This window comes from Streptomyces sp. NPDC058335, assembly GCF_042723915.1.
GTDB lineage: Bacteria > Actinomycetota > Actinomycetes > Streptomycetales > Streptomycetaceae > Streptomyces.
Genome location: NZ_JBHXHX010000035.1, coordinates 1 through 42761 on the forward strand (window position 1 = coordinate 1; position 42761 = coordinate 42761).

The window sequence follows — 42761 nt, forward strand, 5'->3', positions numbered from 1 at the left end:
TCCGCCGCAGAGCGGTACCGATGTGCTGCCAGCCCGGCAGGTCACGCGCATACGTCGGGGGCGGCAAGGGCGGTGTGGTTGCCTGGCGTGTCTGCAACTGGTCCGCAGGGGTCTCTGTCTTGGAGCGGGACAGCGGCGCGCGGTCGGCACCACCCGGCTCAGGCGCAGGCGTTGGCGAGCTGCTCATCAAACGGGCGCCTTCCCCTCCTGCAATGTGCCGTCGTCCGGCTCCTGTTGGCAAGGTTCCCCGACGAGCCGTTCGTACGTCACCCCAGGCTGCACGCCCCTCTCACTCCGACGGCATCGACCTGGACCAGATCCTGGGGACCCGCCCGTTAGCGACCAGCCGCCCTGGCAGGCACGCCTGTCCACCCAGGCCGCCGCCACTGCAGGCGAGAGCTGCCCTGGGCACGCCCGCGAGATGCTCCGCGAGGGTACATCGCCGGACGCGATCCGTGGTCCTTCCCCCCTTCGACGCCCGCGACCCCGAAGGTGAAGACGTCCGCTCCGCCGCGGTCGGACAACTCACCGCCATCTACTGGATCAACCGGACAGCGGGACGCTTGTACGTCGTCTGGCTTGGTAGAGCCCATGACCGCCCAGTGGCCCGAGGATGAAGGCGACGTCGTGGGCGGGCCATTTCCGTGGCGACCGCACCGCGGCGGTGCCCGCCGGGGGAGCGCGCTGGAGCGGCTCGAAGGCGATTCCGGTCAATCCTTCAGGTTGCGTCAGCTCCACGTTGCCAGGTCTCGGCAACACGCATGTCTCCCTCGGAGCCCAGGCGGTTCGCAGCCGACCAGGCTCATTCACCGTATCTGTATGGGCGTCGCCGGAGATCTCGCTTCTGCCTTTGCCTCGACGGACGCCGTCGGCTCGGGCTGCGAGGCGCTGTTTCGCCATGTGATGCCCGTGAGTTGAACGGGGTTGTGGACACGGCCGTGAACTCGCTCGGCCGGTGTAACCGGCCGCTGGGCGCCAGCGGCCGGCTAGTCGGCCGACGGGCGCGGCCTGTTGGGAGAACCGCTCGCCGAGCTGTGCGCCACATGAGTCCCGCGGCGAACATCGTCAGCCCGAGCTGGGCGGGGAACGTGAGGAACGTGCCGTCCTCTGAGTCCGCTCCCAGCTGTTGGGGCCAGGGGTACTACCACCGTTGCGCTTGCCCAGAGCACCAACAGTGCCACTCCCCAGATTTGTATCACCCACGGGGTCGTGCGCCGGCGCATTCGACGGAGAGCCCAGCCCGCAGCGCGGCGATGGCGAGCGGCAGGGCGAAGGCGGAATATCCGCTGGCGAACTGTTGGCCCGTCAGCGTCGGCGAATAGCGTCAGGCAGCGCGCGGTACCTGACGGCACGGCAGAACCTTCGGCCGCCGGTATCCATGCAACGGTGCCTGCCACGACGGGGGATGCGCGGCAGGCGCCGGAGTCAGTGTGGCACGGTACCGTCATGCGCGTTGCCCCGCATTGCTGTCTGTTGCCTTCCTCTAGCTGGAGCTGGCTGGCCCGCTCGTAACTACGGGCAGAATGCGCGGCGTGGGAGACCTGTCACCTGCCGCTGCTGTTGTGGTGCGGTTTCAGAGGTGGTGGATTCTCCGTGTGGTGCGGTAGTGGTGCCAGCGTCGGCGTAGCCAGTCGCCTGCTTCGCCTATGGCGAGCAGGAATGCGGCAGAGGCGGCGCATGCCGTGGGCGAGGCACTCCGGTTGGTGGCCTGACCAAGGAGCCACAGGCCCGTGGCCAGGAGGAGCCACCATGCGGTGAGCGACCAGATCAGGCGCTTCAGGCGGGTGGGGTCCGTCATCGGGTGGTGGCCTGGGGGTGGTTGCCCGCCACGATGAGCAGGATGCAGCCGGCACATGTGAGCAGTCCTGCGAATGCGGTGGCGGCCAGGGTGACGGTGGTCGAGGCGTCGGCCAGGCGGGGGAGGGCGTTGAGGGGAGCGGCGGCGTAGAAAGCGAGGATGGCGATACCTCGGGGACGCATCGGTGCCAGGCGGGAATGCAGGCGCTGCCGTACATGACCGGTGAGCAGGGCGATGCCGGCGGGCAGCAGGGTGAGGGAGAAGACGGAGAGGCCGGTCCACTGCCAGATCATGTGAGTTCGCGGTTCCTGTCGGAGTGAGGGCTGGACGTCCTGTCGCGGCGGGTCGCCGTCAGCGTGGCGAGGCCCGCCGTGAGCGTGGTCAGACCCAGGACGAGCAAGGGAAGGCCAGGGCCGGGCAGCACGTAGAACGCTGCTCCGGCCGGCGTGAGAAGCGCGCCGGTGATCGTCAGGATGGTGCCGATTCGGTGTGCAGGCATGGTGCTCCTTGCTGCTGGGGCGGGATCGGCAGGTCATGGGCGATTTGTGCGGGGCGTCAGCGGCCTTCAGTCCGAGCCTGATTCGGCCAGTCCGCTCCGGTGGGGGAGAAGGCCTGGGTGCTGCGGTGGTGGAGGTCATTCACTGTCCCTGCCGATCAGATATGCGGTCACGGTCCCGGCGAGCAGGGCCCAGGCGACGGCGGCCCAGCCGGCCTGGCTCCAGCCGATGGCCGTCACTGTCACCGCGACCACATCTGCGGCCGCCATCGCCCGCCGACTGGTGGTGAAGGCCCATGCGCGGCGGGCGCTGCCCGGATGCCTGATCTCGGTGAACGCGGTGCGGACGACGAGAGCCGCGACGATGATCACGGGCGTCAGCACTGATGCCTCATCGTCCATCAGGTGGCCTGGCCGTCCCGTCCGGCTACGGCCGGGCCTTGAGTGTGCTGGTAGATGTCGGGAATGCCGTCCGCGTCGGCGTCGAGGGTTTCGGCCTCGTACAGGCGACGGTAGATCGTGTTGCGGCGGCGCAGCAGTCCGGCGGCGAGCAGAGCGGCGAGCACTGAGGCGATCAGGACCGCGGCCTTGACGTGCTCTGCCGTCTGGCCGCCGGGAAAGGCCAGTTCGCCGATCAGCAGGGCCACGGTGAACCCGATCCCGGCCAGCACCGACAGGCCCAGCACGTCGGCCCAGGCCAGGTCGGGGTTGAGGCGAGCACGGGTGAAGCGTGCGGCCAGATACGTTCCGGCGAAGATACCCAGGATCTTGCCGGCGACGAGACCGATGACGACGCCGAGGGGCTCGGGACTGGTGAACACCTCACCCAGGGCGGCTGCGGTGATGCTCACGCCGGCGGCGAACAGCGCGAACAGCGGCACCACGACCCCGGCCGACACCGGGTGCATCAGATGCGCCACCCGGGCGGCCGGGGAGTCCTTCTCACCCGGGTCATGGGTGGTGCGCAGGATCAGCCCCATCGCGACCCCTGCGACCGTGGCGTGGACGCCGCCGTTGTACATGAGCGCCCAGACGGTCAGGCCGAGGGGCACGTACCACCACCAGCCGCGTACCCGCGCCCGCTGGAGGAGGTAGAAGACGACCAGTCCGGCGCACGCCCCGGCCAGAGCCCACAGGTTCAGGTCTGAGGTGAAGAACACCGCGATGATCAAGATGGCGCCGAGGTCGTCCACGACCGCCAGGGTGAGCAGGAACGCGCGCAGCGCGGCTGGCAGGTGGGTGGACAGAACCGCGAGCACGGCGAGGGCGAACGCGATGTCGGTGGCCATCGGCACCGCCCACCCCTGCAGACTTCCCCCGCCCGCCGAGGCGGTCGCGACATACAGGGCTGCCGGCACGGCCATCCCGCACACCGCGGCGATCACCGGCAGCGCCGCGGTCGCGGGAGTGCGCAGCTCGCCGACGACCAGTTCCCGCTTCAGCTCGATCCCGGCGACCAGGAAGAACACCGCGAGCAGCCCGTCCGCCGTCCAGTGCCCCACCGACAGGTCCAAACCCAGGGCCGGAATCCCGAAATGGAAATCCCGTATCTCCTCGTACGTCCCGCTCCACGGGCTGTTCGCCCACACCAGGGCTGCCACCGCGGCCACAAGCAGGACCAGGCCACCGACGGTCTCGGTGCGCAGGGCACGGGCGACGGCCTGGCGCTCGGGAAGCGGCAGCAGGCCCAGGAAATAGGAACGCGAGCGAACATCGGACACGGCGAGGAATCCTCCGGGGCGTCGGCGGAAAAGGGCACACGGCCCCACGGACGCCGACCAGACTTCCCGGCACACCCCGCGCCAGCTCTTGACGCGTTCTTTACACCGTATCGAGCAAGAACCTCGCTGTCTCCCCCTGTAGACGGTCAAGATCAGCATGATGCGGTGCTGTAACCAACCATCCGGGCCGACTCGACCCCGACGGCCCGCGGCTGCTGATTCTTGACGGCCTGGTTCGCCGATCACCAGCTCTGGCGTCGTGATGCGGTGATGCCCATGTGCCAAGCGGCCGTTACGGCAGGTCGGTGCGGCCCAGCCAGCTCGGCCGCACCGGCACCCCCTCCTTACCGCTCTCCGGGCGGTAAGGAGGGGGGGAGACAGCACAGCAGCCGTCTGATCCAGTTCGCTCTTGGGGGGCCGCGCGGGCTTAAAGAAGGAACGCGCGTCCGATACTCCAGGGAACGTGACGGGAACTTCACCGACACCATCACCACCGAACTGCCGTCCGGCGGTTCGGTCCGCGCATCCTCCGGGACAAACGTCTGACCAGCACCGTGGTGGCGTGCTCACCTTGCATGAAGGCAGCTGGCCAGCCCTTTCAGAGCTCCGACGCCATCCGTCGCCAACGGGAAAACCTGATTCGCGGGATGAGCGAGTCACAGGCCCTGCGATCCGAATCCGCTCTGGCCGTGACGGAGGCCGAGTGCGTCCAGCAGACATCCCTCGGGAAAACCGCGCGTGCCCTGGAGATGGAATACCGAGACAAATTGCACGCGACACAGCCCGGCCCTGGCCAAGGCCTCCAGTCGCGACGAGCGACGGACCGTCCGGCGGGACAGAGGAGGAAGTCACCGCGCCAGGAGTCGGGACGTGTCCGGCCGTCCGGCCTCGGGGTGCGGGGGGGGGCGAGTGTACGGGGGATCCGCCCCTGAACATGGAGGCCCGATGGTTGCCCCGATCCTGCCGTACCTCTCACCGGAGCGTCTGGAGCGTCTGGAGCATCTCCAGCAGCTCGCTGACGCGTCCCGGCTGCGCGCAGCGCTGTTCCCGTCACCGAAGCCGCCGCCGGTCCGGCGTCGCCACGGGAGTACGCCGGTGGCCGGCCGAACCCATGGGCGTACCACGCGCCTGCGCCGCCGCCGGGGTTGAGCGGGCACGCTGGACTCCACCGAGCATCCGGTGTCCGGAGCGGCCGATGCACCGAGTGGAGAGTGGCGCCCACCGTGGCGAACAACCGGGTGGGTGTTGCCCCGGAGCGAGCAGGCCGGCGGCCACCGCACCTGCTACTTGGGCCGTTTCGAACGCGCCATCCAGGGCCGGTGGGCCGGTGGGCGGCCGCCCGACCCGCTACGCCGGTTGTTCGCCGCACGAGAGCACTTCAGCACTGCCCTGGGCGCGCTTCTGGGAAAAGCGGTCTACAAGCCATGGCATCCCGCCGACCAGCTCGCCTTCGAGGGCCTGCACCTGCCCACCAGCAGTGAGCAACACGAAGCCGACACCCTCATACTGCTGCTCGCCGAGGGAGTCATCGACTACCTGGCAGTCAAGGCCTTCCGGCGCCTTCCCGGGGTGACCGACTCCAAGGCGCAGAGCATCAACTGCCTCGAAGCGTGGGTCGCCGCGAGCGGAGGTGACAGCGACACGCTGATCCGTCCGTTGCGCATCCTGCAGGGCCTCCGTTCCACGGGCCCTGCTCATCTGCGCGGCAGGGACCGGCACGCCACCCTGACACACGCTGGCCTGGAGGTACTGAGACCGGATGAGCAGTTCGTGCAGGTGCTTACTCTGACCGGTGATGCCCTCAACGCGCTCGCCCGGCACGCCCAACCCCAGCATCGGACGACGAGACACTCCCCCGGCTCGTCACTACGCTCGTAAGGAGGCGGCGGAGCTCGCTCGAGACTGTCGGCGCGAAACCGCCGTCCGACCGGTGAGGAGCGCAGCCATGACGACGCAGAACAGCACGGCCGACGCCGACCGTGCGCTGAAGGCCAAGCACCGCGCGATGTGGGCCCAGGGGGACTACCCGTCCGTGGCCTCCGAGGTCATCTCCGAACTGGGGGCGGTCCTGGTCGAGGCGTGCGACGTGCGCCCCGGCCAGCGGGTCCTGGACGTCGGGGCCGGCTCCGGCAACGCCGCGATCCCGGCGGCCCTCGCCGGCGCGGACGTCGTCGCCTCCGACCTGACCCCCGAACTGTTCGAGGCCGGCCGTCTCGTGGCCGCCGAGCAGGGCGCGCAGCTCACCTGGCAGGAGGCCGACGCCGAGGCCCTGCCGTTCGGCGACGCGGAGTTCGACACCGTGATGTCCTGCGTCGGCGTGATGTTCGCCCCCCACCACCGGCAGGCCGCCGGCGAAATGGTCCGGGTCTGCCGCCCCGGCGGCACCATCGGCCTGCTGAGCTGGACGCCCCAGGGATTCATCGGCCGGATGTTCGCCGCGATGAAGCCCTACGCGCCGCCGCCCCCGCCGGGTGCGCAGCCGCCCCCGCTGTGGGGGGACGAGGATCATGTGCGCGGCCTCCTCGGCGACCGGGTCACGGACGTGCGCGCCGAGCGCCGGACGGTCCGGATCGACCTCTTCCCCACGCCCGAGGCGTTCCGCGACTATTTCAAGGAGCGCTACGGCCCGACCATCTCCGTCTACAAGAACATCGCGGGCGAGCCCGACCGGGCCGCCGCCCTGGACCGGGACCTGGCGGCTCTGGCCCGCGACGGGAACCTGGCGGCGGGGCAGGACGGGACGGTCATGGAGTGGGAGTACCTGCTGCTCACCGCCCGCCGGGCCGGCTGACGCCCGGCCGCGGTACCAGGGCCGGACGGCGCACAACTGCCGTACGACCACGGCACGAGCCCGTCCTTCCCTGGTTCGGATCTTCGCCGCCTCGGCGGCCGGGCGGCCCGCCGAATGATCGACAGATCCCCCCATACCACGCCACGCCAACTACGCCCACTCCATGCCCAGCCCCCGCAGTGCGTCCAGCTGCTCCTAGGCAGCCTGGCCCGCCTCGCGCGAGTGTTCGATAGCCATGCGCCGAGCTTGTGCTGGTGTTCCTGGCCGTCGACGACGACGGTTTCGAGGTGCCCTCTCGGCACCGCCTTCAGGGCACCCTCGCGCTCGCCCACTGGGTGAGGGTGGTGAGTCCGCGTTGGAATGCAAGGACGGGCGGCCCTGCGCCTCACCCCGGGTGACGTCATGGACCTGGTCGTGCATGACGGCCGACCGGCACCAGGAACCGGTCGACGGTCAGCTGGAGGCGTCGGCCATCTGCTCTTGGTGGTGCTTGAGCGCGTCAGGGGCCGCGAGTACGTCGACCGGGGCGAGGCTGCTCCAGTACGTGTGCGTGACGATCACCCCGGCGAGTTCGACTTCCCGCGCCCGCAGCCGGCGATCTCCGCCGCGTCCGGGGGTCCCAGCCGGGGGAGGCGGGGCGCGACGAGGGCCGCCAGGCGTTCTCGTGCGTCTCCCACGCGTCCAGCGGTTCGGCTGACCACGGCACCCGACGGTCAGGTCGGCCGGGGTTTCCGGTTGCGGCGCGGGCGCCGCGGTCAGGAGCCCGGCCGTGTGCCGGCGGCACAGCACAGCCTGCTCGGCGGCCGGCCACGACGACGGTGTCCGACCGCCGTCGCAGCCATACCAGAGCGGCAGCAGCGCGACCGGGAACAACTGCGGGGTCAGTGGCCCGCCGAGAACGAGGTGTGGGCCGCCGGTCCGTCGGCCCGGTGCGGCAGGTGGATCGGTCGATCGACGCCGGCGAGCCTGCCCGCCGACCGCCGCCTCCACGCGAGCCCCGACGCCATGGCCACTAACTGCGGTCGATGACCGCGCAGATGCCGGCCACGCTGAGATTCGTCGTCAGGTCCGAGGGTGCGAACTCCACCGCGAACAGTGTCTCGGCCTCATCCAGGATGTGCAGGATCTTGAGGCTGTCCACGCCGAGCTCCGTCAGGTCGCGGTCCAGCTCGGTCGGTGCGAAGCCGAGCAGCGGCACGATCACCTCGTCGATCAGCCGCCGCTCGGTGAGGCTCGGTTCCACGTTCATCCTGACCAACTCTCCGTCTCTTGCAGCCAAGCATGATGGAGTCGCGCGTGCACCAAGTCGTGCTCGCCGACGAGTTGTTGGTGCGTCCCCCGTTGGACGACGCGTCCGGCGTCGAACACTACAACCTCGTCCGCGGCCTGGTCGGTGGAGAGCCGACGCGCGATTGCGACCGTCGTGCGTCCTGTGGAGACCCTGTCGAGGGCTCGCTGGAGTCGCACCTCGGTGGCCGGGTCCACGGCGCTCCTCGCCTCGTCCAGGAGGAGCAGATCCGGATCCGCGACGTACGTCAGGGCCAGTGCGACGGTCGTCGACTTGCCCGATCCTGTGGGTCCGACGAGCGCGACCGTACGACCGGCGGACACCTCGAAGCTGACGTCCCGCAGGACCGGCGGGACGTCGCCGTACGAGAAGCCGACGCCGTCCAGGCGCAGCGCCAGCGGTCCCGCGGAACAGTCGGGCGCGGCCGTGCCGTACCCGCACCGCGCCGCCCGCCCGCAGCACCGTGCCGACCCGCTGCCCACCCCACGACGCTGCGCGGCAGGGCCGCGAAGACCTGGCTGATCGGCACCATCGGGAACGCCGGCACGGTGAACAGGAACGCCATGCTGAGCACCTCGGTGACGGTAACCGCGCCGCGCTCCAGGCGCCAGGCGCCCACCGCGAGGATGCCGAGCGTCGCCAGGCCCGGCAGGCCCCGCCGAGCACCGCCTCGAAGGGAACCCTGCACCCGGCCCACCCGGGTCATCGCCGTACGGAGGGCGACGGACGACGCCCGGACACGTTCGGTCTCCTCCGCCTCCCGGCACAGACTCTTCACCACCAGCGCGCCGTCGATGCTCTCGTACGCGATAGCGCTCAGCTTCGCCCGCAGTTGCTGGACATCGGCCGCGCGCGGCGCGATCCGGCGGGAGAACGTCACGTTGAGCGCGAGCATCGCCGCCATGAAAAGGACGCCGAGCAGTGCGAGCGCCAGGTCGGTGAGGAACAGCGCGACGATGGCCGCGAGCAGCAGCACCACCGTGCCCACCGCGTACGGCAGCGGGGGGATAGCCGACCAGGTCGCCCCGACGTCGGTGTTGGTGCTGGCGTTGGCGTTGGCGATCAGCGTCCCGGTCTGGTGCCTGCGGTGCCAGGACAGCGGTAGCCGCAGGTACTGCCGGACGACCTTTCGGCGGGACGTCGCCTGCAGTTGGAACTGCAACGCGTCCGCCTTGAGCCGGCGGGCGTACATGCCGACCGCGTTGCGAGGCCGACCGCGACGATGAGCGCCATCCCGGCCGCCACGGCGGCCACGTCGGTCCGCCCTCGGGCCAGACTCGACGCCACGACGTTGGCGACAGCGTCACCCACGACGTACGCCGTGCCGACCGTTGACAGGCCGAACAGGATGCCCGCACCGAGTGCCGTCGCGAACAGCCGCGGCTGGAGGCGGATGGCGTGCCCGAGCACCCGAAGGCCGCGGCCGAGCAGTTGGCCACCGGAAGCGCCGGCTCGGCCGGGGCTGATAAATCCGCGCCCGCGCTAGCCACGGCCACGCGCGAACCGAGTGAACGCGGAATCCACGGGCCAGTCGACATCGCCGTTCGCGGCAGTCAACAGCAGGTCGTTGACCCCGCACAGGACGGCGTGCATCGTCTCGGCGTCGACATAGCGTCGATTGCCGAACATGCGGCCCCGTACAACGTCTCCGTCCGAATCCAGGAACAGACCGAACCGCAGCCTCGTCGACGGCACCGGCGCGACCGTCTCGCAGACCGACTCACCGTCCGCGAGCCGGGCAACCCTGGGGTCGTACGGCAGGGGCTCGTCGTAGCCCATGAAATTGACGAAGTGGTCCACGGAGGTGCCACACTCCTCGGTCACGTCCGGGAACATGGCGTCGAGCGCCGACAGGTCGTAGCGGCTCGTCCGGTACGTCAACAGGAGCGCGGGCCAGATCCGGGTCACCATGTCGTAGAACGACGTGCCCGTTTCCACCGGTACCAGTCCCTGCTGGGCCAGGGGACCGACGTGGTCCTTGGTGCGGGGGTCTCCCCGGTTGGAGCACGTCATGATCATGCCGAACCGGTCGAGACGCTGCACCCAGGCCAGGGCCGCGGCGCCGGCGGCCACGAAGACGGCGGAAGGCCTGACATTCAGCTTGGTCGCGATCGACTGCGCCCGCGTCCCCAATCCCTTGGCATACAGCTCGACGGCCGGGAATCGGGGCTCGGGAGAGTCGTCCACGGTGGCCCGGAACAGCGATCGGGGCGCGGTCCCGAAGCCGGATCGCCATCGGCGCAGCGTCGTCTCCAGGCGCGCCTGTCCCTGTGGCGACTGCTCTTCGGCGGCCTGATCCAGTGGTTGATGGGTGATCGGCGGAAGGCGTCGCGGGTCGGCTCCATCGAGCAGCGCGCGGAAGTCGCGCTCGAGAATGCGCATGGACGTGCGATCGATGACGAGATGCGACAGGGCGCCAGTGAGCCATCTGGGCCGGCCGTGCTGAACGACCAGCGCCAGCCTGGCGTGAAACTCCGGCCCGGCCACGAAGCCGCGTGACGACGCCTCGGACATCAACTCCCGGGCCTCGGCCAGACCCGACCGCGTACCGGCCTTGACCACGGGCACCGGCACAGATCCCTCCCGCACCACCGCTTGGCGCAGCGAGCCGTCGCCGTCGCCGTCGGGGAGAAACGCCGTCCGTAATCCTTCGTGTCGCTCGACGAGCGCACCCAAGGCCGCCAACACCCTGGTGAGAGTCAAGTCGCGCGGCAAGCTGTAGAGGAATGATTCATTGAATCGGTAGTCGTGCGGCCGGTTGGCGCGGACCGTTTCCCACTGCTCTCGCTGACCCCAAGTCGTCGGTCCGGCATCACCACGGTGACTTTGGAAAGTCAACTCGTGCATCTATGGCACCCCGTCTCTCCGAATCCGCCCCGAACCTAGCAACGGCCCGATGTGAAATCAACGGCGATGATCGATGCCTCGAGCCATGCTGGTCGCGTCGAACGCACACCCCACGAGGCGAAGGTGGAGCAAGACGTCCATCCGGTTGAAGCCGGGTGACCCGGCACCCCAGTTCTCGCTGCCCACCGTGGCGGGCACCGCTCTGTCGCTCGCGACGCTGGGCGACAGACCCGTCATTCTCTACGCGTTTCCGACCGCCATGACCCCCGGCTGCACCACCTGGGCGTGTGACTTCCGAGACTCACTGTCCACACTCGACGGCGCCGATTTCGACGTCGTCGGCATCTCCCCGGACACGCCGGAGGCTCTGGCGGAGTTCGCCGAGCTCGACGGCCTCCGGTTCCCGCTCGTCTCCGACGCCTTCGGCGTTGTGCGGACTGGCCGCTCCGCCCCGGCCGCGGCCGGGCGCCCTGGTCGGTGGGCCCTGCTGCGCCCCGTGCCCCGCCGCTGCGCCTGACGGTCGTTTTCGGTCCACCGCGGTCGCCCTTGATCGCGGCCCACCGTGGCCGCCCGGCTCGTCGGGCAACCTGCGGTCGTGCCGCTCACCACCGCCGTGCGCCGTGGCTCGGCTGCACGGCGCCCACTGTCGGTTGGTATCCGGCTCCGTGCCCGGTCGTGTGCCTGCCGCCCCGCGCCTTCCCGCTGCGCCGCCCTCCTGCCCTTGCCTGGGCCCACGGTGGCCGGCCGCCAGGGACTGACCGGCTGCCATGCTGCCCCGTCCCGTCGGGTCCGGCTGCCGTGTCCGTGGTCGGACACCGTCCGCCTGCTTCCCTGTCCGCCTCTGTTCCCTGGCGCCTACTTCGGCGGAAGGCACGGGTGATGGACTGCTTGACGGTGTTGTCCTGGGTGTCGGCGGCGCTCGTGCGTAGTGTCAGGAACCGTGCGTCGACGGGAACGTTCAGCGGAGTCGTCCGGCGCCGGCCGGTGTGCCGAACAGGCCCGCCAGGCCGACCAGGCCGTGCGCGAGCACGGCCGCCTGGGCTACGTCACCGGCCAGCTCGTGCGCATCAGCTGATCGACGGCAGGACCGAGTTCGTCGCGCTGCACCCTCGCGAGACCGCGCGCACCCTCATCGCGGCGATCGTCGACGCCAGCCAGGGCCACCTGCACGACGAGGCGACCGTCATGTGCCTGGACCGGCAGGGCGTCGGCCACTTCCAGCGTGACGCCGCCACCGGCGCCGACCTCACCGACGCCTCACGGTTGCCAAGGACGGGACGGACCACTCCCGGGCGATGACTCTGGGCGGGGGTTGCGGGCAACCGCAACGACTGCAAGGCAGGGGAGCTGTCCGGCGCGAAAGCCGTCGTCGGCCACGAACCCACGTGCCCTCCTGGAAGAGGTATGAGAAGCACGTCTTGGCGTCAGAACCAGGCGTCCAGCCGGTGCCCGTCACTGGCACGGACTGCTCTGGCATCTCCCGCCTGGGCCTTGCATCCGTTCGGGTCAGTAGTGATGGCGGCGGGGACGGGCTCCGGCGAAGGTGGGACGGTGCTCGACATTTCTGTCGGCACCCGTCCCCTGTTCCAAGGAGCACTGTCATGTCTGATCGCAATACCCTCATCCGCAGCCTGCACGATGTGGGTCTGGCAGCCTGGTTCGGCGGCTCGTTCATGGGAGCGGTCGGTCTCAACGGGGCAGCAAAGGATCAAAGTGAGACGGCCCAGGCCAGGGCACGGATTGCCTCGTCGGGGTGGGCGAAGTGGACGCCGGTCAACGCCGCAGCCATCGGCGCGCACCTGTTCGGCGGCGGCGGACTGCTTGCGGTGAACGCTCACCGGGTTGCCGCCCAGAAGGGCGTGGGGGCCTCCACCACGGCCAAGACCGTCGTCACCGTTGCGGCTCTGGCCGCCACTGCCTATGCCCGTGTCCTGGGCAAGAAAGTCGAGCTGGCTTCCTCCTCCGACCCACAGGACGCCGAAGAGGCTGCCCAGCACCCCATCGACCTCGACAACGCCCAGCGGCAGCTGCTCTGGGCGCAGTGGGCGGTGCCGGCCCTGACCGGATGCCTCGTGGTGCTCAACGCCCTGCACGGTGAGCAGCAGCGCCCTGAGGAGCAGCTGCCCGGCATGTGGGAGCGGGCTCGCTCCGCCGCCACCCCCTTCCTCCCGCAGCACTCTTGAGGGCGGCGGAATCCGTACCTCTTCAGGGCGCTCGCCCCGCTTGGTGGTCAGCGCCCGCGCCCATCGGGGTACCGCATGCCTCCGGTACCAGCCGAGGCGGACGGCGTCACCAGGCCCGACGAAGACCCAGACCCTACGACGCCGAAGTCAGTAATCCAGACTGGTGAAGCGGGCAGTGTCTGAAGGGCCGGGTGACGATGCGGAGCCGGCTCAGGGGGCGTTGACCATACGTCACAGACGTCGCACTGCAGGTCCGGCCACGGTGGGCACAGAGAGGCAATGAACCCTCACGGAGGCGCTCACCACCAGGTCAGTGCTGTCCGCTCAGCGGCCCCCGCTTCGGCTACACCTGCGAGGCGGCGAGCAACTGCAGTGCTTTTTCCTTCAGTTGGGGACTGGCCTCTGCGGCGTTGCCTGAGTCGAAAGGGGGTTGGGGGTCGTACTCGACGGCGAGCTGAATCGCCCTGGCCGTGTCGTTGTCCGCGATGAGAGAGGCGAGATACAGGGCCATGTCCACTCCCGCCGACACCCCCGCCGCAGTGATGATCTTCCCCGAGCGTACGTAGCGCTTCGGCAGGTAGGTCACGTCGAACGTGGACTGAAGGTACTCGGCGGAAGCCCAGTAGGTCGTCGCCCGCTTTCCGTCCAGCAGCCCGGCCGCGGCGAGGATGATGCTGCCCGTGCACACGGAGGTCGTCCATCGGCTGTGCTGGTGGATCTGGCGGATCCAGCGCAGGAGCGCCTCGTTGTTCATCGCCGCGACGGTGCCGCGGTTGCCCCCACCCGGCACGACCAGGACGTCTAGACGGTCCACCTCGTCGATGGACTGCTCAGCGACCACGGCCACGTCTGCTGTGTCCGTGCGGATGGCGCCGCGCCGCTCGGCGATCATCGTCACCGTCGCGTCCGGCAGCCGGGACAGCACCTCGGCCGGACCGGTCGGGTCCAGCAGGCTGTAGCCGTCGTACAACAGGATTCCGATGTTCGGCCCCGCGCCGCCCCACGGAACAGCGTGAGCCCCGGTCGGGGCCTCGGCCACGGCGGCGAGGGCGGCCGTGGCCACGGTCCCCCGAAGTACGTTTCTGCGTGTCGTCGAATACCTCATGACCCGCGAGTCTTCTGCCTCGGCGCGACGCGCGCAGCAGGCATGTCCGGCATCCTGCGAATCCTGTCACCCGTGTCCCCGTAATGGTCCAGGAACGCCTGCCGCAGCGTCTCCGCCGACCCGAAACCGCAGCGACGAGCGATCGCCGCCATGGACAGTCCGCTGGACCGCACCAGATGCGCCGCCGCCTCGGTACGCGCCACGCGCACCGCCCGTGCCGGAGTCGTACCGAGGTGCGCGGTGAACAGGCGTGTCAGGTGTCGAGGGCTGACTCCCGCCCGCGCTGCCAGTGCGGCGGGCGTGAGGTCCTCGGCCAGATGACCGGCGATATGACCCACCAGGTCCCGCACCAGCCGGTCCTCCGGCGGCGGAGCGGCCAGGAACACGGAGATCTGCGCCTGATCGGCAGACCGGTGCAGGTGCGTGACGAGTTCCCGGGCGACGGCACGAGCCAGCGTCGGCCCGTGGTCGTTCTCGATCAGCGCCAGCGTCAGGTCGAGTGCGCTGGTGACCCCAGCCGAGGTGTACACGTTGCCGTCGCGTATGTAGAGAGGAGCGACGTCCACGGCCACGGCGGGGTGACGCTCGGCAAGCCGTTTCCCCCACCCCCAGTGGGTCGTCACCCGCCGGTGGTCCAGCAGCCCTGCGGCGGCGAGCACATAGGCACCGGTACAGACAGAGGCCACCCGCCGACTGAGTCCGGCCAACCGGCGCACCTGGCCCAGTAGGCGCTCGTCCGACGCCGCGTCTTCACAGCCGATGCCGCCCACCACGAACAGGGTGTCCAGATGCCCCGCGACCGTCTCCAGCCCTTGTCCCGCTCCCATCAGAATTCCCGCCGAGCTACGGGCCGCCCGACGGCCCAGGGTCCCCAGCTCGATGGAGTACGGCGGCTCGGCGCCGTACCGGTTGGCGATGTCCAACGCGCCGCTGGGACAGGCGATGTCGAGAATCTGCGCACCGTCGTAGGCGACGATCAGCACGCGCCGCTTGTTGTCCATGCCCTGATACCAGCACAATTGCAATGCCAACTGCCAGCGCGGCAACGACAGTTCAAGACCGTGGACGGCTTCCTGGAAGCGGGTCGGGGTGGCGCGGACGGTCACCGAAGTCCACCTCCGCCTCGTCCTCCGGCCTGTGGGACTGCGGAATGAGCGCACGCACCGAGTGCTCAGGCCCGTCGGCCGGCTGATCGCGTCGGTGGACCAACCCTTCGTGGCCTACACGATCCAGGATTCTCGGGCCGACTACTTTGCGACCACCAGCTACACCTCCGACTGGACGTTCAACGGGCAGTCCGTCGCGATGAAGTCGTGGCGCAAGCCGCTGCACGCGATGACCGATGCCTCCACCACCGCTGGCTTCCGCCTGTCCGTCATCAGCGAACCGCAGCCCGACCCGGCTGCCTGTGAACTGTTCCCTGACGGCTTCCATGACCTTCCGCAGCGCATTCGCGGGTTCGCAGACTCAATATGAGTATCTGTCTCCGGCGAGCTGACCCCGCAGGAGCTGGCCGCTCAGGTGCTGCTTCGGGTCCGAGCCGGTGGGCCCAGCTGACGCCTGATTGGCGTGGTGGCCTGGCCAGACGTCGTTGTGCTGGGAGTTCGGTGTCTCGACGCCTCAAGGAGTGTGGCCTCGTGTCGGTGTACTCGGGAAAATTCGCGAGTACGCCGATATCTGGGTCCGGTTGATCGACGAGCACGGCATCGCCCTCCGCTTCGATCGCATCGTGCACCATGCGAAGGCGTGGCACCTCGCGCGCACCCGCCCGGAGCATCCACCTCTGCTCCAGTCTCCCAGCGCCTAGCAACGCCAAAAAGGTCACCTGAACTTCGATGGCCCTGTTCACCGGGGGACAGCCGTCGTCGCTGTTGCCTGTCGGTGAAACCAACGGCCTGGGGAGCGATTACCCGTGACGGCTGTTGGTCAGGGCTGCGAGACGTTGAGCGGCAGATCTTGATGGAAGACGGCCATGGCCTGGCCGGGGCCGTTGTAGTCATCGACGATCTTCGTGTTGAAGCCGAGGCTGCGGTGGAAGGCGATTGAGCCGGTGTTCTCGATCGACGTGATCGCCTTCAACTGCCGTGCACCGTCACGTTCCGCTGCTTCGGCGAACGCCGTGTACAGACGACGCCCGAGACCGGTGCCACGGGCGTCGTCCCGCGTGGCGATCAGATGTACGTACCCGGTGCCGCCTGGGGTGACGAACCCGAAGATGTACCCACGGATTCCGTCCTCGGCTCGGGCGACCAGGCAGGTGGAACCGAACTCCTGCACCAGTGCGAGAAGGTGTAGCGACCGAAGGTCGCGTTCGCCCCAGTAACGCGGGTGATCAGTCAGGACCTGATGGAAGTCGGCCACCCCGGCCGTTGCGACGTGTATCCCCATGGTGACGATCATCGCAGGCGTCTTGGCCGGTACAGGCGAAGGTCCGCACGGAGACATCGAGTCGTGGCCGTCGGGCACGACAAACCTGGTCGTCCAGCTCGGATTGCTGTTGCGCCGGCGCGGCCAGGCCGCCCGCGGACTCACACTGACCTCGAAGTTCGCCGGCAACAGCGACTGGGAGAAGACCCGCCGTCTGAAGGAGCCGTCCGCACACGACGACGACCTGCGTGTCCTCGCCCATCAGCTGATGGACGCGGCAGGATTCGGCGCGGCCGCCTGACCGCCATCGCCCTCAAGGGCGAGGACCTCGTCGGCGCCTACCAGGGCCGGTACTCCACGGCCGGCACCGACACCCCCGTCGCTCTCGTGCGGGCCGTGACCGAATCCGTGGCCGACCCCTCACCCCTTCCTCGGTGGCGGGACGCTACCTACAGCTACGTCAAGGACTCATCCTCGGTGAGGGTGCGGTAGACGGTGGCGACCGAGGGTCGCTGGCCCTTGCGCACCCCGAAGCGAGCCGAGGCGGCCACCTACCCCCCCCCCCCCCGCGTCCGCGAATACTTGGCTAGCCACGTGATTGTTGCTGCGGTGTCTATGTGGCCAGCCACACTTTCTTTTGAACGTCCCCCACAGAACTGAGGAGACCCCATGGGTGTGCCATCAGAGGGGGCCATGCCTTGGAGGAGCGACCCCATGTCCCACAAGAACTCTCAAGTGAAGCCTCCGATCAATCAACGCGTGCTGACCCTCGGCATCACCGCTGATGCGCTTTCGCCGGACGATTTTCCGCCGGGGGTTGCGACGCTCGAGGAGCTGGTCGCCATGAGGAAGCGCAGCTGGGCTGCGCTCAAGGCCACAGGCGTCGACGGCGAGGAGGGCTATGTCAGCCTGGACCCCGACGAGGCTGAGGCCGAGCTGCGCCGTCTGTTCGACGGGCACTCGTTCGGGGTGGTGCTCATCGGCGGCGGCATCAAGAATGTCCCGGAGTACACCGTCCTGTTCGAACGGATCGTCAATGTGCTCATCGACCTCCAGCCCGACATCCGGTTGAGCTTCAGCTCAAATCCAACGAACGTGCCCGAGGCGCTGCAACGCTGGCTCAAGAGGTCCTGACAAAGACATCTCACGGAGCTAGACGTTGGACGTGGCGGTGGGTGATGCGGCGGGTGGAGAGGCCGAGGAAGGCTTCGTGGATGTCGTCGCGTCGTTCCCGGCGGATCCGCAGCCGGCGGAAGCAGGTGCAGCCAAGGGATCGTCCGCTCGACCACATACCGGAAGACGCCCAGGCCGCTGCCATGTTGCTCGCCTCGTTCGGCAACGACCGGGCGGATACCGCGGGTCCAGAGCAGACGCCTACTTGTCGTGGTCGTAGCCCCGGTCTGCCAGCAGCGCGTCAGGTCGGTGTCTGGGGCGGCCGACGGCGCCGGCCACGGCCGGGACCTTGTCCAACAGCGGCAGCGACTGCGTGACGTCGTTGCGGTTTCCGCCGGTCAGCGACACCGCGAGCGGGTGCTCACCTACTTCCACTGCCCGTCCGACAATGGGCCCCGCAGGTGCACCCCCGCCCCGCCGACGCTGATCCGCCCGTGCGAACGGCTCGAACACATCGCCGCGAAGTCCTCCAGTCCGCACCGGACTTCAGGTGTCACACACCGGTCACTGGCACAGCCCCTCGACCGGACACGCCACCGACAAACGAACCTGGCCAAGTTCTGCCTCCACTGCGCCAAGCCTTGAACAGGCGGGAGGGGTGTTGACGCATCAAACGTTGAATCTCGGTGGCACCCATCCCGCCTGCAACGCCCCGCACAGCGGGAGTACCCACCGCAGAAATGATCAGCCCGAGGAGGAACGATCGTGATCATGGAACGATCGAGTTCCTCAATAGAGATGACCCGAGTAGGAGCCACACATGCTTGAAGGATTCGAAGACCGTTTTGCCGACGTGAACGGCACCCGGCTCCACTACGTCATCGGCGGCGAAGGCGAGCCGCTGGTCCTCATGGACGGGTTTCCGCGCACCTGGCACGGCCTCCACAAGATCATGACTCCATTGGCCAAACACTTCCGCGTCATCGCCGTGGATTACCGCGGTCAGGGAGAGTCGGACAAGCCCGAGGGTGGCTACGACAAGAAGAACATGGCGAAGGACGTCTACGAACTGGTCCGCGGCCTGGGCCACGAGCAGGTGAACATTGCCGGTGGTGACATCGGTGCGATGGTCGCCTACAGCTTCGCCGCCAACTATCCGCAGGCCACCAAGAAGCTCGCCCTGTGGGAAGGCGCACCCTTCTCGCAGGCATTCCAGGACTTCGCCAAGCCGTTCCCCGGGCCCGGTGATCCGAACCTGTGGATATACCCGTTGAGCCAGGTCGAGGGACTGCCCGCCAAGCTTCTCGCGGGGCGGTTTCGGCACGTGATCGACTGGTCGGCCGAACACCTCGCGCTCCACCCGGAGCGGATCAGCGAGGAGAGCCGGGCCATCTACGCCCAGGCCTACGACACACCCGAGGCGCTGACCGCGGGCTTCGGCGTATTCCACACCTTCCACCAGGATGTGGCCGACAACGACTCATATCCCCCGCTGGAGATGCCCGCCTTGGCTATCGCCAATCAGGGCGCCGACTTCATGCGGCCGATGATGGAAGGCAAGGCCAACGACATCCGCTACAGCGGCATCGAGGACAGCGGCCACTTCGTCGCGGAGGAGCAGCCGGAGGCCCTGGTAGCCGAACTGGAAAAGTTCTTCGGCTGACTCCCCGCACAGTGAGCGGCTTGAGTCGCAGGCTCCCGGAGCCGGCAAGCTCGTCACCACCGTCACCACCTACCTCCCTGCATCGACATCGGCTGGGACCGTCCGGTCAGCATGCGAGAGGTGGCCGACGTGATGGGCCGCCGGGCCGGAAAGAAGATCAAGGTGTGGGCCGTCCCGTCCGGCGCCGCCCGCACCGCAGGAGCCGTCGCCGGCCGCTTCATGCCCCTGATCAAGGACCTGGCCGCGATGTTCCGCTGGTTCGAGACCGGCCGCTACGTCGCCGACCCCCACCGCCAGGAGCAGCTGTTCGGCCCCGTCCCCACGGCCGAGGAAACCCTCGCCCGATACACCGAGAAGCTGCGCACCGCACAGCACCGCTGACAGGCCCCACGTCCCCTTCCCACCGCCCGGCGGCCTGACCAGGACGCCACGGGCCCAACCCTCCCGGCCGAACCACTCCACAACGGGCCAGGCCGAACCGAACGGGCGGCGGGGCGGGCGCTCAACGCTTCCCAAGCCGGGATGAGGGCCCGGTGAAGCCTGCGATCGCAGGGCTTCACCTGGTGTCCTCCATTGACGATCAGATGTCCGCAACTGACTGAGCGATTCGCCGGATGTCGACAGAAGATCGAGAGGTGCTGCGGCGACCACCTCGCCGCGGGCCGCAGCGTGGCGACCCTGCGGGTCGTACTCGATTAGTAAGGAACTGGCATGGACAAGCGTGCAGCGTCCGCAGGCGGCGCCTCTGCGTCGATGCGAGCGGTTGTCGTCTCTCAGCCCGGCGGCCTGGATGCCCTTCAGGTCACCACGGTGCCGAGGCCCGAGCCGCAGCCCGGATGGGTGCGCATCAAGGTGAAGGCGTTCGGCGTCAACGAGTCCGAGGTCACCACCCGAAAGGGCGAGTCGGACCCGGAGGTCACCTACCCGCGCATCCCCGGCATCGAGGGCGTCGGTGTGGTCGATCAGGCCGACGAGGACAGCGGGCTGCGCCCGGGGCAGCAGGTGGCGACCATGATGGGCGGCATGGGCCGGTCCTTCGACGGCTCGTACGCGCAGTACGTGACCGTCCCCACGGGACAGGTCATCCCGTTCGAGACCAGCCTGCCGTGGGGCGTGGTCGGCGCACTGCCCGAGATGTTCCAGACCGCCTACGGATCCCTGACCCGCGGCCTGGACCTCAAAGCGGGGCAGACGCTGCTGATCCGCGGCGGCACCTCCACGGTGGGGCTGAGCGCGGCCACGATCGCGAAGGACCTCGGAGCCACCGTACTGTCCACCACGCGCAGCCCGGACCGGGCCGGGGAACTGCGGGCCGTGGGCGTCGACCATCCTCTGGTCGACAACGGCACCATCGCCGACCAGGTGCGCGAGCTGATGCCGGACGGCGTCGACGCCGTACTGGAACTGGTGGGCTGCTCGGTCCTCGCCGACACCTTCCGCACCGTCCGCCGCCACGGCACCGTCTGCTTCACCGGAGCCCTGGCGGGCCAGTGGACGATCCCCGACTTCACCCCGTTCATGATCCCCAACGGGGTGCGGCTGACCAGCTACGCGGGCGGGGCCACAGACCTGCCCGCGCAGGTGTTCCGGCAGCAACTGCAAGCCATCGCCGCCGGGCGGCTCAAGGCCCCGGTCGCGAAGGTCTACCACGGCCTGGAGCAGGTGCGCGATGCCCAGGCCGACGTCGAGGCCGGCACGACGCCGGGCAAGCACGTGGTGCTGCTCGACGACTGAGAAAACACACCCATCCGCTCCGGTCGGAGCCGGCCGGCGGCGGCATGCACGAAAAGGAGACTGTCATGGGCGTCAACAAGGAAGAAATCAGCAAGACCATCCTGGAACTGGAGAAGTCCTTCAACGAGCGGTGGAGCGTCGGCGACAACCGCGGCTACCTCGACAACTACGCCGAGGAGATCAGCTACTTCGACCCGATCGGAAAGGACCTGGTCGTCGGCCGTGACGCGACCGTCGCCCACATCGAGGCGATCTACTCCAACCCGGACATCGTGCGCAACGAGTACCTCAACCCCGTCGTGCACGTCAGCGACGGCGGTGACTTCGCCGTCCTGGCCTACAACCTGAACACCTACGTGCTCGACGACAAGGGCAACGAGCGGCAGCTGCGCGCCTGGAACGCCACCGAGGCATACCGGCTGATCGACGACGAGTGGCGCATCGTGCACTCCAACTGGGCGTTCACCCAGACCGCGACAGGTGCGATCGCGTCCTGACCGGGGATCCAAGGTGACGCACCCCCGGCCAGTGAGCAAGCGATCGAAGGAGGCGGCCCGCCCCGGCCAGGCCCCGGCCCTGCTCCTGCTCCGGGGGCGATCAAAGCCGTGGCGGCCGTGGGGACGCGGGCTGGTGCCGCGCCCGCCTCACGTGCCGGTCCTGGCTTCGCGGGCCGCGAAGGCGGCCGGGGTGAGACCGGTGTGGCCACGGAAGAAGCGGCCGAAGTTCGCGGGATCGGGGAACCCGAGATGGACGGCCACAGCCCGGGTGTCCCAGCCGCCGCCTCCCAGCAGGCGCCGGGCTTCGAGCAGCCGCCGCTCGTCGATGACCTCACGCACCCCCTTGCCGGTGGCGTCCCGGGCCGCGCGGCTGAGGGTACGAACCGAACAGCCGAGCGGCCCGGCGTAGTCCGCAGCCCGGTGCAGTTCCCGGAAGTGCAGCTCCAGGGCGTCCACGAACCGCGCGTACGTGACCCTGCGGCCCGTGCCGCCCGCCGACGCGCCGGGGGAGGTGACATCCGGGGAAGCGGCGAGGCGCAGCAGCAGCGATTCGAGCAGGCTGCGCCGCAGGGCGTGGTGGACATCGAGCCGGCGGCGCCCCAGTGCACGGTGCTCGTCCAGCAGCTGGAGCGCCGTCCGCCTCAGCCAGGCCGCGTCATCGGGGTGCGGGCTGAGAACGGCAGGGGCCTCGTGCGCGGTGAGCGGGGCCGGCAGCCGGGCGGCCTCCGGCGTCGGCACGTCCGGCTCGAACAGGATGAACAAGAACCAACCCCGGGAGTCAGGCGGCGACGAGTTCCTGCTCGCGGTCCGGCGTTTTGACCTTGGGCTTCTTGTTCGGCAGCGAGAGCCGGAAGACCTTGTGCCACGCGGAGAACACCTGCTTGGGCAGCGGGCCGGTGACGTACTCCAGCTCGTACTTCTCGAACAGCGCGCGCACCTTCACCGCGACCTCGGCGTACCGGTTGCTCGGCAGGTCCGGGAACAGGTGGTGCTCGATCTGGTGCGAGAGGTTGCCGGTCATGAAGTGCATGGCCTTGCTTCCGCTGATGTTCGCCGAGCCCATCATCTGGCGCAGGTACCACTGGCCGCGCGTCTCGCCCTTGATCGACCGGCGCTCGAAGACCTGTACGCCCTCGGGGAAGTGCCCGCACATGATCACCGAGTGGGTCCAGAGGTTGCGGACCAGGTTGGCGGTGAACGTGGCGGCGAGCGTGGGCAGGAACGACGGGCCCGACAGCAGCGGGTGGATCACGTAGTCCTTGAGCACCTGCTTGCGGATCTTGCGGCCGACGGCCCTGGCCCGCGCGCGGAACTCCGGGTTCTTGCGGCGGCGCTTGCTCAGGTTCTTGCCGAGCTCCAGGTCGTAGGCGGCGATGCCGTACTCGAAGAAGCAGGCGTTGAGGAAGTTCCACAGCGGCTGGCCGAGGTGGAACGGGTGCCACTTCTGGTCCTCGTCGACGCGCATGATGCCGTAGCCGAGGTCGTTGTCCTTGCCGATCACGTTGGTGTACGTGTGGTGCAGCTCGTTGTGCGAGTGCTTCCACTGCTCGGCCGGCGAGACGTGATCCCAGTCCCAGGTGGTGGAGTGGATCTTCGGGTCCCGCATCCAGTCCCACTGGCCGTGCAGGATGTTGTGGCCGATCTCCATGTTGTCCATGATCTTCGCCACGGACAGCCCGGCGGTGCCGAGCAGCCACGCGGGAGGGAAGATCGAGAACAGCAGCACGCCCCTGCTGACCAGCTCGAGCTTGCGCTGCGCCGAGATGACCTTACGGATGTAGGCGGCGTCTTTCTCGCCGCGGTCGGCGATCACCTCGTCGCGGATCGAGTCCAACTCGCGGCCCAGTTCCTCGATCTGCTCCGCGGTCAGGTGGGCGGTGGGGTCGATGGCGGTCAAGGTGCTCCTACCGTTCGATGTCGCAGGGGCCCGCCGCGGCGGACACGCAGGTCTGGATGAGGACGCCCGGCTCGGCCTCGGTGATCTCGCCGGTGCGCAGGTCGCGGACGGCGCCCGCCTTGAGCGGTGTGACGCAGCCGAAGCAGATGCCCATGCGGCACCCCGAGGGCATGAGCACGCCGGCCTCCTCGCCGATGTCCAGCAATGGCGTGGCGCCGTCCGCGTCGACGGTCTTGCCGGTGGCGCTGAACGTGACCTCGCCGCCGTCGCCGGCGACGACGATGCTGGGGCGGAAGCGTTCGGTGTGCAGGCGCTCTTGGACGCCGTGCTCGGTCCAGTGATCTTCGGCGGCGTCGAGCAGGCCCGCGGGCCCGCAGGCCCAGGTCTCGCGCTCGGCCCAGTCGGGCACGAGTTGGTCGAGACGGGTGATGTCGAGCATGCCTTCCGTGTCGGTGTGCACCTCGGTGAGCCGCAGTTTCTTGTCCGCGACCAGGTCGTGCAGTTCGTTGCGGAAGATCACGTCTTGCGGCTGTGGCGCGCAGTGGACCATGACGACGTCGTCGAACTCGGTGTCGCGCAGCATGCCCATCACGGGCGTGATGCCGCTGCCGGCCGTCAGGTAGAGCACCTTGGCGGGCTTGGCCCGCGGCAGCACGAAGTCACCGGTCGGCTGGTCGAGCTGGATCAGCGTGCCCGGTTTCGCCCTGCGGACCAGGTGGTTGCTGACCTTGCCGTCCGGGATCGCCTTCACGGTGATCGTGACGCGGCCGTCCTGGCGGTTTGTCGGCGAGGTGATGGAGTAGGCGCGCCACAGGCGGACCCCGTCGACGTCGACCCCGATCCGCACGTACTGACCGGCTGTGTGGCCGCGCCAGCCCCGTCCCGGCCTGATCACGATGGTCGCGGCGTCACCCGTCTCGGGGTGCACGGCCTCGATGCGCCCACGCAGGTCAGCGCCCGCACGCAGTGGGCTGACCAGGTCGAGGTAGTCCGACGGCAGCAGCGGCGTCGTGACCATCTCCAGCAGTTTCCACGCCCTGCTGCGGAGGGCTGTACTCGTCATGACTCCAGCTTGCTGTGCCTCAAGGCGTAAAGTCCTGACCGCAGGACGTAAATCTGGCTGGCTGAATTGTTCGCAGGGAATAGAAACGTGAGCCATGCAATCCAGAGGGCCAGCGAACTGGCCCTGGATGAGACGACGGTCACCGCACTTCGGGCCGCGCTGAAGAGCACCGCCGACGAGGTCGTCCAGGCGATCATCGACGAGGTCCCTCCCTACGCCAACGCCCTCTCGGGCCACATGGGCGCCACCATCCGCCGAGCCGTCCGTACCGCCCTGGGGCACTACCTGGACCTCGCGAGCGGGAACGCCACAGGCGGCGACGCCGGTGACGCAGCCTATGAGCTGGGCCGCGGCGAGGTGCGCGACGGCCGTTCGATGGACGCCCTGCTCAGCGCCTACCGCGTCGGCGCCCGCGTGGCCTGGCGGTGCCTGGCAGCGGGTGCCGTGCCCGCGGGTCTGCCCGCCGCCGAGGTCGCCAAGTTCGCCGAGCTGACCTTCGCCTACATCGACGAGCTCTCCGCCGCGAGTGCCGCGGGCCACGCCGACGAACTGGCCGCCCGGGGCAGGGACCACGAGCGCCACCTGGAACACCTGGCCCGCGACCTCCTCGCCGGCGCGAGCACGGACGTGCTGCTGGCCTCTGTTCAACGGGCCGGGTGGCAGGCTCCGGTTTCGCTGACCGCGGTCCTGCTGCCCGCCGTCCAGACCCGGCCGGCCTACCGCGCGCTCGACCCGAGCACCCTCGTCCTGGACGATCTGCCGGACGCCACCGGTGTGCTGCTCGTCCCCGACGCCGACCGATCACATCTCTTGCGGCAGCTGACCGACCGCACCGCCGTGGTCGGCCCGGCCCGGCCTTGGACTCGAGCGTCCGCCTCGTACGCACGAGCCGTACGCGCGCGCTCCCTCTCCTCTGATATTCGCGACACCGAGGACCACCTGCCCGAGCTGGTGCTGAGCGCCGACGTGGACGCGTTCGCAGACCTGCGTGCCCGAGCCCTCGCACCGTTGCGGACCTTGCCTGTGGCGACCGCACGGCGGCTGGAGGAGACGTTGCGGGCGTGGCTGCTGCACCAGGGCAGGCGGGACGAGGTGGCGGCGGCGTTGTTCGTCCATCCCCAGACCGTCCGGTACCGGATGTCGCAGCTGCGGGAGCTGTTTCCGGATCTCGCATCGCCACACCGGGTCCTTGAACTGACGCTGGCGGTCGGTCTTCGGGTCAGCTGACGCGTACGTCGACCGTCCGCGAGCGGTCCAGAAATCGTGCCTCGTTCTCGGTGCCGTCAGCTGGCTCATACGGCCTGGTGAAGCGCGGTATGAGCCAGTGAGACCAGGGGTTGATGTGAAGACCAGACACGGCCTCGGAAAGCCCGCCGGGGGGTGCTGTCTCTGAGAAGCGTGGCCTGAGACACCTTGGGGCTGCGCACCCCACAGGTCACATAACACCGTCCAGGCCGGTATCGCGGGGCAACTGCGCGGCCGTCAGATGGACGACCGCGTGATCATCTCGGAAGGCCATAATCAGCACCGGGAACTCCCGGTTCGGCGACCGAACGCCCATCCAGCCCCTCTTCCTCACACAGGTCATCCCACGATCCACCATGGCGACTGGGGCTGGGACTGGGACTGGGTCGCATGATCGTGTTACGAGCTCTACGCTGACGACGGTATTGGCCGTGGGACGGAAGCAGGAAGGCGCTGCGGCGTGGCGAACACTGTGTGGTGACCTGACCGAAGGACCGTCCCTGAGGCAGCGTTTGAGATCTTGCCAACTGCTCGTGGTGGGCTGCGAGTCAGCAGTCTTCCTCGATGTAGAGGAGGGTCCTGCCTTCAGCGGAGGAGAATTCAAAGGGCCGGTAACTCGGGGTGCGATCCGAGTCGAGTCGGTCCTTGATCGCATGCCAGGTCGTGAGCCGGTCGTCGGATGGCACGTGGCGGAACTGCCCCCCGCCGCCTTCGCCAATGATGAGCTCAGCGTCTTGGGCGAGCAGGCGCTGCGCAAGCCTTGGATGAAGCGGGCCGCGGACCTTCTGCCAGCGTCGACCGGTGTCGTCGACGAATTCCTTGCAGCTGGCGGGAGACAGGACTTCTTGGACTTCTTCGCCCTCAGAACTTCTGACCGGCGGCAGAGAGGCCACCGTCTCGGCCAGCGTCGGGGGGTGCTGCCGCTTTCTGGACATGGCCCCCATCCTTTCAGATCGGGGAGGGTGCACCCACGACGCCAGCGGACTCGTCACGGTCCCGTACGCCGGAGAGGTCGTGCCCTTGGCCGGCTGGCTGGTCCTCGTTGGGGAGGCGGCGGGCCATCAGGGCGTCATGGATACGGGCGACGGTGCCACCGTAGTGCTGGCGCCCGGAGTATCAGTTGACGGTCTGCCCGGGCGGGAAGCCATGCGGCGGCTGCCGTATCCGCGAGCACAGAGGCTTCGCCGTCCCCCTACGACCTGGTCGACGCCCTCGCCGACGGCTGGACCGTCGACGAGGTCCACGCCTTTGATGAAGGCGACTTGCCCCGCCGCCTGTGGCGCGTCACCCAGACCCTGCCCCGGTGACCCCCGAGCTGATACCGGCCGCGGACATTACCGTCAACGGCACCGGCCTGCTCTGCGTGACGCTCCTGCTCCGCCTCCGCCCGCGGCGCCCTTTGATCGGCCCGCTTGGTGCCACGTGACTGGGCACGAATACCTCGGCCGCGTCGCCGGCACCGAGCCGGTGTACGCCCGTTGCGGTTCACCCCTGACGCCATGCCCACCCGGCCTGACGCACCCTGGAATCGGGCTGGCTCCTGACGCCGCACAAGTCACCCGATGTTCATGTGGACCTCCGGCCCTTCGAAGCAGCGCCGCTCCGCCGACCTGATCGGCTGCAGCGTCATGGGTTTTCTCGATGCTCCACAGCGCGGCCGATGAGTTTGTGGCTCCTGGCCGGTCCAAGCTCGTGACACCCCAGGAAAGGACACCGCCATGTCGGAGCTTCTCGTCGACTTCATCACTTCCCTCGACGGTTACGCATCGGGAGAGGGTTGGCCCGGGTTCTGGGGCCTCGAGGGCCCGGAGTACCTGGCATGGCTCGGCGAGCAGCCCGAGGCCACCTACCTGATGGGAGCGAACACCTACCGCCTGATGTCGGGCTTCGCCGCAGGCGAGGTCCCGAAGGGCCAAGACGAGTTCAGGCCGGAAGAAGAGGCGTCCGTCGACGAGCTCACGCAAGCGTCCAAGGTGGTGTTCTCCTCCTCACTCGAGGAGCCACTGACGTGGGCCAATTCCAGGCTCGTCCGCGACGACGCCGTCGAGGCGGTCCGCGCCATGAAGGTGAGTGGCTCGGGGCTCCTCAGCACGATCGGCAGCCTCAGCCTGTGCCGGTCCCTGCTACGAGCCGGACTCGTCGACCGCTTCCGGGTGGTGATGTTCCCGGTGATCACCGGGGCCACGGGCGAGGAACGCATCTATGACGGCTATCCGGACGTTGCGCTCGAGATGATCGAGCACCGCACCTTCGACGGCCGCATCCAGCTGGTCGAGTACAAGCCCCGCGTGCTCGAGCACCCGCCGCTCGGCGTCCCTGCGTGACGTCGCCCCGTCAGCCGGTCTGGACGGCCGCCAGGCCGGCGCCGGCGGGGCGGGAGCCGCCCGGAACTGCCCGCACTGCGATCAGCCCGTCACCATCGTCGCCCTGCTGGCCACCCCAGAAGCGGCCCGTCACACCATCGCCAGCAGAGTTCCCGAGATCACCTGGCCTGCGGCGGACTCCGTGAGCACCGCGGGCAACGACTTCGCCTGACCGTCACCGATCGACGGGGCCCGGCGACGTTCGGTCGCTGGGCCCTCACACGCGCTCTTCACTCCCCACATTCCTCGCAAGGAGGCCAAGCGGCAGTTGAACCAGGGCCTCGTCGACGGGCTCGGCAGTCTGGGGATGCGCCGCCGGCGATCACCGCGTTCCTGACCCAGCTGGAGACGATGCCGGAGTGGATGGACCGCGACCAGCTGGCTGCGGGAGACGTGGGGGACCTGGCGCTTCCTCCGCTGTGGACGTTGCTGACGTCGGCGGGCCTGCTGCTGGCCCACCTATATGCCTCGCCCAGCTGCTCGTCCAGACGGGGTCGCTCTCCACCATGGCGCCGCGCCGGCTGGTCGAGACCGGGATCTGGCACGAGCAGGCCGTGCTGCCCGGCGCGAGTGGAGTCGACGATGTTCAGCATTCAGTGGCGATGCACGACATCGGGTGGAGTCCACTCAGTGGGCCTCCGCCAACTTTAAGTCGCAGGTCAAAGGGCTGGTCTGACCGGTTCTCGGGGTGCTCACGCTGGTCGTCGGCGGCTGTCTGCGGAGTAGATCATTTGGCGGAGTTGTCTCGGTGGTGGATCAAGCGTCAGGACAAGTTGTTGAGCGTTGGAGGTAGTGATCGGGCAGGGTGGACGGATGCCTGAGTCGTTTCTGCCCGGAGGATTTCTCCATGCGGTTGTTCGTGTCGGGGAGACGGTGCGCCGTCCGGCCTCGGTTCGCACGAAGTTCGTGGGTGATCTGCTGAGGTTGCTTGAAGCCAGTGGCTGGAGTGGTGCTCCGCGGTATCTCGGTGTGGACGAGGACGGCCGTGAAGTCCTCAGTTACCTCGATGGCCATGTGGCATGGGAGCCGCAACAATCTGCTGCTGTGTCATCGGACGAGAGTCTGGTGACGGTCGCCCGGCTCGTGCGTGAGTTCCACGACCTTACGGACGGCACCCCGCTGGCCGGAGACCAAGAGGTCGTGTGTCACAACGATCTGTCGCCCAAGAACACCGTCTATCGCCTGTCCAGCGGCGAGCTTCGCCCGGCGGCATTCATCGACTGGGACCTTGCTGCGCCTGGCGCGCGGATCCACGACATCGCACATGTCTGCTGGCAGTACCTCGATCTTGGCCCTTCGGCCACCGACGTCGAGGAGGCAGCCCGGCGCATGAGGCTGATCGTTGACAGCTACGAGTTGTCCGACCGGCAACGTCTCGTGTCCACGATCTTGTGGTGGCAGGACCGGTGCTGGCGGGGCATCAAGACCCAGGCCGATGCGGGTGACGTCGCCATGGCCCGGCTCCGTGACGCAGGGGCCGTGAGCCAAGTTCAGACGGCCTATCAGTGGGTTTCCGATCATCGGGCTGCATTGGAACGCTCAGTGCGGTGAGCGAGTGGGCAACGACCGCAGTCGGTTCGCTGATTCCGTCCCGTGGCAGTCGGACAGCCTTCTACGATCCGACGCATGCTGGATCCCGAACTCCTGGAACGGATCACCGCGCGCCGTGCGGAACTGGACCAACTCGGAGAGCAGCTGGCCAAACAGCTGGCGGAGGTACGGGCCGAGCGCGACGAACTCGCCGTCGCCGAACGTTTCCTTGACCGGGTGAGCGAGCAACTCGCCGAGGAACGCGCCTCGGCCGCCCCAGCACCCGGACAGGTGGGCGGCCGACCGGTGATGCTGATCCCGCACCGCACGCCGGACGTGGAGGAGACCATGCTCCCGCCGGACCACCAGCGCATCCTGGCTGCCGTGCGGCAGGCCGCCGCGGCGTTGCGGGAGGCCTCATCGCGCACATGACCACGGTGGCACTGAGCATGATGTCCAGGTGGGCTGTCAGCGCGGACCACGATGTCCGGAAGCGACCGGCGGCCTCGCCCGCTGTGACCTCGCGATCTTGTCCTTCACCACGGACGGGGATGACCCACAGGAGGTACGGGCCCTGTTCGCCCGCCTACGAGCAGATGTGTCCTGGCCCAGTCGTGATCCGCTGCTGGCGTTAGTCCAACTTCACTGGATGTTGGCGCGTTCATGTGGAGATACAGCGTGGGGGAGTGGTTGATGCGGGAGGCAGAGGCGGGTTTCGCTGCTGTGTAGGGTCGGTGGTCGAGGACTGGGCGCTGGGACCGGTTCCGTCGCGGGAGACAGGAGCTGAGCGATGGCAGGTGCCCCTGAGGCTTCGCCGGGTGAGCTGCGGGTGAGGCGGGTACCGCCGGCCTGGGTGGAGGCGGCGCGGATGGAGGCGGTGCGCCGCTACGACATCCTCGACACCCCGCCCGACGGGGCGTTCGACCGGGTCGCGGCGATGGCCGCCCGCCTGTTCGATGTCCCCGTGGCCAGTGTGACGATCGTCGATGCCGACCGGATCTGGTTCAAGGCCATCCACGGCCTGGAAGGGGTCGCGGAGATTGGCCGGGACCCGGGACTGTGCGGGTCGGCGATCCTACGCGATGACACGCTGGTGATCCCCGACACCCTCACCGATCCGACCGCCTGCACCAATCCGCTGGTTACCGGTCCTCTGGGGGTGCGGTTCTACGCGGCGGCGCCGATCATCACCGCCGACGGCCACCGGCTGGGCACGGTCAACATCCTGGACACCAAACCGCGTCTGATCACCGAGGCCGACACTGCCACACTGGCCGACCTGGCCGCGGTCGTTCTGGACGCCATGGAGCTGCGGCTTTCGGGCCTGCGGCTGCTACGCGAGGAACAGGAACGCCGCAAGGCGGAGGAGGAGGCGCGGGCGCGGGCCGAGCGGGACACCGAGGCGATCACCGCCTTCGCCACCACCCTCCAGCGCACCCTGTTGCCTCCCGCGCTGCCGCCGGTTCCGGGGCTGGAGCTGGCCTGCCACTACCAGACCGACTCCCCCCGGGACGTCGGCGGTGACTTCTACGACGTCTTCTCCCTGGGCGGACAGCGGTGGGCGTTCTTCCTCGGGGACGTGTGCGGCAAGGGCGCCGAAGCCGCCGCCGTCACCTCGCTGACCCGCTACACCCTGCGCGCAGCCGCCCAGCACCACGACGACCCCACCGAAGTCCTCGACGCCCTCAACAGCGCCCTGCTCCTCGATCCCTCGATGGGCAGCCGGTTCTGCACTTGTGTCTTCGGCACCCTGCAGCCCGCCGACGGTGGCGGTTTCACCGTGACCGTGGCCACGGGAGGTCATCCCCCCGCCTTCCACATACAGCACGGGGAAGACGGCGCGATGGTGGTGAACGGGGTACGCCCCGAGGGCGGCATGCTCGTGGGCGCACTGGAAAGCGCCCGGTTCGCCGCCCACACCTTCCACCTCGCCCCGGGCCAGGGCCTGCTGCTCTACACCGACGGGCTCACCGAGGGCCGCCTGCCGGACGGGACCATGCTGGGTGAGGAAGGCGTGGCCGCCTTCCTCACCACCCGCACCACCCCGGACGCCGGCCGCCTGATCGAGGACACCATCGCCCTCATCACCGACCTGCCCACCGGTCCCGGTGACGACGTCGCCCTACTCGCGCTGTCCGTACCCCTGGCACCGGCCACTGAGCAGACGGCCGCCGTATCGACGGCACGCACCCTGGCCACGCCCGTCGCCGGCGCCGCCCGCGCCGACCAGGAGCGCTGACCCGTGACCGACGACCTCACCCTCACCACCACCCACACCGACGGACTCCTGGCGGCCCTCTGCGTCGGCGGAGAGATCGACACAAAGACCGCTCCCGCCTTGCGCAAAGAAGCACTGGACGTCATCGCCCGAGGACATCCGCACCTGATCCTGGACCTGACCGGGATCACCTTCTGCGACTCCTCCGGCTTCAACGCCCTGATCGGCATCATGCGCTGCGCGATGGCCGCAAACGGCTCCCTGACCCTGGCCGCGGTCCCCGACCGCCTGTCCCGAATGCTCGATCTCACCGGCCTGAGCACCCTCATGCCGTCCTACCCCAGCATCGAGGCCGCGATGAACGCCCGCCTCCCTACCACGCCCGAGCCCGCCTGACCCGACCGATCCAGCCGCCCGATCCAACTTCATCGACAAACCGTCCAAGCGGCAGAGGACACTGCCGTCCGTGACGATCACGGCTCGGTATCGGCACCCGGTGGAGTTGGTGGGGAGCGTCATGTGAACCGTTCGTACGCGGCCGGGTCGGCCGGCAGAGCGGATCCCTGGACGCCGAACACCAGCGTCGGCTGGTCCTCCAGCCGTGCTGTGCCGAACTCTCCGGACTTCTCCTGCCCCCGGCACCACGCCTGGGGCAGGTCCTTCGCCACCCGCCGCACCTCGGCGAGGGAAGGGAGCTTGGCGTACACGCAGACCTCGGAGAACTCGGTGCGACCGAACTCCACGAGGCGGCGTGCAGTGCTCAGGGCGAGCGGGGGATCGGGAGTGCAAAAGACGGGATAGGCGATGTCGTTGGACATACGGTGACCGTGCCACGGCCCGTCATCGCCTCTCACCGCAGGTGCGGCACGATGGGAGGGGGCGGACCCTGAGGACGCACAAACGCCGCATCCGTCCGTCACCCGTTGTGGCCGGGCCCCGCCCTCCGCAGGCGAGCTGCCTCTCGTGTTCCGGCCCCTGCGAGTGGTCCCGCGCCGGGTCAGGTGGTGGTCCAGTCGCGCAGTTGCCGGGCGATCCGGGCGACGCCGAGCGTGCCGGTGGCGGTGTCGCGTACCAGGGCGACGGCGGCCTTGGGCGGGTAGTCGAGGGCGCGCTCGTTGAGGAGCAGGTAGGCCTCGGTCGCGTGCCAGGCGAAGGCCTCATTGGAGTGTTCCAGGGACGGCAGCTTCGCCAGGGTCTGCAGCAGGGCGGCGGCCTTCAGATACGGCGAGCCGTAGATGTCGCGCTCCATCGCCCGGGCGTTGACCCGGGCGACCGCCGCATACAGGGGCCCCAAGTCGTCGACCTGGGGATCGCCGTCGAGCAGCTCGGCGGCGTGCAGCAGGAACGTGACGTCGATCGGGTGGGTGGCGTGCTCGCTCACGCGGCGTGGCCCCGCTCCCGCTGCTCCAGCTCCCGCAGCGCCTCCCGCTCGCTCGCCCGCTGCTCCGCGCTCGCGTCGATGCTGCTGGGCTCGGCCGCGAACGCCGCGCCGCTGCGGGCCATGGACGCCTTGAAGCCCTCCAGGAACTGCTGCTCCACCGCGGTCGCCCGCTCGTAGGCGGCCGAGAGGATGTACTCCTGCATGCTCACCCCCGCCTGCTTGGCGGCCGCCGCGATGGCCGCCCGCTGCGCGGGGTCGGGGAAACGCAGATTCATCGCCTTGGGATCCGACATGGCCCCAAGGGTACCAGTGGTACCACCCCTGGTCGATGCGGAACGGCAGCCCTTTCCGCATCGTGCTGACGCGGACGCCGCCCAGGACCATGCCCACCGCGGGCAGAGCGATCCCCGCCGTAATACCGTCGCGGGCAGCCATGGATCTCCCGCCGTATACCGCCGCCCCGTACCACCGGCACGGCCAGGCAGGCCGGACGAACGGCACCGGCCGTCGGGTTCCGGGACCGCTTCGCCCGATGGACCGGCCGCTGCCGAGGCTGCCCCACCTTGTCCTCCGCGTCTTGCGGTTGTTCCTCTTCGCCCACGCCGGAGGGCGAGGCAGGGGAATGCCTGAGCTGGAGCGGCTGCGTCGGCCGCAGACGCGGACGACGGGTGCGGCGTTCACCCGCGCTGGAGCGGGTGAACGAGATCGGCGCGTTCCGGCTCGGCAGGCTCGCCCTGTCGCAGATCTCGCCCAACCGGCTGACGGAGCTGGCCTGGTAGCGCTCGGGTCGAGTACGCCCTGTGGGAGGACGTCTCCGGCTGGCGAAGACGGCGTGCAGCACCGTAACAGCGCCTGCAGCGACCGGAATTGTCCAAGGGGTGACGGCTGAGGCCGTAGCGTGGGCCCATGCCCGAACCCACGCACATCCTCCACCTCACCGAGCACTCCCTGTGGGACGCGGCTCGCGCACACGGCACGTACCGGATGTCGACGTGCGGCCGCACCCGCGGGCTGAGGAGTTCCCGCATGTGTACGGTCCGATTTCGGCGGACGCGGTGACCCGGGTGGAGCCGTGGCGGTGACGGGCCGCCGCAGGTTGTGGTGGTGGGCCGTGGCGGTATGGCTGGTCCTGGTGGCCGCTGCGGGCGGGCTGACCCTGTGGTGGCAGGACTCGTCACAGCCGCAGCAACCCGGCTGGGAGAAGTCCGGTCCGACACGGCCGCTCCCCGAAGGGTGGGAGACGGCGTGCGCGCACGCCACACCCGACGAGGACGGCCGGGCGCTCTGCTTCATCAGGACCCGTCAAGACCCGTCCGGTCGGTCATGAGGCGGCCGCTGGTCCGGGGCGCTGAGGTGGGAGATGGGACGGGGCGATCTGTTGGATGCAGCATCTGGCTCCGGACATGATCGGCTGCACGGTCTTAGCCGCTGACCCTGTGCCAGAGGGCGGTCTCGCCGGTGGCTTCGCCGAGTTGCCGTGCCATCTCCTCGACGATCAGGTCGGCGGTCTCCAGCGAGGCGGCGCCCTCGACGCGTACGGCCCATGTACCCGCCAGCTCCCAGGAGACCGAGATCAGAGCTGTTCCTGTGCCGAAGGAATGATCACCCTCCGCCTCGGTCGGCTCGCACACCAGTGAGCGAGGCTGGAAGAGCGTCGCGTGGTCGGTTCCGGGCAGCGCGGGCCGGTCGTTCCCGCTGGCGGTGCTGATCGTGTACTCCGCCTCGACGGCGCCGTGCGGGCCCGCTTGATGGGAGGGCTCGGAGATGCGTCACAAGTGCGCGTTCTACGCGTTCGGGTCCCAGTCTGCGAGCTGCTCCATCGGCTCGGTGTCGCCGGTGGTCTCCAGGCCGTCGAGCGGGAGGCGCTCGTAGAAGTAGAGGACCAGCTCGCTCGCTGCGCCTCGCATCGCCATATCGCCCGGCTCGGCGTCGGCGGCGAGGTCGTCGCAGCGGACGCCGTCGGCGTTGAGGGTCAGGCGCCAGGAGCGGCCCTCGGTCGTGTGCAGGTCGATGGTCGCCGGCTTGTACGGCCAGGGGACGGTCGTCGCCGAGACGGTCGTCAGGAACTCGTCGACGCCCTCGACCGCGACGTCCGTCGGCAGTGGCTGTGCGGCCCCCTGGGTGAGCTGGGCGTCGTAGGTGTGGACGGCGATCTCCTGGATCTGGTGCCGGGCCACGGCTCCGCTGGTCTCCGGCGCCTGTGAGCGGCCCCACCAGGTCCAGCAGCCGCGGTCCGGGCCGGCCTCGCGCATCGCGTCGAGCATGAGCTCGGTCGACTCGGCGAGCCAGGCGTCCAGGGCTTCGCGGTCGCGGGGCGCGGTCGGGGCACCCTTCGGGTCCGTCCTCGCCGGGGGCTCAGCGCCCGGGCCCGCCGCGACGATGGCGGCCTGGCGGCGGCGGCCGTCGCCGAGGTGCTGCGCCAGTTCGCGCAGCGTCCAGTCCGGGCAGGTCGGGACCTGGACGTCAAGGTCGGGGGCGGACGCGATCGCGGCGCGGAACGCGGCCGAGCGGTCTTCGATCAGCCGCAGGACCTCGGGGAACTCCAGGATGTTCTGCACGTCGGTTGTGTATCACGGCGCTCCGATCGCCGGGTAGCGAATTTGTCGGACGAACGAGTCGACGGCCGGGCGGAGCGCCGGCGGCGAAGCCGTCCTGAAACTCCGCGCACTGCTCGCCAACGGCGACTTCGACCGCTACTGACCTACCATCTGCGCGATGCGGCACGGCACCACGATGGATGTCGAGGCCAACCACACAGACAGCCATGGCCAGTCGGACATCGGGTTCGGCGTCAGGAGGCTGCTGAACTTCGACCTGCTGCCGAGGATCAAGCGGATCAACAAGGTGAAGCCGTACCGGCCGGTGGCCGGCGAACCGGACGCCTACCCGCAGCTGACCCCGGCACTGACCCGACCGATCCGCTGGGAACTCATCACCCCGCAGTACGAACAGATGATCAAGTACGCGACCGCGATCCGGACCCGCACGGCGTCCACCGAGGCGATCCTGCCGCGCTTCACTCGCAACGCCTCCCATCCCACCTACGCGGCGATGCCGGAGGTCGGCCGCGCGCAGAAGACCATCTTCGTGGCCCGCTACCTGCGCTGCGCGACCTCCAGCGGGAGATCGAGGAGGGCCTGAACGTGATGGAGTCCTCCAACGGCGCGAACTCCGTGATCGCCTACGGAAAGGGCGGGGAGATCGCCTCGAACCGGCGCGACGAGCAGGTGATGTTCGTGCTGTCCCTGCGGTTTCTGCAATCAGCCCTGGTCTACGTGAACACCCTGATGCTTGAGGACATCCTCGGCGAACCGGAGTGGGCTGACCCCCTCACGCCCGCCGACCGGCGCGGCCTGACCCCGCTGTTCCGGTCCCACGTACGCCCGTACGGGGAGGTCAACCTCGACATGGACGCCCGCCTCGACCTTGCCGCGGTCAAACTCCCGGGCCCCCGAGTACCGACGGACGCCGCCGACCTGCAGGCATTTGAGCGTGCGTAGGCGTGGTCGGCCAGACCGGTCTCCAGGAAGTATCGCCGGGCTCGTACACCCGTGTGCGAGACGCCGTGGTCGCAGGGCTGACGCCGCGGCAAGGGCTGCGACCGCCCCGGAGGTGGTTCGCTTCTCAGCGCTTCACTTGGATTCGATCCGCCCCATGGGGGCGACGCTCTCCGACAAAGCCTTCTGCGCTGCGGTCCAGCCGGCGTCCTCGATGCCGAGTGCGTGGCGAAGGTAGGTCCAGGTGACCCGTTGGATCAGGGCCACGCGCTCGGGGTTCTCGTCCGTCGTCTCCCGGACTTCGTAGCCGGCGATTCCGCCGAGGGAGTGCTCCGCCCCGAACAGAGTGAGCAGGCTTTTGCGCCCCGGGCTCAGGTGGTACGGGTCGGCGAGCCACTCCGGCCCTCTGACGGACAGCGGTAGCTCGTCCTTGTCCCCCGCGACCACGAGGGTCGGCGTGGTCATGTGCGCGAAGTCCGGTCCCTTCAACCACGGGAGCTTCTCGGCCGCGAAGGGGGTCAGGTCGGCTCCGCCCCTGCCGGCCGTGGCAAGCAGCACGCCCGCCTTGATCCGCGAGTCGGACAGGTCTTCCGCATTCTTGCTCACCGGATCGAGGACGCGCAGGCCCAGCAGATTGCCCGCCGTCTGGCCGCCGAAGGAGTGTCCGGCCGCGGCGATGCGGCTTCGATCCAGGCGCCCGCTGAGACCGGGAACGGCGACCTCCAGCAGATCAAGCTGGTCAAGGATGCGCTTCATGTCCTGGACGCGGAAGCGCCAGAGCCGCGGTGTGCGGGGATCGTCCAGGGGAAGACCCACGGTCCTGGAGTCGAGATGGGTGGGCTGAATCACCACGAAACCGTGAGTGGCCCAGAAGTCGGCCAGAGGACCGTAGCCGTTCAACGACGACCCGAAACCATGCGAGAAGACGATGATCGGCAGTTCGCTCCCGGTTGTCGGCGCGGAAATTCTTACCTGCAGGCCCTCACCGCGGCCCGGTGCTTCCAGCACTACTGGCTTCACCGAGACGATGGGGGCGGCGGCGGTGATGGCGACGTTCGTGGCTGCCGCGTCTGATGCAGTCATGGGTGGATCTTCCTTCGTATTTCCGCTGGGAATGCTGTCGAACAGGGTGGTCACGGTCTCGTCCTTCGCCTTGGCGGAGGGAGTGAGCCGTCGCGAGATACGCTAAAACCTGACGCTGACGTCAGAGGCAAGAAGTGTGGTCCGGCTCACCTCGGAGAGACATGATGCGTATCGGCGAACTCGCCACCAGGACAGGAGTCAGCGTTCGGGCGCTGCGCTACTACGAGGAACAGAACCTGCTCTCCTCACAACGCAGCCCCAGCGGCCAGCGGCAGTACCCGGACAGCGCGGTCGACCGTGTCCAGCTGATCCAGCAGTTGTACGCCGCCGGGCTGCCGAGCAAGTCGATCGCGGATCTGCTGCCGTGTGTCGTGAATGGTGAGGCCACGCCAGAGCTGCTCGACCGGCTTTCGGCGGAACGGGAACGCATCGACAGCCGGATCGGCGATCTGGTGGACGCCCGGGACAGGCTGGGCACCGTCATGGCCGCCGCCACGGCGAACTGGCGAACAGGCCAACGCTGCCGACTCCCGTAATCAGCATGCCGGGCTCTGCGGCTGGGGACGGAGATGCCCAGCAATCGACCGATCGATGAGCAAGATCGGCAAGTGGCGGCGCGCGACCGGATCGACGCCGGATCATGCCCATAAAACGGTGTCAGAAAGCCGATGTGCTCAAGAACTTGAGGAGCACCCTTTACTGTGCGATCTGGTGGGTGCAGCCACCCCAGGACGACGACGCCGCCGATCTCCTCGCCCCCGTTCCGGCCGTACGGACCGGCGGCCTTGTGGGATACGCACGTGCGTCCACCAAGGGGCAGGTGCTCGACCGGCAGATCCACGCACTCACCGAAGCAGGGTGCACCCGGATCTTCGCCGACAAGAATTCCGGCAAGAACGCCGAACGCGAGAAGCTGTGGAAGGCCCTCGGCTTCCTCCGCGAGGGCGACACCCTCGTCGTCCCGTCGCCGGACCGGCTCGGCCGCTCGATCCAGAACCTCATCACCATCGTGTCCGGCCTCCGGAAGCGCGGCGTCGGCTCCACCTCGCTGCACGAGGCGCTCGACGCGACCACGCCCGGCGGACCCCTGGTCTTCCACGTCTTCGCGGCCCTCGCGGAGTTCATCCGCGAACTCATCGTCCAGGGCACCAACGAGGGCCTGGACGCCGCCCGCGCCCGAGGTGCCCGCCTCGGCCGCCCGCCGGCCATGACCGACGAACAGGTACGTCATGCCCGCGACCTGCTCGCCCGCCCGGAGAACACCGTCACCTCGATCGCCAAGCTCCTCGGCGTCTCCCGCAACACCATCTGCAACTACGTGCCCGAACTGAAGGGCGGCCGTCTCGCGCTCGCCGAGGCGACCAACACGGCAGAACTGCGACCCTCCAGGTCAAAGGACTGATCACCGCCGTTTGCGGCTGGTGACACGGTTCTTACCGGCACACCAAGTACAGAGGGCGATCCGGACGACGCGCCCACGCTGGCACTCGCAGAGTTCCTCGGACCGTGCGTCATCGTCACCCAGGACAGCGTCTTCCACCACTTCGGGTTCGCCATCATCGACTGGATCCCGGTCGTCCAGAGCATGATGCGCGTCGCAGGCCTGGAGGCCACCGCCGCAAACGCGCTGACCGTCATCGACTGGGCACTGCGGCTGTCCGGCGCGGGCGCTCACCGCCTGGTCGTCCTCGCCGGACGCAACCCGCTGCTCGCGGCCGCAGCTGGAGGTGCCGTCCATAGGGGTCGTCGCCCCCGTGGTCCGGCGCGGTCTGGACATGACCGTCGTCATGGACCCGCCGCCGTACCAGACGCCGCACGCCATCGGCTGGTTCGGCACCGGCGCCCGGCCCGGCACCGACGGAGCCGCCCTCTTCGGGGGACACGTCGACACCGAGACGAGGCCGGCCGTGCTCTACGGCCTGAGCGCAGCGCAGTACCCCCCGGCGGACGGATCAGGGTGAACGGCGGCGACGGCTCGGCGGTCACCGAGTTCACCATCGACGACGTGCGGGTCCTCGGCCGGCCCGAGTTCGACCCGAAACAGGCGTACGGACAACGGCACCCCGGCCGCCCCCAGCTGTGCCTGATCACCTTTGGCGGCACCTTCGACCGGGCGCTGGGCGCCTACACCGCCAACGTGGTGGTCTCCGCCTACCTGACGGACACCGGCTGACGGCGTACCCCGTCGGCGGGACGTCCCGCCGACGGGATACGCCGGGGTGGCCGGGGCGCGGATCTCAGGCCGCCGCCCCCATCGCCAGCACCGACGTCTGGCTCCCGAAGGCGAACGACATGGACACCGCGAGATCGAACGAGGTGTCGCGGGCGCCCTCCGCCACGTGGTCGTGGTCGCACTCCGGGTCGGGCGTCGTCAGATTGATGGTCGGCGCCAGCCGCTGGTGATGCAGCATCAAAGCGGTGGAGGCCGCGTTGATGATCCCGGCCAGGCCGAAGGTGTGCCCGTAGATCGGCTTGTTGGAGCTGATCGGGGGCAGCGCCCCGAGGCCGCGGCCGGGATACAGCGCGCGCAGGGCCCGGCTCTCGGCCAGGTCGTTGTAGCGGGTCGCGGTCCCATGGGCGCAGAAGTAGCCCACCTCGTCCGGGCGGCGCCCGGCCTCCTCCAGGGCCTCCACCACCAGGCCGGCGGTGACCTTGCCGGTCAGGTCCATGGTGGTGGGGTGGCCCGCCTCGTTCATCGAGGCGTGGGCGAGGACACGGGCGTACACCCGGGCCCCGCGCCGCAGGGCGGCCGACTCCCGCTCCAGGCACAGCACCACGGAGCCCTCGCCGAGGGCGAACCCCTCGCGGTCGGCGCTGTAGGGGCGCACCGCGCGGGACGGGTCCTCGGACTCCGTGGAGAGCACACCGTTGCCCAGCGCCCGGTAGCAGTGCGCCACCTCGGGCAGGATGGGGAACTCGTGGCCCCCGACCAGGACGGCGTCGCTGCTGCCCGCCCGCAGCTCCCGCAGGGCCAGGCCGATCGCCTGGTGGCCGCCGACGCAGGCGTTGCTGATGGTCGTGACGAGGCCCTGCGCCCCGGTGTGGATGGCGGCCAGGCTCGCCGGGGTACCGGGCAGCCCGCGGAACATGGCGCCCTTGTCGTCGTACGCCGTCGGGTCCTCGCCGCGCAGCACGGGCTGCCACCAGGAGAGCGGGCCGCGCGACGAGGAGAAGATCACGCTGAGCCGCCGGGCATCGACGTCCCCCTGGTCCAGGCCCGCGTCGTCGCGGGCCTGGACGAGCGCGGACATCGCGATCAGGATCTCCCGGCTGTACTTGCGGGCGTGGGAGGGGTCGAGGCCGGGCAGGCGGGCGGTGTGGTCGAAGTCGCGTATCTCGGCCGCCGCGTGCACGGGCAGCCCCTCGGCCGGGCCGTCGAACCGGGTGAGGGCCCCGATCTGGGACCGCCCGGCCGAGACGTGCTGCCAGAATTCCGCGGCCGATCCGGTACCGGGCAGCAGGGTGCCTATCCCGGTGATGACGACGGGGTCGTCGGCAGGTCGGTCAGTCATCGTCGGAAACTCCTTGCCGCGCGGGATCACTGCGTGTCTCCCGCGCCGGACCGGTGGGGGTGGAACGTCCGTAGGTGAGGGCCGCGACGGCGACGGCGACGGCCGCGAGGACGAAGGCGGGCACGGCGGTCGACTCGGGGCCCCAGGTGTTGACGAGGAGCCCGCCGACCGCGCCGCCGATGGCGATGCCCAGGTACAGGGCGGAGCTGTTGAGCGCCACGGTGAAGGGGCCGCTCGCCTCGCTGAGCGAAAGCAGCCGGTGCTGCTGGGGCACGAGGTACATCCACCCCGTGGCGCCCCAGACGAACAGCGCGACGCCCGCCCCGATCAGGGACCCTGACCACAGCGGCAGCAGTGCCAGGTCCACCGCCATGCCGCCGACGGCGAGCAGGAGCACCGCCCGGTTGCCCAGCCGGTCGGTGGCGATCCCGGCGATGGCGTTGCCCGCGACGGCGCCGACGCCGAAGACGAACAGCAGCACCGACAGCGCCCGCCCGCCGTGGGTGGCGTCCTGGAGCACCGGGCCGATGTACGTGTAGACCACGTGCTCGGAGGTGACGGCGAGCAGGGTGACCGACAGGGTGATCAGGACGGCCGGGTTGCCCAGGGCCGAGAGCCGTTCGGCCAGCGGGTGCCTGCCCGCGGGCGCCAGCCTCGGCAGTATCAGGACCCCCAGCAGCGCGACCGCGCCCAGCGCGGCGACCGCCCACAGCGTGGCCCGCCAGCCCGCCAGGCCGCCGATCCAGGTGCCGATCGGCACCCCCAGCGCGGTGGCCATGGTCAGGCCGCCGATGACGATGCCCAGTGCCCGGCCCCTGCGCTCCTCGGGGACCAGGGACGCGGCGGCGGCGGAAGCCTGGGGCGTGTACGAGGCGGCGCCGAGCGCGGCGACGAACCGGCCCGCCGCGACCCATCCGTAGGAGTCGCCCAGTGCGGAGATCACGTTGCCGGCGATGAACACCCCCAGCCCGCAGGCCAGTACGGTCCGGCGGGACAGCGAGCCGGTGATCGTGGCGCTGACCGGGGCGAACAGCGCGTACGTCAGGGAGAACACGGTGATCAGCTGACCGGCGGCACCGGGGGAGACACGGAGGTCGTCCGCGATCTCCGGCAGCACACCGGCGATCACGAACGCGTCCGTGCCGATGGCGAAGGCGCCCACCGCGAGCAGCCAGAGCACGGGTGGGGTGGCGTTTTTCACGGGAATCCTTGAAATCTTGTGGTCAGGTTCGGCCGCGGCCCCGGGGGGGGGGCCCGGGCGGGGGGGGTGGGTTTTGGGGGTGGGGGGTTGGGGGTGTGGTGGTTTGTGGGGTGGGGAGACGCCTGGGCGGCGGTTCTGGATCAGGCAGGGAGGGGTTGGGCGATGGCC

At 69.2% G+C, this 42761-nt stretch carries 43 protein-coding genes and 5 pseudogenes; 23 read left to right on the plus strand and 25 right to left on the minus strand.

The genetic code is table 11. From position 1 onward, the window contains the following. Positions 1–1794: 1794 nt before the first annotated feature. The 4 genes from ACFWJX_RS39220 to nhaA all read right to left on the minus strand — a co-directional run bounded on the left by ACFWJX_RS39220 (position 1795) and on the right by nhaA (position 4015). Positions 1795–2091, minus strand: a complete 297-nt coding sequence (locus ACFWJX_RS39220) for a hypothetical protein (RefSeq protein WP_383251684.1) — start codon at positions 2089–2091, stop codon at positions 1795–1797. Next, positions 2088–2297, minus strand: coding sequence for a hypothetical protein (locus ACFWJX_RS39225; protein WP_383251685.1), 210 nt, complete (start codon positions 2295–2297; stop codon positions 2088–2090). The genes ACFWJX_RS39220 and ACFWJX_RS39225 overlap by 4 nt, the downstream gene beginning before the upstream one ends. Before the next feature lie 135 nt (positions 2298–2432). Beyond that, positions 2433–2678: a hypothetical protein gene (locus tag ACFWJX_RS39230; RefSeq protein ID WP_383251687.1), complete on the minus strand. Its 246-nt coding sequence runs from the start codon at positions 2676–2678 to the stop codon at positions 2433–2435. A gap of 17 nt (positions 2679–2695) precedes the next feature. Next, positions 2696–4015 carry a Na+/H+ antiporter NhaA gene (nhaA, locus tag ACFWJX_RS39235; protein WP_383251689.1) on the minus strand — a complete coding sequence of 440 codons (1320 nt, stop codon included), beginning with the start codon at positions 4013–4015 and terminating at the stop codon, positions 2696–2698. A 1242-nt stretch (positions 4016–5257) separates the two neighbouring features. Here nhaA and ACFWJX_RS39240 point away from each other — a divergent pair. Both ACFWJX_RS39240 and ACFWJX_RS39245 read left to right on the plus strand, forming a co-directional pair. Continuing rightward, entirely contained in the window at positions 5258–5893 is a 636-nt protein-coding gene (locus ACFWJX_RS39240; RefSeq protein WP_383251693.1) for a hypothetical protein, read from the plus strand. Positions 5894–5960: 67 nt separating this feature from the next. Then, positions 5961–6806: a class I SAM-dependent methyltransferase gene (locus ACFWJX_RS39245; protein WP_383251694.1), complete on the plus strand. Its 846-nt coding sequence runs from the start codon at positions 5961–5963 to the stop codon at positions 6804–6806. 1012 nt (positions 6807–7818) lie between these two features. Here ACFWJX_RS39245 and ACFWJX_RS39250 read toward each other — a convergent pair. The 4 genes from ACFWJX_RS39250 to ACFWJX_RS39265 form a co-directional block, all read right to left on the minus strand. Continuing rightward, positions 7819–8055: a phosphopantetheine-binding protein gene (locus ACFWJX_RS39250; RefSeq protein ID WP_383251696.1), complete on the minus strand. Its 237-nt coding sequence runs from the start codon at positions 8053–8055 to the stop codon at positions 7819–7821. Beyond that, positions 8052–8417: a hypothetical protein gene (locus tag ACFWJX_RS39255; RefSeq protein WP_383251698.1), complete on the minus strand. Its 366-nt coding sequence runs from the start codon at positions 8415–8417 to the stop codon at positions 8052–8054. Before ACFWJX_RS39255 ends, ACFWJX_RS39250 begins: the two co-directional genes overlap by 4 nt. Further along, a complete protein-coding gene (locus ACFWJX_RS39260; RefSeq protein ID WP_383251701.1) occupies positions 8342–9286 on the minus strand; it encodes an ABC transporter transmembrane domain-containing protein in 945 nt (314 codons plus the stop codon). The genes ACFWJX_RS39255 and ACFWJX_RS39260 overlap by 76 nt, the downstream gene beginning before the upstream one ends. Before the next feature lie 290 nt (positions 9287–9576). Continuing rightward, positions 9577–10941 (minus strand): condensation domain-containing protein, encoded by a 1365-nt coding sequence (locus ACFWJX_RS39265; protein WP_383251703.1) that lies wholly within the window; start codon positions 10939–10941, stop codon positions 9577–9579. An 85-nt stretch (positions 10942–11026) separates the two neighbouring features. Here ACFWJX_RS39265 and ACFWJX_RS39270 point away from each other — a divergent pair, with 85 nt between their 5' ends. Next, entirely contained in the window at positions 11027–11458 is a 432-nt protein-coding gene (locus ACFWJX_RS39270) for a redoxin domain-containing protein (RefSeq protein ID WP_383251705.1), read from the plus strand. A gap of 524 nt (positions 11459–11982) precedes the next feature. Here ACFWJX_RS39270 and ACFWJX_RS39275 read toward each other — a convergent pair. Next, positions 11983–12156: a hypothetical protein gene (locus ACFWJX_RS39275; protein WP_383251707.1), complete on the minus strand. Its 174-nt coding sequence runs from the start codon at positions 12154–12156 to the stop codon at positions 11983–11985. 386 nt (positions 12157–12542) lie between these two features. On the opposite strand from ACFWJX_RS39275, the gene ACFWJX_RS39280 reads away from it, so the two are divergent. Then, positions 12543–13124: a hypothetical protein gene (locus ACFWJX_RS39280; protein WP_383251709.1), complete on the plus strand. Its 582-nt coding sequence runs from the start codon at positions 12543–12545 to the stop codon at positions 13122–13124. A 343-nt stretch (positions 13125–13467) separates the two neighbouring features. Here ACFWJX_RS39280 and ACFWJX_RS39285 read toward each other — a convergent pair whose 3' ends face one another. Both ACFWJX_RS39285 and ACFWJX_RS39290 read right to left on the minus strand, forming a co-directional pair. After that, positions 13468–14229 (minus strand): DJ-1/PfpI family protein, encoded by a 762-nt coding sequence (locus ACFWJX_RS39285; protein ID WP_383251711.1) that lies wholly within the window; start codon positions 14227–14229, stop codon positions 13468–13470. Beyond that, positions 14226–15230 (minus strand): GlxA family transcriptional regulator, encoded by a 1005-nt coding sequence (locus tag ACFWJX_RS39290; RefSeq protein WP_383251765.1) that lies wholly within the window; start codon positions 15228–15230, stop codon positions 14226–14228. Before ACFWJX_RS39290 ends, ACFWJX_RS39285 begins: the two co-directional genes overlap by 4 nt. Before the next feature lie 163 nt (positions 15231–15393). Here ACFWJX_RS39290 and ACFWJX_RS39295 point away from each other — a divergent pair. Continuing rightward, a pseudogene (locus ACFWJX_RS39295) lies at positions 15394–15705 on the plus strand (SAM-dependent methyltransferase); the annotation flags it as partial. A gap of 450 nt (positions 15706–16155) precedes the next feature. On the opposite strand, the gene ACFWJX_RS39300 reads toward ACFWJX_RS39295, so the two are convergent. Next, the gene (locus ACFWJX_RS39300; protein WP_383251713.1) at positions 16156–16629 is read right to left on the minus strand and encodes a GNAT family N-acetyltransferase; all 474 of its coding nucleotides are present in this window, start codon (positions 16627–16629) and stop codon (positions 16156–16158) included. A 10-nt stretch (positions 16630–16639) separates the two neighbouring features. Here ACFWJX_RS39300 and ACFWJX_RS39305 point away from each other — a divergent pair, with 10 nt between their 5' ends. Further along, positions 16640–16897 (plus strand): hypothetical protein, encoded by a 258-nt coding sequence (locus ACFWJX_RS39305; protein ID WP_383251715.1) that lies wholly within the window; start codon positions 16640–16642, stop codon positions 16895–16897. 413 nt (positions 16898–17310) lie between these two features. After that, a complete protein-coding gene (locus ACFWJX_RS39310) occupies positions 17311–17730 on the plus strand; it encodes a hypothetical protein (RefSeq protein ID WP_383251717.1) in 420 nt (139 codons plus the stop codon). 10 nt (positions 17731–17740) lie between these two features. Here ACFWJX_RS39310 and ACFWJX_RS39315 read toward each other — a convergent pair. Beyond that, a pseudogene (locus ACFWJX_RS39315) lies at positions 17741–18198 on the minus strand (transposase); the annotation flags it as partial. Between the two features lie 331 nt (positions 18199–18529). Between ACFWJX_RS39315 and ACFWJX_RS39320 the strand changes: the two are divergent. From ACFWJX_RS39320 to ACFWJX_RS39335, 4 genes are all read left to right on the plus strand, one after another. Next, on the plus strand, positions 18530–19372 hold the full coding sequence (locus ACFWJX_RS39320) for an alpha/beta fold hydrolase (protein ID WP_383251719.1): 843 nt from the start codon (positions 18530–18532) through the stop codon (positions 19370–19372). Positions 19373–19483: 111 nt separating this feature from the next. Further along, positions 19484–19753 carry a hypothetical protein gene (locus ACFWJX_RS39325; protein WP_383251721.1) on the plus strand — a complete coding sequence of 90 codons (270 nt, stop codon included), beginning with the start codon at positions 19484–19486 and terminating at the stop codon, positions 19751–19753. A 372-nt stretch (positions 19754–20125) separates the two neighbouring features. After that, positions 20126–21106 carry an alcohol dehydrogenase catalytic domain-containing protein gene (locus ACFWJX_RS39330; protein ID WP_383251767.1) on the plus strand — a complete coding sequence of 327 codons (981 nt, stop codon included), beginning with the start codon at positions 20126–20128 and terminating at the stop codon, positions 21104–21106. Between the two features lie 65 nt (positions 21107–21171). Then, positions 21172–21603: a YybH family protein gene (locus tag ACFWJX_RS39335; protein WP_383251723.1), complete on the plus strand. Its 432-nt coding sequence runs from the start codon at positions 21172–21174 to the stop codon at positions 21601–21603. Positions 21604–21750: 147 nt separating this feature from the next. Here the strand turns inward: ACFWJX_RS39335 and ACFWJX_RS39340 are convergent. The 3 genes and pseudogenes from ACFWJX_RS39340 to ACFWJX_RS39350 form a co-directional block, all read right to left on the minus strand. Beyond that, positions 21751–22362, minus strand: a pseudogene (locus ACFWJX_RS39340) (helix-turn-helix domain-containing protein); the annotation flags it as partial. Positions 22363–22381: 19 nt separating this feature from the next. Next, a complete protein-coding gene (locus ACFWJX_RS39345; protein ID WP_383251725.1) occupies positions 22382–23500 on the minus strand; it encodes a fatty acid desaturase family protein in 1119 nt (372 codons plus the stop codon). A 7-nt stretch (positions 23501–23507) separates the two neighbouring features. Then, positions 23508–24563 (minus strand): ferredoxin reductase, encoded by a 1056-nt coding sequence (locus tag ACFWJX_RS39350; protein WP_383251727.1) that lies wholly within the window; start codon positions 24561–24563, stop codon positions 23508–23510. An 87-nt stretch (positions 24564–24650) separates the two neighbouring features. On the opposite strand from ACFWJX_RS39350, the gene ACFWJX_RS39355 reads away from it, so the two are divergent. Beyond that, positions 24651–25790, plus strand: coding sequence for a PucR family transcriptional regulator (locus ACFWJX_RS39355; RefSeq protein ID WP_383251728.1), 1140 nt, complete (start codon positions 24651–24653; stop codon positions 25788–25790). Between the two features lie 566 nt (positions 25791–26356). On the opposite strand, the gene ACFWJX_RS39360 is transcribed toward ACFWJX_RS39355, so the two are convergent. Then, positions 26357–26743 (minus strand): hypothetical protein, encoded by a 387-nt coding sequence (locus ACFWJX_RS39360; protein WP_383251730.1) that lies wholly within the window; start codon positions 26741–26743, stop codon positions 26357–26359. Positions 26744–27526: 783 nt separating this feature from the next. Here ACFWJX_RS39360 and ACFWJX_RS39365 point away from each other — a divergent pair. From ACFWJX_RS39365 to ACFWJX_RS39385, 5 genes are all read left to right on the plus strand, one after another. Then, positions 27527–28132 carry a dihydrofolate reductase family protein gene (locus ACFWJX_RS39365; RefSeq protein ID WP_383251732.1) on the plus strand — a complete coding sequence of 202 codons (606 nt, stop codon included), beginning with the start codon at positions 27527–27529 and terminating at the stop codon, positions 28130–28132. A gap of 852 nt (positions 28133–28984) precedes the next feature. Further along, positions 28985–29722 (plus strand): phosphotransferase, encoded by a 738-nt coding sequence (locus tag ACFWJX_RS39370; RefSeq protein ID WP_383251734.1) that lies wholly within the window; start codon positions 28985–28987, stop codon positions 29720–29722. Between the two features lie 75 nt (positions 29723–29797). Further along, the gene (locus ACFWJX_RS39375) at positions 29798–30133 is read left to right on the plus strand and encodes a hypothetical protein (RefSeq protein ID WP_383251736.1); all 336 of its coding nucleotides are present in this window, start codon (positions 29798–29800) and stop codon (positions 30131–30133) included. Positions 30134–30491: 358 nt separating this feature from the next. After that, complete coding sequence (locus ACFWJX_RS39380) at positions 30492–31940, plus strand: PP2C family protein-serine/threonine phosphatase (protein WP_383251738.1); 1449 nt, start codon at positions 30492–30494, stop codon at positions 31938–31940. Positions 31941–31943: 3 nt separating this feature from the next. After that, a complete protein-coding gene (locus ACFWJX_RS39385; protein WP_383251740.1) occupies positions 31944–32315 on the plus strand; it encodes an STAS domain-containing protein in 372 nt (123 codons plus the stop codon). 119 nt (positions 32316–32434) lie between these two features. Here the strand turns inward: ACFWJX_RS39385 and ACFWJX_RS39390 are convergent, their stop codons facing one another. From ACFWJX_RS39390 to ACFWJX_RS39400, 3 genes are all read right to left on the minus strand, one after another. Next, positions 32435–32737: a hypothetical protein gene (locus ACFWJX_RS39390; RefSeq protein WP_383251742.1), complete on the minus strand. Its 303-nt coding sequence runs from the start codon at positions 32735–32737 to the stop codon at positions 32435–32437. A 179-nt stretch (positions 32738–32916) separates the two neighbouring features. Beyond that, a complete protein-coding gene (locus tag ACFWJX_RS39395; protein ID WP_383251744.1) occupies positions 32917–33300 on the minus strand; it encodes a fic family toxin-antitoxin system, toxin component in 384 nt (127 codons plus the stop codon). After that, on the minus strand, positions 33297–33593 hold the full coding sequence (locus ACFWJX_RS39400; protein ID WP_383251746.1) for a DUF1778 domain-containing protein: 297 nt from the start codon (positions 33591–33593) through the stop codon (positions 33297–33299). The genes ACFWJX_RS39395 and ACFWJX_RS39400 overlap by 4 nt, the downstream gene beginning before the upstream one ends. Positions 33594–33913: 320 nt before the next feature. Between ACFWJX_RS39400 and ACFWJX_RS39405 the strand changes: the two are divergent. Next, positions 33914–34099: pseudogene (locus ACFWJX_RS39405) on the plus strand (hypothetical protein); the annotation flags it as partial. Positions 34100–34721: 622 nt separating this feature from the next. Here ACFWJX_RS39405 and ACFWJX_RS39410 read toward each other — a convergent pair. After that, a complete protein-coding gene (locus ACFWJX_RS39410; protein ID WP_383251748.1) occupies positions 34722–34931 on the minus strand; it encodes a hypothetical protein in 210 nt (69 codons plus the stop codon). A gap of 153 nt (positions 34932–35084) precedes the next feature. Beyond that, positions 35085–35858 (minus strand): maleylpyruvate isomerase family mycothiol-dependent enzyme, encoded by a 774-nt coding sequence (locus ACFWJX_RS39415; RefSeq protein WP_383251750.1) that lies wholly within the window; start codon positions 35856–35858, stop codon positions 35085–35087. A 157-nt stretch (positions 35859–36015) separates the two neighbouring features. On the opposite strand from ACFWJX_RS39415, the gene ACFWJX_RS39420 reads away from it, so the two are divergent. Together ACFWJX_RS39420 and ACFWJX_RS39425 are read left to right on the plus strand one after the other, a co-directional pair. After that, positions 36016–36441: a Tn3 family transposase gene (locus tag ACFWJX_RS39420; RefSeq protein ID WP_383251752.1), complete on the plus strand. Its 426-nt coding sequence runs from the start codon at positions 36016–36018 to the stop codon at positions 36439–36441. A gap of 5 nt (positions 36442–36446) precedes the next feature. Further along, positions 36447–36800 (plus strand): Tn3 family transposase, encoded by a 354-nt coding sequence (locus ACFWJX_RS39425; protein WP_383251769.1) that lies wholly within the window; start codon positions 36447–36449, stop codon positions 36798–36800. Between the two features lie 132 nt (positions 36801–36932). Here the strand turns inward: ACFWJX_RS39425 and ACFWJX_RS39430 are convergent, their stop codons facing one another. Continuing rightward, positions 36933–37880, minus strand: a complete 948-nt coding sequence (locus ACFWJX_RS39430) for an alpha/beta hydrolase family protein (RefSeq protein ID WP_383251770.1) — start codon at positions 37878–37880, stop codon at positions 36933–36935. 164 nt (positions 37881–38044) lie between these two features. On the opposite strand from ACFWJX_RS39430, the gene ACFWJX_RS39435 reads away from it, so the two are divergent. From ACFWJX_RS39435 to ACFWJX_RS39445, 3 genes and pseudogenes are all read left to right on the plus strand, one after another. Next, positions 38045–38416 carry a MerR family transcriptional regulator gene (locus ACFWJX_RS39435; protein ID WP_383251772.1) on the plus strand — a complete coding sequence of 124 codons (372 nt, stop codon included), beginning with the start codon at positions 38045–38047 and terminating at the stop codon, positions 38414–38416. 179 nt (positions 38417–38595) lie between these two features. Continuing rightward, positions 38596–39282 carry a recombinase family protein gene (locus ACFWJX_RS39440; RefSeq protein WP_383251754.1) on the plus strand — a complete coding sequence of 229 codons (687 nt, stop codon included), beginning with the start codon at positions 38596–38598 and terminating at the stop codon, positions 39280–39282. Between the two features lie 316 nt (positions 39283–39598). Beyond that, positions 39599–40053 (plus strand): annotated as a pseudogene (locus tag ACFWJX_RS39445) (sortase domain-bontaining protein); the annotation flags it as partial. 64 nt (positions 40054–40117) lie between these two features. On the opposite strand, the gene ACFWJX_RS39450 reads toward ACFWJX_RS39445, so the two are convergent. Together ACFWJX_RS39450 and ACFWJX_RS39455 are read right to left on the minus strand one after the other, a co-directional pair. Next, positions 40118–41392: a beta-ketoacyl-[acyl-carrier-protein] synthase family protein gene (locus ACFWJX_RS39450; protein ID WP_383251756.1), complete on the minus strand. Its 1275-nt coding sequence runs from the start codon at positions 41390–41392 to the stop codon at positions 40118–40120. Continuing rightward, positions 41385–42593: an MFS transporter gene (locus ACFWJX_RS39455; RefSeq protein WP_383251757.1), complete on the minus strand. Its 1209-nt coding sequence runs from the start codon at positions 42591–42593 to the stop codon at positions 41385–41387. The genes ACFWJX_RS39450 and ACFWJX_RS39455 overlap by 8 nt, the downstream gene beginning before the upstream one ends. Positions 42594–42761 lie beyond the last annotated feature (168 nt).

Coding starts and splice junctions, on each gene's coding strand:
- ACFWJX_RS39380 (WP_383251738.1), top strand. CDS start 30,492: ATGGCAGGTGCCCCTGAGGCTTCGCCGGGTGAGCTGCGGGTGAGGCGG.
- ACFWJX_RS39260 (WP_383251701.1), bottom strand. CDS start 9,286: ATGTACGCCCGCCGGCTCAAGGCGGACGCGTTGCAGTTCCAACTGCAG.
- ACFWJX_RS39285 (WP_383251711.1), bottom strand. CDS start 14,229: ATGAGGTATTCGACGACACGCAGAAACGTACTTCGGGGGACCGTGGCC.
- ACFWJX_RS39420 (WP_383251752.1), top strand. CDS start 36,016: ATGCGGCACGGCACCACGATGGATGTCGAGGCCAACCACACAGACAGC.
- ACFWJX_RS39400 (WP_383251746.1), bottom strand. CDS start 33,593: ATGTCGGATCCCAAGGCGATGAATCTGCGTTTCCCCGACCCCGCGCAG.
- ACFWJX_RS39310 (WP_383251717.1), top strand. CDS start 17,311: ATGTCCCACAAGAACTCTCAAGTGAAGCCTCCGATCAATCAACGCGTG.
- ACFWJX_RS39270 (WP_383251705.1), top strand. CDS start 11,027: ATGCTGGTCGCGTCGAACGCACACCCCACGAGGCGAAGGTGGAGCAAG.
- ACFWJX_RS39435 (WP_383251772.1), top strand. CDS start 38,045: ATGCGTATCGGCGAACTCGCCACCAGGACAGGAGTCAGCGTTCGGGCG.
- ACFWJX_RS39375 (WP_383251736.1), top strand. CDS start 29,798: ATGCTGGATCCCGAACTCCTGGAACGGATCACCGCGCGCCGTGCGGAA.
- ACFWJX_RS39360 (WP_383251730.1), bottom strand. CDS start 26,743: ATGTCCAGAAAGCGGCAGCACCCCCCGACGCTGGCCGAGACGGTGGCC.
- ACFWJX_RS39245 (WP_383251694.1), top strand. CDS start 5,961: ATGACGACGCAGAACAGCACGGCCGACGCCGACCGTGCGCTGAAGGCC.
- ACFWJX_RS39290 (WP_383251765.1), bottom strand. CDS start 15,230: ATGGACAACAAGCGGCGCGTGCTGATCGTCGCCTACGACGGTGCGCAG.
- ACFWJX_RS39335 (WP_383251723.1), top strand. CDS start 21,172: ATGGGCGTCAACAAGGAAGAAATCAGCAAGACCATCCTGGAACTGGAG.
- ACFWJX_RS39220 (WP_383251684.1), bottom strand. CDS start 2,091: ATGATCTGGCAGTGGACCGGCCTCTCCGTCTTCTCCCTCACCCTGCTG.
- ACFWJX_RS39330 (WP_383251767.1), top strand. CDS start 20,126: ATGCGAGCGGTTGTCGTCTCTCAGCCCGGCGGCCTGGATGCCCTTCAG.
- ACFWJX_RS39430 (WP_383251770.1), bottom strand. CDS start 37,880: ATGACTGCATCAGACGCGGCAGCCACGAACGTCGCCATCACCGCCGCC.
- ACFWJX_RS39370 (WP_383251734.1), top strand. CDS start 28,985: ATGCCTGAGTCGTTTCTGCCCGGAGGATTTCTCCATGCGGTTGTTCGT.
- ACFWJX_RS39425 (WP_383251769.1), top strand. CDS start 36,447: ATGGAGTCCTCCAACGGCGCGAACTCCGTGATCGCCTACGGAAAGGGC.
- ACFWJX_RS39280 (WP_383251709.1), top strand. CDS start 12,543: ATGTCTGATCGCAATACCCTCATCCGCAGCCTGCACGATGTGGGTCTG.
- ACFWJX_RS39450 (WP_383251756.1), bottom strand. CDS start 41,392: ATGACTGACCGACCTGCCGACGACCCCGTCGTCATCACCGGGATAGGC.
- ACFWJX_RS39325 (WP_383251721.1), top strand. CDS start 19,484: ATGCGAGAGGTGGCCGACGTGATGGGCCGCCGGGCCGGAAAGAAGATC.
- ACFWJX_RS39350 (WP_383251727.1), bottom strand. CDS start 24,563: ATGACGAGTACAGCCCTCCGCAGCAGGGCGTGGAAACTGCTGGAGATG.
- ACFWJX_RS39265 (WP_383251703.1), bottom strand. CDS start 10,941: ATGCACGAGTTGACTTTCCAAAGTCACCGTGGTGATGCCGGACCGACG.
- ACFWJX_RS39320 (WP_383251719.1), top strand. CDS start 18,530: ATGCTTGAAGGATTCGAAGACCGTTTTGCCGACGTGAACGGCACCCGG.
- ACFWJX_RS39250 (WP_383251696.1), bottom strand. CDS start 8,055: ATGAACGTGGAACCGAGCCTCACCGAGCGGCGGCTGATCGACGAGGTG.
- ACFWJX_RS39390 (WP_383251742.1), bottom strand. CDS start 32,737: ATGTCCAACGACATCGCCTATCCCGTCTTTTGCACTCCCGATCCCCCG.
- ACFWJX_RS39225 (WP_383251685.1), bottom strand. CDS start 2,297: ATGCCTGCACACCGAATCGGCACCATCCTGACGATCACCGGCGCGCTT.
- ACFWJX_RS39365 (WP_383251732.1), top strand. CDS start 27,527: ATGTCGGAGCTTCTCGTCGACTTCATCACTTCCCTCGACGGTTACGCA.
- ACFWJX_RS39300 (WP_383251713.1), bottom strand. CDS start 16,629: ATGATCGTCACCATGGGGATACACGTCGCAACGGCCGGGGTGGCCGAC.